Below are 57,671 nucleotides of genomic sequence, written 5' to 3' on the forward strand. Positions count from 1 at the left end.
AATCATGGCGATGAGTGTTATAAAATTGTTGCAAGTCAATCACGGATGGATTGGATAATTTTAGGTTTTTTTTTATTTTACTTTTGTTTTGTTTTTTCTTTTGGAATGGAACAGTAGCGTAAAGTAAAGGGGCTGGGGGACCTATCATTGTCTTGGATGGCTTTTGTGGCTTTTGAATAAAGAAATCGAGTGATTTCAATAAACTTGGGATAGTTTCTGCAATATAGGGTAGAGGGGTAATATCTTGCTTTTTAAGGGTTGAAGGGTATTTGCGGGCTTTGTTTTTAAGACGTTTACTGATTGTTTCTGCGATATCTAGGCGTAAAAACTGGTTGCTTATTTTAATCCATCCAAGATATTTAAAAAAATTTATATCAATTCTTGCGTTTACTGTTGAGATATACACCAGATGTGGCAATGGAATTGTATCTGCATCTATTTGATTATAAAATATATGATATAGAAAAGCTCTCAGTTTTGCCTTTTTTTCTTTGAATATATCTTTCAAATAAAAAGCATATTGCCCGTGAACGATATTATATTTTAACAATAATTTTTTTGTTGATTTAGGTAAATTGTCAGATTTCTCTTTCCATAAAATACCTGCATTTTCATAAATTCGATGGACTAATCCACGAACTATTGCTGGTAATATGTTATTATTTTGTAATTTTATTAATGTTGGGCATAAGGATTTAATTTGTTGAGAAAGGAATTCTTGTAGCCTTGTTAGAAGGATATTTTTCATTTCGTTATCTAGAAATTCGTTATCTAATAATAAAATCTGAGGATGTAATAAATCATGTCCTTTTTTTAATCTAGCAACGGGGGTTCGTTCCCATAAAATATTACCTGTTTTAAATTCTATTTCGAATTCATCATCTTTGCTCTGTATAAATTTTTGGAGTTGCTGAGGAATTAATTTACGAATATTTTTCCGTATGCTTCTAAGGGCAAGTTTGTAATCTTCTTGAGGAATTGATTCTTGAAGTTCAATCATAAATCCTTTGAAAGAGCCGATTGTTTGCCCTTCAATTAAAATATGTCCTGTCGCAGAAATTGAGGTCAGAAGATTATCTTTCTCTTGATTTTTTAAGTTTCGTAGTAAAGAAGTAGCTCTTTGATTAACGAAACGGCTCATTAATGCAGTATGTAAAGCATCAGAGAGGCTATCTTCGACTTCTCTGGCTTGTGCTTGCCAGTAAATAGTATTTTCCAACCATTGATTTTTAGCTGCAATATAAGAACATATTCTGATGCCAGACAGCCTCTGCATTAATGTATCAATATCACCATGGGTATGGTTCAGTTGTTCTATTTGTTGGTGGATCCAAGTTTCTGGAATATGACCTTGTTTTAGTAAGAACAAGAAGGTTTTTTTACAGATCCGAGCGTGGTTATCGTTGCCAAGTTTTTTAAAGTCAGGGATTTGACAATTTTCCCAAAGAAGTTTTGTATTTTGTTCGGTTGTGCAAGACGCCATGATTTCTGGATCTTGAATAAGATAGATCAATGTTTGAAGGTCACAAGCATGTTGGCTGGTGATTAATGTTTTTAGAGGAGGGGCTTTGCTTAAAGAAGCAAGTAATTTTGATGGATTTGAAAAGTCAGGTGTATGATTGCGCCAATAGAGTTGTTTCAAAGAATCAAAATGATGATTTTCAACAGCATTTACTATTTTTTCAGACATTCCTAAACAATTAGCTGTTGTTCCAAAAGTTCCATCTTGCATTCCTCGCCCCGCTCTTCCAGCAATTTGAGCAACTTCATAAGCATATAGATTACGTAATTGGCGTCCGTCATATTTAGAAAGGCTGGCAAAGGCAACATGATTTACATTCATATTTAATCCCATACCAATTGCATCTGTAGCGACTAAGTAATCAACCTCTTTGTTTTGATATAGTTCCATCTGAGCATTACGTGTGCGAGGCGATAATCGTCCCATGACAATCGCACAGCCTCCGTGTCGCCTTTTAATAAATTCAGCGATGGCATAGACTTCGTTAGCAGAAAAAGCAACAATTGCAGAACGGGGGGGTAATCGGGTAAATTTATCAAATCCAGTATAGGTCAAATTGGATAGTCTGGGGCGTGAATCAATTTCAATATGTGGAATAAGTTGTTTTAAAATAGGGGTAATTGTATCTGCCCCTAGAAACATGGTTTCGATATTTCCTCTGCAATGCAGTAATCGATCGGTGAAAATATGTCCTCTGTCTGGGTCAGCACAAAGTTGTATTTCATCAATTGCAACAAAATCTACTGGAATGTGGGTTGGCATCGCTTCTACGGTACAGGAAAACCATTTCGCTTTCGGAGGAATAATTTTTTCCTCTCCTGTAATCAAAGCGACATATTGTTCCCCTTTGATTGCAACCATCCGATCGTAGTTTTCTTTGGCTAATAAGCGCAGAGGAAAACCAATCGTTCCAGATAAATGTCCCATCATTCTTTCAAGTGCAAGATGTGTTTTTCCTGTGTTTGTGGGGCCGAGAATTGCTTTTATTATATCAGACATAAAAAACACTTTATTTTAATGGGGTTTTAACAATATTATTTGCGAATTAGAATTAAGGTGGCATACGGTTAAATACTTAAAATAGCTTTCACGCTCTAGAATATCATAAATAAATCTTTTTCGTTATTTTAGATATTTTTGACGACGAAGATAGTCAATTAAGTACAAAATAATTCATCTTGTCTTATGAGTAAATATTAAAGGATTGGTAAAGGTTTTTGTATGAAGCAAGATCAAAATGATAGCTTACAACGTAATTTAAGCAATCGGCATATTCAACTAATCGCAATTGGGGGATGTATTGGTACAGGGTTATTCTTGGGCTCTGGTAGTACGATTCAACTTGCGGGACCCTCTATTGTATTAATTTATATGTTGATTGGTATAGTTGTTTTCTTGGTCATGCGAGCGTTAGGAGAGATCTTACTTTCTAATTTAAATTATAAATCCTTTGTTGATTTTGTCAGTGATTTACTTGGGCCTTTTGCAGGATTTTTATTGGGATGGTCATACTGGCTTTGCTGGATAGCGGTTGGAATTGCAGATTTGGTTGCGATTTCAGGATATACACATATGTTCTATCCTAACTTGCCGTCGTGGATACCTGCTCTGGTGTGTATTGCTTTGTTTTACACTTTAAATAGTTTAACAGTTAAATTATTCGGTGAGATGGAATTTTGGTTTGCAATCATTAAAATAATTGCAATTTGTGTTTTAATTATAGTGGGTGGAATTTTTATAGCTATAGCCTTCAAAGTTCCTTCAGGAGAGGTCACTTCTATAAGTAATGTTTTAAATGGTGGCAATATCTTACCCAATGGATTTCGAGGATTCTTAGCTGGATTTCAAAGTGCGACTTTTGCCTTTATTGGGGTGGAATTAATAGGAACTGTCGCCGCAGAATCGAAAGATCCTTACAAAAACCTACCCAAAGCAATTAATAATATCCCACTACGTATTATTATGTTTTACGTTTTGTCAGTCATTGTAATTATGGCTGTTATACCTTGGCACCGTATTGACCCCAGTCAAAGTCCTTTTATTGTTTTATTTAAATTTGCTGGTTTATCCGCAGCAGCAGCGGTTGTCTATGTTGTGGTTATGACTTCTGCAGCCTCTTCAACAAATAGTGGTATTTTCTCAAGCAGTAGAATGTTATATGGATTGGCTTCGTTGAACAAAGCACCAAGATTTTTTATGAAGCTTTCCAAATCGTCTGTTCCCGTAAATGGATTGGTTTTTTCATGTGCTTGTTTGTTATCAGCGGTCATTTTGTTGGCGGTGGGGAATAAAAGCATCATTGATACTTTTATTTCAGTGACCTCAGTTGCAACTATTATCACGTTATTCACGTGGTTTTTAATTGTATTTTCTTATATTCGTTATCGACAAAAATACCCCGAGCGTCATCAAACATCACTATTTAAAATGCCTGGAGGTGTCTTTTCCTGTTGGGTTTGTATGATTTTTATCGTTTTAACAATATTCACGTTAACGTTACAATCTACGACAAGAGTCGGGTTATATTTAGGGTTAGCATGGTTTGTTTCGCTTGGGGTGAGTTATATTTTAATTCCACAAGAGGTCAAAAAACGTTGGAAAACATTGCTAGATATGACAATTAATAAAAAATAGGCGACAGTTCATAATAATCATATATTTAGAATATTTGTTTTATAAATAAACTTTATTTTAATTTAAAAATATATTACATGAAGTAATAAAATGTTAGAATAATATTGGCTGAATTATAATTTCGTCAATATTATTTTAACTACAATCTTGATATTCCGGTTGCGGATACTCATGTTGAATATAAAGAAATAATCTTGAAACAGTTTTGATAAAATGAATGGTTTAAATAAAATGAACAATGAAAAAACAACATCTGAACAACAAATTGTTATCTTAAAAGAAACAATTACAACATTGGTACGTCAGGACACTCCTGATCTATCTGCACGTCAATTAGCTGTATTTTTAATTTGCTATTTGGATGAAGCTGTCCAAACCGTAAGAGGTTTGGCTGCCAATCTAAATGTTTCAAAACCAGCAATTACCCGTGCGCTGGATCGTTTAGAAGAACTTGAATTTGTAACCAGAAAAACGGATCCTATGGATCGTCGTTCAGTTTTGATCCAACATACCGATGCAGGTAAAGAGTATTTGACAAACATTAAAAATATCATCAACAGCGCTGCAAAAAAATAATCTTTAAATAAGAGCTTTTTTGATCATTTGATGAGAATTTCTAGAATTTTCGAATAAAGTTTAGGCAATACTATAAAAACAATATTATCTTGGTTAGTATCAAGATAATATTGTTTTGTAAAATACTTGAATTATTTGTAGGTTTATTGTTAAATAAATTGGGTATAACAAATAAATTGCTTATCACTTATTTTGAGAGTTTTAATTATGAATAAATTTTCTTTATTACTAGCAGCCACTTTTATTAGTGCACCTTTGGCATTAAGCCATCAATCTTATGCAGCAGAAAATCAGTCTGTTGATCACCCTGCAGCAACCTCTGAAAAACCATCAGGCAGTGTTTATATGACTTTTCACTCTGCTGATGTGGGTGTTGGATACACTTGGGGCAGCGGTGTATTAAAATATCACGGCAAGAGTTATAAATTTAAAATCAAAGGTGGCGATATCGTTGCACTTGGTTTTTCAAAATCTCAAGCAAAAGGCCATGTGTATAATCTAAAACATGTTTATGATTTTGCAGGAAACTATGCGTCTGCTGGTGGTGAAGCAACTGCTGGTGTTGGCGTTGGTGCTGCGAATATGAAAAATACAAAAAACGTTGTAATTGCATTTGATACAAATACAATGGGCGGACGTGTTGCTGGTGCACCAGGTGGATTTACTATTTCTTTTGTAGATTCAAAACTACAAAAGAGTGCAAAAGCAAGTAAAAAAGCTGCGAAAGCAGAAACAACTACAGAAGATTTAAATCAGCAGCAACTTAATAAAGCTGGTAAATAACTTTATTACAATGTCAATTTGATTAAAAATGGTAGGGGTTTTTATCCTACCATTTTTTTATGTTATGTTGTCTTGTTTTATACAAAATAAATAAAGTCCATATAAGTTGTGGTATAATTAGTAAACTATAAGCACAAATTGTATTTAATGAAGTGGTTAGTGGGATAAATAAAGTCAGTATTCCCCCCCAAATACAAAATAACCATTCAATGATGGTTACGATGCTGGCTGGGATTTGGCAACGATGAGCCATTTGATATAAATGGCTTCGATGAGCTTTTAAAAGCGGTGCTTTTTCTTTGGTTCTTCGGATCAACGTAAAGGTTACGTCATAGAGTATACCAAATAATAAGAAAAATATTAATATCGTCTCAGAAGGTATTGTCGTAATACTGATGTGATCTAATTTATTAAAAGGGGCTATGGCAAAGGCGGCTAGCAGCAATCCGCAAGATTGGCTGCCAACATCTCCCATAAAAATCTCTGCTTTGGGATAGTTGAACGGTAAAAAACCCATTAACCCACAGAAAAGAGCTATGGCGATTAAGGCAAAATCAACTTGTTGGGTTTGATAATAAAAAAATAAGCAACTAATGGCTGCAACACCAGCAGCGAGACCGTTTAGTCCATCCATAAAATTAAATGCATTGGTTACATAAACTAATCCTAGAATGATAACAGGAACGAAGATGAAATAGATTTGTTGAAGTAACGAAAGTGATGGAATGAAAAGGGTGATAATTGTTGCGCAAAATATTTGTGCAGCAAGTTTAATGATGGCAGACCATTGTTTAACATCGTCAAGCCATGAAATAATCGATAGAAATGCAACGGCTCCTAGTAAAGCAGAGATAGAAATGAGATAAGGTTGGTGTAATAATGGAAATATTATTATACTGCCTATCAAAAATGCAGAGATAATACCAACGCCACCTCCTTTAGGGGTAGGAACAGTATGAGAACTGCGTTCTATCGGATTATCCATTACGCCGATACGTGCCATTGCCTTTACGATTACAGCAGATAAGAGTGTCGTACCAATAAGCCAAATTAAAAATAATGGATGAAACGAAAAAGAGGTCATTGTTTTTTTTTATAAAGAAATGATAAGAGTTGATATTGTGTTATAGGCTATAAAGATGGAATGAGGACATTGCAACAGTCTAATTTATCCCCAGCAACAAAGCAAACAAAGAGATATAATCGTATTGTGATTAATATTGTCATGGACGCAATATTAGCAGCAATTGCGGCTCCTTTGGCACGTTGGTTGTCTGATCCCCAAGGTGGCTTATTACATCCATTATGGTTTTTAGCCAGTGGTGTGTTAACATTATTGGTCAGCGGTCTGCCTTTTCACATCCCTCAGCAATATTGGCGCTTTTCTGGAATTGCTGATTTGTTAAATATTGCTGCGGCTTCGATTGCCAGTTCAGTTTTATTTACATGTCTATTGCTGGTAACGGGATTTTCAACACCGTCTGTTACATTTCCTATTATTTATGCACTGGTTTTGTTGGTATTGATGGGTGGTGGACGTGTTGGATATCGTCTATTTACATCGGAAAATATTAAATTAAATCGCCAGAAAAAACAAAAAATACTATTGCTGGGTAGCGATGAGGATATTGATCTGTTTATTCGTGCTACCAAAAGGGATGTTCAAAATTCATTATCTGTTGTTGGTCTGATTTCTTTTCGTCAAAGTCGCAAAGGACATCGGATTCACAATGCACCCATTTTAGGTAATTTTGATGAGTTACCAGACGTTTTATCTAATTTAAATCAACAAAATAAACTTCCTTCTATCTTAGTGATTACAGGGGGTGAGTTAAGAGGGCCTCAGCTACGCAAGCTATTATCCATTGCTGAAAATTGGAAAATCCAAGTTCAACGGACGCCAAGCCTAACCAACTTATCACCTGCCAGCAATGTTGAATTACAGCCAATTGCGTTGGAGGAATTATTAAACAGGCCTCAGGTTCCATTAGATCAAGGGGGTATGGAGCTAATGATTCGGGATCGTGTGATCGTTGTTACTGGGGCTGGTGGCAGTATTGGCTCGGAGTTAGTGCGGCAGATTTCACGTTTATCCCCAAAGTTACTTATTTTACTAGATCATAGTGAATATGCATTATGGAAGATTAATGTAGAGCTTGCAGAGTGGAAATTACCAGGGGAACGTAAACTTGTGCTGGCCAATATCCGTGATAAAGCAAGAATTCAAGCTGTATTTCAATATTACAAGCCAGAGCTGGTTTTTCATGCAGCAGCATTAAAACATGTTCCAATGATTGAAAATAATCCGATTGAAGGGTTTTTAACTAACATTATTGGAACTCGTATTATTGTAAATGCAGCTGCGGAAGCTGGCGTCAAAGCATTAATTATGATTTCCACCGATAAAGCTGTTAATCCATCCAGTTTGATGGGGACTTCTAAACGAATTGCGGAGATGTATTGTCAGGCACTGGATATGGCCATTCACCATGAACCAGAGCAAATACAAAATATGTTGAATATCCCCATTGGCCATATGATGCGATGCGTAACCGTTCGTTTTGGAAATGTTTTGGGATCAACAGGATCTGTTGTACCATTATTTAGGAGACAATTGCGTAGTGGTGGACCTTTGACGGTTACGGATCCAGAAATGAAGCGTTATTTTATGACAGTTCCTGAAGCTGTCGGATTGGTGTTACAAGCGAGTGTTAGAGCGACTGTGCAAAAGGATGGTGATATAGCAACGGATGAAATGTTGCGTAATGGTGGGATTTTCGTGTTGGACATGGGTGAGCCTGTTAAAATCCTTGATTTGGCACGCCAATTAATACGTCTAGCTGGATTAAAACCTGACGAAGACATTCAAATTGAATTCACTGGATTAAGGCCTGGCGAAAAGTTGTTTGAAGAGCTTTTTCACGGTCGTGAAGCCCCAATGCCCACGGATCATGCTGGGCTAATGATGGCAACTCCTAGAACGGTGGATTTGCAAGAAGTAAATGATCTGATTAATCAAATTGCCGAGGCATGTCAGCGTGAAGATATTGATAAAGCAATTTCAATTGTACAACGACTTGTGCCAGAATTTCAGCATAAATTGAACGTAAGTTAAAAGCGAATATAATTTAAGTCAGACAAGTTTAAAGAACAGAAGTTAATGGATCGAGAATTCTCTGGACATGAGACATGTTGAAATAGAAAGCTATATTTGATTTATTTTTGTGCCTTTTATGAAAATAAATAATGTCGTTTTTTACGATAGGGATAAATCAATATAATCAGTTAGTTCAGCTTATATCAAAATTAAAATATATTTTGCCTGTCTAATTAAATGTATACAGCTCTTTGTTAAACTTTAATTATTATGATAGCCTTTAAATGAAAGCTCTATTCCAATATTATCAAAGGAGAGAATAATGTTATTTAGTCATATAGTGGTTGGCAGTAATGATCTAGAAAAATCCAAAAATTTTTATGATGCTCTTTTTAAAATTGTAGGTGTTCAGCCCATTGAAGGACCTGAAGGCAGTTTGATCTATATCAGAGACAATCAGTTTTTTGGTGTGAGAAAACCAATTGATGGCCAGCCCGCAACTTATGGGAACGGCACGACAATTGGGTTCAATTTTGACTCCCCAGAGCAAGTGAACGAATGGCATCAAACAGGAATTAATCATGGTGGAAAATCTGTGGAAGATCCTCCTGGGGTCAGAGAAGCTGGAAATAAGAAAATGTACCTGGCTTATTTGCGTGATCCTGACGGTAATAAATTGTGTGGTTTTTATTTAATTAGCTAATATTAAACAGCCTTCGCTTTAGAAGGCTGTTCAGAATTTAATAAAGATCAATTTATTTTAGAAAAAAGAGCATAATGATGAATAATACGATCTCCTTTCTTGATTTAATAAAACAACAGCAACGTTTGGGAAGTGCGGTTAAAGATCGTGTTGATCGCGTATTATCTCATTGTCAGTTCATTTTAGGGCCAGAAGTTCAAGAGCTTGAAGAACGATTGGCATTATATGTTGGTGCTAAATTTTGTATTGGGGTTTCATCTGGAACTGATGCCATACAAATTGCTTTGATGGCAGAAAATATAGGTGCAGGGGATGCGGTTTTCCTTCCTGCTTTTACCTATACATCTACGGCCGAGGTTCCCTTGGTTTTAGGGGCTACGCCAGTATTTGTGGATATTGATCCAGAGACGTTTCAAATTGATCCAACCCATTTGAAACGCTGTATTCAAAAAATTCGTGATGAAGGAAAATTAACCCCCAAAGCAATCATTGGCGTTGATTTATTTGGCCAACCTGCGCCTTGGGATGTGCTACGTCAAATTGCCCAGCAAGAACAATTATTTTTGTTGGATGATTGTGCACAATCTTTTGGTGGGGGGTATCACGGTCATAAATTGGGTAATGAAGCGGACACAACAGTCACCTCTTTTTTTCCTTCTAAACCCCTTGGAGGGTATGGAGATGGTGGCGCAATATTCACCAATGATCCAGAGAAAGCAGAACTTTACCGTTCATTAAGAAGTCACGGCGAAGGCAAAACACGCTATCAAGTATTACGTACGGGCATGAATGGTCGTCTCGACACGATCCAAGCAGCTGTATTATTAGCGAAATTAGATTTTTTTGATGGTGAGATTGCAAGACGAGAAGAAATTGCGCGTTTATATGATGAACATTTAGCTTCGATTGTGCAGGTGCCTGTAAGAGTTCCTCAAAGTCAAAGTGCATGGGCGATTTATTCTATTTTGTTGCCTGATGAACATGCGCGTACGCAATTGCAGAATAAATTAAAAGAACGACATATCCCAACCGCGATTTATTATCCTTTGCCGTTGCATCAACAGCCAGCTTATTGTCATTCCCATGATGGCAGTGTATTACCTGTTTCAGAAAAAATATCAAAACAGATATTAGCATTACCCATTCATCCAGAGCTTACTGATGAAGAGGTTTTACAAATTATTCATGCGATCAAAGAATAAAGGCTTTCTTCAATGCGTAAACAAAATATTATATTAACTTCAGTCTTGGCTTTGTGCCTTGTGGTTGTTTTGGGTGTATGGCTTATGGTACGTAAAGAGCTGAAGCCAGTTACGTTTCCACCTGTTGTGAATGCAGAGCTGATTGTTGGGCCGTTGCACAAGAAACGTTTGTTAACTCCTGATGAATTAAAAGTCGTTAAAGATTGGATTCAAAAAAATGAAAAGGGATGGGGGCCATTACATCGTAATCCACCCTCTACTGGCGATGTTGAAATTCAATTTAATCAAAATATTGAATTAAAAGACTATGCAGACAAACCAAAAGATCAACAACCTCGACCTTTTACTTTGGTGTTATGGCTGGGGATCAGCCAAGCAGATTGGAATAATAAAGTTTTTTATGAAGTATCTAATCAAGATGGCAGCAAAGTTTTCTTGAAAACTTGCGAAGAGGAGGAGTTCGCGCCTCTTAGAAAATTAGTCGATCAATATGATTATCAAAGGACATTGTTCCCTTAATATAAATTAAAAAAAGGGCTGTTAAAGCCCTTTTTGATCTTATTGTTAGGTCTCCGCTTCTTCTAGCTTAGTATGTAGCTCTAACCATAATTCTTCGGCTTGAGCCTGTTTTTTCTGAAAATCTGATAGTTTAATTTGAATTTCTGTTACTTCTTCGGGTTTGGCAGTATTGTAAAATTGTGGGTCTGCAAGCTTTTCTTCTAATTTTTTGATTTCCACAGCGCATTTACTCATGATTTTTTCAGCCTCTTTGATTTTACTGCGTAGAGGCTGCAGTAATTTGCGTTTTTCAGCTCTGTCTTTACGGTCTTCTTTTTGAGAGCCTGATCCTGAATTATTCCCAGCTTTAGATTGCTTATTTGCTTCTTTGCGTTGGTTGTCTAGCCATTGACGATATTCTTTGATATCCCCATCAAACGGGGCAACTGTGCCGTTATTGACCAACCATAAGCTGTCGGCAACCAGTTCAATTAGTCTTGCATCATGGGAAATTAAAATAACTGCCCCATTAAAAGCAGAAAGCGCATGAACAAGAGATTCTTTGGCATCTAAATCTAAATGGTTGGTTGGTTCATCCAGTAATAAGATATTAGGGTTATGACGTGTAGCAAGAGCCAAGACTAACCTTGCTTTTTCACCACCAGATAAAGATTTGACCTTAGTATCAACACGATCAGCATCCAGACCAAACCGTGCCAGTTGCCCACGCAGCTCTGTTTGTGTAGCTTTTGGTAAAGCCGTTTGCATGTGTTCAAGGGGTGTATGTTCTGGAACAAGATCTTCCAGTTGATGTTGAGCAAAATAACCCACAGATAATTTAGGATTATTGTGAATATACCCATCAAAAGGTTTTAACCGCCCAGCGATTAGTTTAATAAAGGTTGATTTACCGTTCCCATTTGCCCCAAGTAACGCAATACGATCATCAGGGTCAATACGCATAGAAATGTCTGATAAAATCGTTCGATCACCATATCCAGCATTCACCTGATGTAAAGTAATTAACGGGGGTGGCAGTTCGATAGGTTGGGGGAATTCGAAATGTACGGAAGTTTCTTCGACAATAGCTTGTAAAGGAGGAAGTTTTTCAAGCGCTTTTAATCGTGCTTGTGCTTGGCGCGCTTTGGTTGCTTTGGCTCTGAAGCGATCGACAAAAGATTGCATATGAGCACGTTTGGCAGCAATTTTCTCGACTTCTCTGTTTTGCTGTAATGTTTTTTCACTTTTGATACGAATGAATTCTTCATATCCACCAACGGTTAATGACATCTTTCTTTGATGTAGGTTTGCGATGGCATTGACAGATTGGTCTAATAAGTTGCGATCATGGCTGACAATTAATGCGCTGCCTGCAAAATTTTCTAGCCAAGATTCTAGCCATAAAGTCGCTTCTAGATCCAAATGGTTGGTTGGCTCATCTAATAACAAAAGATCTGGATTTAAGAATAAAGTGCTAGCCAAGGCAACACGCATACGCCACCCACCAGAAAAATCAGAAACAGGACGTCGTTGATTCTCTTCATTAAATCCAAGCCCTGCTAAAATAATTGCTGCACGGGCGGGGGCACTGTCGGCATTAATTGCAATGAGACGCTCGTGGACTTCTGCTAATCTATACCCATCTTGGATTGTTTCTGCTTCATGTAGTAGACTCGCACGCTCTTGATCTGCTGCTAACACGGTATCTATCAAAGATAATGGGCCAGAAGGTGCTTCTTGTTTTACACGAGCCATTCTGATTCGGTTGGGAATTAAGATTTCACCATCATCAATGGGCATATCTCCTGCGATGGCTGCCAGTAATGTTGATTTTCCTGTACCGTTACGACCAACTAAGCCTACTTTTTGGCCGTTCTCAATGGTTAGAGAGGCGTTTTCTAAAAGAGGACGACCGAATATTCGAAGCGTTAAATTATTGATAACCAGAGTGCTCACAGCGTTGCCCGTGTAAAATAGTAAAAAAATGATCGACAAAATAATAAAATTTCTTTTATTTACCAATAACGCGTGTCATTTACAAAGAATGATTTGCTTTATAATGAAATAAGGAAAAATATATTATGGCTATTCAAAGAACTTTATCAATTTTAAAACCAGATGCAACCCGTCGTAACCTAACAGGTAAAATTAATGCGGTTATCGAAAGCACAGGTCTTAAAATTGTTGCTCAAAAACGCTTGCAATTAACTCAAGCTCAAGCAGAAGGGTTTTATGCCGTTCATAAAGAACGCCCATTTTTTGGTGAACTTGTATCTTTCATGATTAGCGGTCCAGTTGTTGTGCAAGTTTTAGAAGGCGAAGACGCAGTTCAAAAAAACCGTGACATCATGGGCGCAACTAACCCTAAAGACGCAGCACCACATACTGTACGTGCTCAATTTGCTGAATCAATTGAAGCTAACTCTGTTCACGGTTCTGATTCTGCTGAAAATGCAGCAAATGAAATTAAATTCTTCTTTGCTGAAATCGAAATTAACGCCTAATTTTTATTAGGTATCGATTATAAAAGGGTTAAAAGGAAATTTTTAGCCCTTTTTTGTTGCAAAATTGCAAATATATCCTCTCAAGTAAATGCCTTTTATGATGTAATAACCTTTCGTTTTATAAGAGGTTATATGAAAATATCAGTTACATTTAAAGGTGATCTTAAAATGCACTGGAAAAAGCTACTCTAAATCAATTAAATGCCAAGTGTAAATGTGTAGAAAAGTATTTTTTTGATAGGTATCATAAGAAGATCAATATTAGATTAAAAGGAACTAGCCTTAATAATTCATCGTTTGAAATAACGGGTGATATTGATAATGTTGAAGATGTTACAAAAATAGTGTTGGAACAAATAAAAAAATGTAGTTCGTAATTATATCTGTATTTAGATCAGATTGTTATCATAAAAAAGCCCAAGAAAACTTATTTCTTGGGCTATAACTTTATCCATTAATTAATGCATCTACATTAATATCAGGTTCTTCTTTTCGCAAAAAGTTTTTTAAAACTTGTGGGTATAGAAGATGTTCTTGCTTTAATAAACGCTTTGCAAGGCTATGTTCTGTATCACTGGGCAGGACAGGGACAACAGCTTGTCCCAGAATAGGACCTTGATCCATGTCTTCTGTCACAATATGCACAGTGCATCCATGCACTTTCATGCCAGCCTTGATCGCTTTGGCATGAGTGTTCAGACCGGGAAATAGAGGCAAGATACTGGGATGGATATTTAGGATTTTACCTTCCCAATTATTAATCAAAAAAGGTGTTAATATACGCATGTATCCAGCCAAGCAAATGGTTGAGATATTATGGGCTTGTAACGCTGCATCAATTTGACGTTCATGGGCCTGGCGATCTTTGCCAAACTGGTGATGGTCAATGACTTGGGTCGGGATACCAGCATCACGAGCTGTATCCAAACCAGCAGCATCATGGTTGTTACTGATAATAAGTTCTACAGAAGCAGGAAAAGAAGGTTTTGCGCAAGCAGCAATAAGTGCATCCATATTGCTGCCACGACCACTGATAAGAATGGCTATACGTTCTTTAAAGGACATATGGTTTTCCTATTGTAAATTAGTCTGCGTCTGAAATAAAAGTAAAGTCAGGAAGATCGCTAAATTCAACAGTTGGCTCGCTGTCTGGGTTGTCACTGGCAGCGATATGACCAATGACATAGGCTTCGGTATCCGTGCTATTTAGCAATTCATTGACGGCAGCAACATCGGAAACAATCAAAATCATTCCAATACCACAATTGAATACTTTCAACATTTCCTCGGTGGTGACATTACCTGCTTGTGCTAACCAAGAGAATACAGAAGGCATTGGCCAGCTTTCGCCATCAATAATTGCAACCGTTCCTTTTGGCATAACCCGTGGCAGGTTCCCGACGATTCCACCGCCCGTAATATGTGCAGCGCCATGCAACAGACCTGCATTATGAAGGGCAATAACAGGTTCTACATAAAGTTTGGTTGGGGCTAATAACGCTTCACCTAACAGTTGTTCGGTATCGAAAGGTGCCAGATCATCCCATGCTAAATTCTGAGATTTTATAATTGCACGAACCAAAGAGAACCCATTTGAATGAGGGCCATTTGATGTCAGACCGATGATTTTGGCACCAGGGGCGATATTTTGGGGAAGTAACGCATCTCTTTCTACGGCACCCACTGCAAAGCCAGCTAAGTCATAATGACCATGTTGATACATGCCTGGCATTTCCGCGGTTTCACCACCGATTAATGCACAACCACATGCTTCACAAGCATTACTGATACCCGTAATAACCCGCTTTGCTTGTTCAAGCTCGAGTTTACCCGTCGCAAAATAGTCCAAGAAAAATAGAGGTTTGGCACCTTGAACGATTAAATCGTTGACGCACATGCCAACAAGGTCAAAACCAAGATTATCACATAATCCTGTTTCAATGGCGAGCAGAAGCTTTGTACCTACACCATCGGTTCCAGAAACAAGGATAGGGTCTTTGAACCCAGCTGCTTTGACGTCGAATAAAGCACCGAACCCTCCTAAATTTCCCATAACACCAGCTTGTTTGGTTTTTGAAACTGCTGGTTTGATTGCTTCGATTAAAGCATCCCCAGCAGCAATATCAACGCCTGATTGTGCATAGGTTGCACCGTTTTCGGTAGAGGGATGTTTGTTTTCTGAAGAATCTGAAGTCATTATAAAGCAGCCTTTTATCTTTAATGCTTGATAGGTTGATGTTGAATTTGATTATGAATGAATTTTACTTCATATTAAACCTATATTTACGGCAGATATGATTTTTGGCAAAGTAAGAATGCAGAAAAAAAGTCAACCACGACATTTGATGGATGCTCCAAGGCAGTTGGCGTTGCCTTTTCCCTATAATCCTCGCTTTATTCATTCCGAATTTATCAGGGCAACATCGAATGCTGGGGCAAGAGCTTGGCTGGGCATTCAACATAATACCCGTTCGATACCAACCTGGCCTGACCAACGATTGGTATTGTGGGGCGATTCTGGTACAGGGAAAACCCATTTGTTGCAAATATGGGCGGATAAAGAAGAGGCATTATTCTTACCAGGTTCCATTTTATCCCAAAATTCGTCTGTATATTGGCTGGAAAAGATAAAAGAGCAGTGGGTTAAGGCACTTGTGATAGACGATGCTGACCTGATTACGAACCCTCAGGCATTATTGCATTTGTTAAACTTGACCAAAGAACTTGGTCTTGCTGTAGTGTTAAGCGGACGTTCACCGCCGTCACGATGGGATATTCAACTGCCTGATTTAGCCAGCAGATTACGAGCCATTACAACTGTTAAGATCGAACAGCCAGAAGATGCGTTGCTCCGTATTTTATTGTTGCGTTTGTTGGCAGAACGACAATTAGTTGTTCCTTCGACAATGATTGATTGGTTATTGGTTCGTCTGCCCAGAACCGCGAGTGCGATTCGTGAAGCTGTGTGTCGTTTGGATGAAGCAACACTTGCACATGGGGGTGGGGTAACAAGAAATTTGGCAATCCGCGTTTTAGAAGATTTACTTTCTTTCGATTTTATAGAATCATTAGAAGAGACTGAGGAGCCATTATTCTTTTCTGATTTTTAATTCAAAGTTGTAATTCGATGACCCCTAAACCAAAAAATACCATAAGTAAACCCGCAACAACGCGTACTCGTAGAGTGTCCGCATTACCAAGAAAAACAGAAACTGCTGTTGTGCCTATTAAAAAAAGCCCTGAACGATTCATCAATCGTGAATTATCTTGGTTAGATTTTAATCAAAGGGTGGTTGAAGAAGCACAAAATGTTAGAAATCCTTTGTTGGAAAGATTAAGATACTTATCCATTAGTGCCAGTAATCTTGATGAATTTTACTCTGTTCGTGTTGCAGGCTTAGCAGGGCAAGTTCGAGAAAAATTAATCACATCTTCACCTGATGGGTTAACGCCTTCTCAACAACTTGCAGCTATCAGAGAGCGTGTCAAAGGATTATTTGCAAATCAGCAACAGACCTATCTTATTTTGAAACAATTATTGGCAGAAACTGGGATTGTTGTTTGTCAGGCTCAAGATTTGACCCATGATGATCTGGTATGGTTAAAGAATTATTTTCTTGAACGTATTTTTCCAGTTTTAACACCTATTGCATTGGATCCAGCCCATCCCGTGCCTTTTATCCCTAATTTAAACATGGCTATTGCATTACGATTAGTTAGTCAACGTAATGACCGTAATCGAAAATATGTATTAATTTTATTACCATCACAATTATCAAGGTTTTTAGCATTACCGATTACCCCCAAAAATTCTAAAATACAACGTTTTGTTCTTTTAGAAGATATTATTGCATTATTTATTTCAACGATCTTCCCTGGTTATAAAATCAGCAATTACGGGCTGTTACGTGTTATTCGCGATACGGATGTTGAGTTTGAGGAAGAAGCCGAAGATTTAGTTCGCTCTTATGAAACTGCTCTAAAACGTAGGCGCAGAGGCGTTGTCATTCATTTGGATATCGATAATCAACTACCCACTAAATTAGCAGATTTGGTTGCCCATGCATTAGAAGTTCCACCAGAGGAAGTAACGATACATCATGGTATATTGGGAATGGTGGATGTTAAGCAATTAATTGTTGAAAATCGTCCTGATTTATTGTTCCCATATTATAAATCCTTAGTTCCAGCGCGTATCCGCGAGGCTGGAGGGGATTGTTTCACGGCTTTACGTTCCAAAGATTTGCTGGTTTATCATCCTTTTGAGAGTTTTGATGTTGTTGTGCAATTTTTACGTCAAGCTGCACAAGATCCTCAAGTGTTGGCCGTTAAACAAACCTTATATAGGACGTCTAGTAACAGCCCAATTGTAAGAGCCTTGATTGAAGCGGCAGAAAGTGGAAAATCCGTTACTGCAATTGTCGAGTTGCGTGCACGTTTTGATGAAGAGGCAAATATTCGTTTGTCCCGTGATCTAGAGGCTGCTGGTGTACAAGTGGTTTTTGGATTTGCTGATTGGAAGACACACGCTAAATTAAGCCTTGTGGTGCGCAGGGAAGGCAATGTTACCCGTACTTATGCGCATTTCGGTACAGGTAATTATCACCCGATTACTGCAAAAATATATACGGATTTATCTTACTTTACTTGTAATCCTAAACTTACCCGGGACGCAGTAAAATTATTTAATTATGTGACTGGATATGCGCGCCCATCGCAGATGGAGGCTATTGCATTCTCTCCATTAACTATTCGTAAAACACTAAATGAGCTGATCGATCAAGAAATTGAATTCGTAAAAGCTGGTAAGCCTGGATCTATATGGTTGAAAATTAACTCCCTGGTTGATCCAAGATTAATTGATCGGCTTTACGAGGCTTCTTGTGCGGGGGTCAAAATTGATATCGTCGTAAGAGGTATTTGTTGCTTAAGACCACAAGTGGCTGGGTTATCAGAAAATATAACAGTTAAATCAATTGTCGGTCGTTTCTTGGAGCATGCCAGAGTATTTGTTTTTGGCAATGGTCATGAATTACCATCACCCTATGCGAAAGTATATATGTCTTCGGCGGATTGGATGGAACGCAATATGGATCGTCGTATTGAAGAAATGATTCCAATTATTCCCGAAGAAATGCACGACAAGGTTCTTAATCAGCTTATGGTTGCTAATTTAAAAGATAATTTGCAATCATGGCAATTAAACCATGATAAAAAATGGTGCAGAATAGAGGCAGTGGACAAACCATTTTCTGCACATGAATATTTTATGGATAATCCATCTTTGACCGCTAAAAAACTTTAATGCTTATCTAAATAGAAACTTTAATAATATAAGGATTATATATATGAGTTCCCACTCCTTGATACGCTCAGCCATTGTTGATTTAGGTTCCAATTCAGTTCGCTTAGTCGTTTTCGAGGGGAGGGAACGTAACCCAGTAATAATTTTTAATGAAAAAGCAACATTACGATTAGGAAGCGGTTTAGACACAACCAAAAGGTTAAATCCCAAAGGGGTTGCTTTGGCAGAAGGGGTGTTTAAACGTTTTTATGCGGTTGCAACGACAATGGGTGCGGATCCTTTTGTTGTCTTGGCCACTGCTGCCGTTAGAGATGCAACGGATGGTCAAGAATTCATCAATAAATTACAGTCATGGATGCCTAATGTTCCTATTCATATTTTAACAGGTGAACAAGAGGCTGATTATGCTGCTGCTGGTGTATTATGTAGTATTTCAAATGCTGATGGTGTTGTTGCGGACATTGGCGGTGGGTCAATGGAATTGGTACAGCTTTGTGGGCAGCAACGGTTCAATGCGCAGACTTTGCCATTGGGTGTTATTCGTCTAATGGATCGTTCTGAGCGAAAAATTTCTAAAGCCAAATCAATTGTTACCAAAGATTTAAAATCAGTCGAATGGATTGAAGAGGTTAAAAAGAAAAATCTATATTTGGTGGGTGGTGCTTTTCGAGCAATGGCTCAATTATATATGGAATACACCTCTTATCCTTTATCTATCGTTCATTATTATACGTTACCATATGAAGAAGCCAAACGAATGGTTGAATGGACGATTGAAAAATCAAAGGGCGGAGTTAATAATATTCCTATCTTTATTCATAAACGTCTTAATGATCTTCCTTATGCGGCAACTGTATTAGGACAATTATTGGCCAGGATGCGCCCTGAAAAGATTATTTTTTGCGCCGAAGGCGTGCGTGAGGGGTGGTACATGCGCAATGTTGTGTCAGAAGCTGCATGCAATCAAGACCCTCAAGAAGCAGCAGCATTAGACATTAGTGAACGTTTAGGCAGAGTCAAAGAATTCCCTCTGGCATTAATGCAATGGACAAGCAATTTGTTTAAAAATGAAACGGTTGAGATGAAACGGTTGCGTTGGAATGCATGTTTAATTTCGGACTCAGGATGTCATGATCATCCAGCCTATCGTAAAGAACAATCTTATTTAAGAATTTTATGTATGGCAGGAATGGCTTTTGATCATCCAACGCGTGCTTTTTTAGCATTAACTACCGCAATGCGATATGAAGCGGGGATTGATGAAGCGTTTTTATCTTCTGCCAAGAAAATCTTAACACACAAACAATTTGAACAAGCTATTATTCTGGGAATGGCTTTTCGTGTTGCCTATACATTATCAGGCAATTTACCCAGTTTGTTATTAAGAACGCGTTTAAAAGTTGGCAAAAAGAAACTGACTCTATACTTTTCACAACATTTAGATGCCGTGATTAGCGATGCAGTCACCAGACGTTTAAGTCGTCTAGGGCAATTGATGGGACTGGAAACGCAGTTACTATCTGACGAAGAAGAAATCAAAAATAAACCTTCATAAGATATATCTGTCAATGTGATGATTTACGTAAAGAGTGGCTTGATGTAATCCATTTAATATAAAATTGTGGATAGAACCCTAAACACAAAGCGACTATCATTGCATTAATGGAGGTTAAATTAATCCAGATCAACCATCCTGGATTATTCCAACAATATAGACATAGCCCTAAGCTTAGAATATTAAGTGTCGTAAAAGAGGTTTTATAATAAATGCTTTCCATACCAGAGCTGGGGTTAAGTTTATAACGCGTTCTGATCGTGTTGATTGAACATATAAAGCAAAATATGCTGAGAAAATTGATAAAAATAACCAAGATAAACATTAATGTATCCCTTTGCTTTTAATGTAAAAGAATAATCGTAAAAAAATAATACCACATATGAAAATTACAGCATCGGTGATGAGATATAAGTAATTACTGTTATGTATGGCTGCGATAAAATAGGGTGCTGTTTGTATATAATTTAAAAAAGGTAAAAGAAGGCATAATCCTGAAAAAATAAATGTCAGGTTAAGCCAAGTGCATTTAATTTTCCCCAATATCGATCCCATAATACTAACCCCTAATACCAAGAAAAAGCTGATAAAGAAGCAGTTAATTTCCCAATTTATTCTTGTTGATAATTCTGCTGGTAATAAACGGTTTGACCATAGGAAAGTAATCATTGCGATTAATGTTCCCATAATAATGCCAATAGTAATGCCTTCTGTTATTCTATAAAATAATCGTTGAGGTATAGAATGCATCGATATTAGGCTGTTTCTTTTTCGATTGGAATAAAATAACAGCCCACAAACAATTAAGACAGAACTTCCTATGCCCATAATTGCAAAGATTACACGAAAAAAGTGACCGCCTGAACGAACAGTATGAATACCGAGTAATGTTTGATTAACCAAAGTAATAATAGTGGGCTTTTTGGAGAAAGAGCTGATTTGTTGTGTTTTTTTATCAAAAGCAACATAATTCTTAAGTCGAGCAATTTGTTTTTCATCGCCTTCGATAAATCTTACTTCTTTTTTGGTAAATAAGATCGCGCCAGGCATAGTATTAAAATAAATTTGTGCTTTATTCAATAAAGTTAAAAGATCTGGCCGTATTGATTGTTGTGAAAATTCTTTATGTTGCTTTGTCTGAACAGCATTGGGTAGAGGCTGAGTGTTGGGTAAATAGCGAGGTGCCAAAAACAAAACGCCACTAATGGCAACAACGAATAAAAAAGGTAAAAAGAAAAAACCACTGATTGTATGTAAATCAGATTTAAAACGCACTGTATGAGGTTTGGGGTAAACAAAGAAAGCGTTTTTTACTATTTTCGGTAAATAAATAACCACACCAGAGATAATAACAAATATAAAGGCAATCCCCACAATCAATAAAATGGCACCTCCAATAAAACGACCAATAAATAAATTATTATGGAAACTATCAATAAAATATCCTCCACCGGTTGCTCTGACAGGGATAATATTTCCGTTTTGAGGATGGATGACATTCCCCTGTAACATATTATCTTGGGCATGTAGAACTCTGATAAATGGATCTCGGGATGAGGGAAGTGCAATTAGATTCTTACGAATTTGTTTATGTTGCTTCCAACTGTCATAGGCTTGATCTAATGCTGTGCTGGAAACGGATGCTGTTGGAGCGTACATTCCTAACTCGGGTTGCATCCATTGTGTAATCTCTTTATCATAAATTGAAATTGTTCCAGATACAAATAATACAAACAAAAACCATCCTCCAATAAGTCCAAACCATTGATGGCAAATTCTGAAAAAAGAAAATAAGTTTTTGTTCATAGTTGTAATCTTGTTATTAATTAATAATGATTATTATTATCAATAAGACAAGAAAATATCTACTATTAAATTATAAATTAGCAGGGTATGATTAACAATCACATGTTTTATTTAGAGCGGGAAAAGATGACAGCAGAGGGTATATTGGCTATTTCACCTTTAATTGTATATATATTTTTGGTGATTGGGGTTATTGGCCTAATCATTTGGAAATTTTTGTTCAAAAAATAGCTTTAAGTAAGGTTGACTTTTTCCTTGATGTGCAAAATAACATTTTCGAACATTTCGGTAGTCAATACGCCAGTACTGGTATTATAGCGTGATACATGATAACTATTGATAATCGTAATGTTTTCATTAATCTGAAAAAATTGTCCGTGTCTAAATTTGATACTGGTCAAGGGACGTCCAAAACAAGCTAAAATATTTTTGTGTGCGACAACACCCAATGTCAAAATAAATTTTAAATTAGGCATATGTTGTATTTCTTGTAGTAGAAATGAGCGACAATTTTTCTCTTCTTGAGAGGTAGGTTTATTTTCAGGGGGAACGCATCGCACAGCATTAACAATACGACAATTTGACAAGGTTAATCCATCGTTAGGATCAGCATTATAAGTTCCCTTCGCAAAACCGTACTTAACTAAGGTATTATAAAGTAACATACCCGCATAATCACCTGTAAAGGGCCGACCTGTAAGATTTGCTCCTTTTACTCCCGGGGCGAGGCCAACAACTAAAAATTCTCCATTTTGATCGCCCCATGGCGGAACAGGGGCATTCCATCCTGTGGTGTATAATTGTTTGTTACTTTCCCTATATTCCATTAATCGAGGGCATAAAGAGCAATTATGTTCGGGCTGTATGGGTAAATTAATCATTATCTAGATTTGAATTTAATCTGTAAAAGGGATTGTTGGATTTGGAATATCATTTTGTTGATTACTGTCGCCAGTTCGTCGAGTGAATTCTGGGGCAATATCGACAATATCCAAGAACTGATCTGCTTGTCGACGCAACTCATCTCCAACCATAGGAGGGTTGGTTTTGACGGATGAAATAACGGTCACCCGCACGCCTTGTCTTTGAACGGATTCAACTAAACGACGAAGGTCAGCATCCCCACTAAATAAAACGGCATGATCGATATGGGGGGCAATTTCCATCATATCAACAGCAAGTTCAATATCCATGCTTCCCTTAATTCTTCTGCGACCATTTTGATCGGTAAATTCACGTGCGCTTTTTGTGACAAGGAAAAAGCCATTATAGGCCAACCAATCGGTTAGCGGTTTAAGGGGGGAATATTCTTCTGTATCCAGAACCGCAGAGTAATAATAAGCGCGGATCACATTGCAATGATTTCTAAAAAAAGTTAGTAAATTTCTATAATCAACATCAAATCCTAAGTTCCGAGAGGCAGAATATAAATTCGCTCCATCTATGAATAGACAAACTTTTTCATTTTCTCTAAAAAACATATAAATAATCCTAAAATAAAATGATCGACTATAAAAAATTCACTATAATTGATATTAATCAATCCGCAGATAGTGTAGTGGTAATATTCTTAATGTGTTTCAATTAAGTGACGAATTTGTATAAGAAAAAAATTATGATTATTATAGCAGTTGGAAGTAATCTATCAGGTGTTTGGTCTGATACCCCTTATGGTATGTGTCAAGAAGCTGTGCATCGTCTGTCCACAGAGTTAAAATGTTCTATAAAACAATCCTCTTGGTACCAAACTAGCCCAATTCCACCATCATCTCAACCCCTTTATGTCAACGGGGTCATTGCATTAACAAAAGAAATTGAACCAATCGAGTTGTTAAAGACATTAAATAAACTAGAGGCAGAGGCAGGAAGAGTGCGTCAACAAGTCAATGAAGCACGCCCTCTGGATTTAGATATTTTGGATGTAAACGCTCAGATTATTGAGGATTCGACAAGGTTAATTATTCCCCATCCACGGTTGCATCTAAGGGGATTTGTTCTATATCCCTTAAGAGATGTATGTCCGCATTGGAAGCACCCTATATCACATAAAAGTGTAGATGAGTTAATAGCTGGGCTTCCGAAAGATCAAGAAATCGTACCTTATTTAGACGAAAAATAAGAAGATATTTGATTTTTTAATTGAGATAGAATAAAATCTAAAGATTAATTTCAAATCTGGAGATATTAGATTTATGGCACGCGTTACTGTTGAAGATTGTATTGAAAAAATCCCTAATCGTTTTGACCTTGTTTTGCATGCAGCACAAAGAGCACGTAGCCTTTCAAGAGGAGAGGCTTTAACAGTAGAACGCGACAATGATAAAAATCCCGTCGTTGCTTTACGTGAAATCGCCGAAGAAAAACTCGACTTAGATGCCATTAAAAGTGATATTATTCGTTCACTTGCTAGAGCACCAGAACCAGAGCCTGTGGACGAAGAAGTTGTTGATTTAATTCCAACTGAAAAAAATATCTTTGGTTTGCAAGATGTGACTGCAGAAGAAGAAAAACGCAACATGTCACAAAATTCTTTTGAAAATATTAATGAAATTATGAGCGAACTAGATCGTAGACGTTCTTCTGGCTCTGAAAATTTTTAGTATCATCCTTGTTTTTTTATTGGTTTTTATGCTTAATTATATACTATAAGCATTATTATCAGTATCAAGGTTAGAAGTGGAAAATATATATCTTCCCACAGCATTAAGTGAAAGCGATCATATTGATTGCGAAGGTCTACTTAGACATATTCGTAAATATGATTCTGAATCAGATCTTTCACTTGTTGAAAAGGCGTTCCAAGTTGCGTTTAAAGCTCACGAAAAACAATTTCGTGATAATGGAGCGCCATATATAATTCATCCTTTGGCTGTTGCGAATATATTGGCACATCTAAGGGTTGATGTTACCTCTATTATTACAGGGTTACTTCACGATACAATCGAAGATACCGAGGTAACTCGAGAATTTCTTGAAAAAGAATTTGGCGTTGTTGTTGCGGACCTTGTTGATGGTGTAACAAAGTTAACGCGTCTTGAATTGCAATCAGATCGAACCAAACAAGCTGAAAATTTTCGCAAGCTGGTGTTGGCGATGTCCAAAGATATCCGCGTTTTAATTGTAAAACTTGCGGATCGTTTGCATAATATGCGTACGTTGCAATATGTGCAACGCTTAGACCGTAAGCAACGGATTGCGCGCGAGACAATGGACATATATGCGCCATTGGCAGAGCGTATCGGTATGGATAATGTAAAAACTGAACTTCAGAATATAGCCTTTGCTGTTTTAGAACCAGAAGGGGATGCTTCTATTCGAGCGCGTCTAAATTATCTGCGTGGTCAAGGGGCAGATATTGTTGAAGAGGTTTGTGTTGAATTAAAAGAGCTTTGTGAAAATTCAGGTTTAAGAAATGTCGATATTACTGGTCGCGAGAAATCTTGTTATTCTATTTGGGAAAAAATGAACAGAAGGCAAGTCGCTTTCGAACAATTATCCGATATTATGGCGTTCCGTATTGTCGTTGGGACCAAAGAAGAATGTTACGCTGCTTTGGGTGTGGTGCATAGCAGTTATCCCGTCGTGGCGGGACGATTTAAAGATTATATCTCAGCCCCTAAAGCTAATGGGTATCAAAGTATTCATACGGGGGTTACGCTACGTCAACCGAGAAACCAACGTATTGAGATCCAAATTCGTACGCGTGAAATGCATGATATTGCCGAAAATGGTGTTGCGTCTCATTGGGTATATAAACAACTACCTGTTGTTAGTAAAAATCAAGAAAAATTTAACTCTAATGTTGCTGAAATTGCACCCAAGTTTAAAAAGTTACGTTGGGTTCAAGATTTGTTGGATATTTTAGAGGATTCAGCAGCACCAGACGAGTTTCTTGAAAATACCAAGTTAGAGCTTTATCAAGATTCTGTTTTTTGCTTTACGCCAAGAGGGGAGTTAATACAGTTACCTCGTGGTGCCACACCAGTTGATTTTGCCTATGCAGTGCATAGCCAAGTTGGGGATCGTTGTGTTGGTGCTAAGGTTAATGGTCGATTGGTTCCATTAAAAGAGCAGCTTCATAATGGTGCTCAAGTTGAAATTATGACTGCCAGAGAGGGAAATCCTTCTCCTTCTTGGGAACGATTTGTCGTTACAGGCAAAGCCAGAGCGCGCATTCGTCATTTTGTAAGTGGTCAGCAAAAAGCAATTAAGATCGAAGCTGGCCGCGTTGCTTTGGCAAAAGCATTTCGTCAAGAAGGGGTTGATGGATCACAAAAAATTCTTGAAAATGTTTTGAAACCTTTGAAACAATCATCTGTGATGGATTTATATGTCGCGGTTGGTAGTAACGCTTTATTAGCCAAAGACGTCGTTTATACCGCTTATCCAGAATTACGGCCTACGAAAAGAGCGCCTCGTTTTGTGCCAGGCTTAAGCGAAAAGAAATCATCGTCTTCTTCTGTATCCAGCATGGGTGGACAACACCAGAATGTCATTCCTTTGAAAGGGATGGAAAAAGGCATTAATGTTCATTTTGCGGGATGTTGTCACCCATTGCCTGGGGACGCAGTGGTGGGGATTGTCTCGACAGGCAAGGGGATTACCGTGCATCGTAAATCCTGTGCGATGTTAAGTAATTATGCTTCTATGCCGGAACGTTTTATGAGTATGGATTGGGATTACGATATTCTGAGTCATGTTGATTCAAAGAAAAACTATGTGGGTCGAATTAAAGTTGTAGGCGAAAATAATTCCGAATTATTGGCAAGTATAACAAATCGTACGGCTCAGTATAATGGCAGTATTTTGAATTTGAAGATTTTGAATAGACATATCGATTTCATTGAAATCTTATTAGATCTTGAAGTGAAAGACGTTGAGCATTTGAATTCTTTGGTCTTGGGATTACAAGTTATCAAAGGTATTATTCACGTAGAGCGATCTGTGAGCTAAGGAATATAAAGAATGATTGTAGGTATAGGCTCTGATTTATGTGATATGCGGCGTATTGAAGCCGTTTTAGAACGCCATGGTGATCGTTTTAAGGGACGTATATTTACATCAAACGAAATTAAAAAGGCAGAAGGGCGGTATGGTCAAACCCGTATAGGAACATATGCTAAACGCTGGGCAGCCAAGGAGGCTTGTGCCAAAGCGTTGGGAACGGGATTTAACGATCAGGTTTTTTACCACGATATTGAAGTTATTAACTTACCTAGTGGTCAACCCTCTTTAAAATTGACGAACGGCGCATTGGAACGATTGCGAGCATTGGGTAAAGATGGATATAAACCCAATCTTTTATTAACGATGACCGATGAACATCCTTATGCATTTGCACAAGTAATGATTGAATTATTGCCTAACAAGGAATAGATAAGATACTAAGTAAGGCTTGATAGCGTTCATATTAATATAAATAATAGGTATCAAAGTAACGTGATTGATAAGAGAGTATGAATAATAATTTAAATAATGATGCAAATCAAAATCCTGATGGAACAAAGCAAAAGTCGACAGGGTTAAAGGGAATGATGGAGATGGTATCGACAGTGTTTTGGGCTGTCGTTATTATTGTTGTGGTTCGGTGCTTACTATTTGCTCCTTTTAATATTCCATCAGGGTCCATGATACCGACGTTACTGATTGGGGATTATATTTTTGTCAGTAAGTATAGTTATGGTTATTCAAAGCACTCCTTCTTCTTTTCACAGCCAGATTTTAAAGGACGTATTTGGTATACCCCTCCTCAAAGGGGTGATGTCGTTGTATTTAGAAGCACAAAACCACCGTTTGATTATTATGTAAAAAGATTGATTGGTTTGCCTGGTGATACAATTCAAGTTAAAAATGGTGTTTTATATATTGATGACAAACCCGTTAACCGTCGTTCAGATGGGCCATATACATATCAAGAATCGCCAAACAAACCAGAAATTACTGAAAATCTATATACCGAATATTTGCCGCGTAAAGATGGTTCGATCGTAGAGCATAAGATTTTACAAGCAATGATTAATCCTTGCGGTGAAGATTTGGTATGTAATGGGGATATCAATCCAAATTATACTATTCCTTATCATGTGCCTACAGATCATTTTTTTGCGATGGGCGATAATCGCGATCATAGTGCAGATAGTCGATTTAACGATCCTAATACCGAAAATTATCTGGGCTTTGTGCCGATTGAAAATCTTATTGGAAAAGTTCAATTTATTTTTTATTCTTATGATAGCAAATATCCTGTTTGGCAATTTTGGCATTGGCCCCAAGAAATTCGTTGGAACCGATTATTTAAGACTGTAAAATGACATTAGATATGCAAAAGGATCTTGCTTTTTCAGAGAAAACTTTGGAAAGCAAGTTAGGTTATTCATTCCAATCAAAGGCATTATTGCAAAAAGCACTTACTCACCGTTCTGCCATTTACGAGAATCGTTCTTCCCGTAAAAAGGTAAAACGCGTCAGTTCAAATGAACGATTAGAATTTATTGGTGATCGCGTGCTGGGGCTGGTGATGGCAGAATGGCTATTAAAACGATATCCCAATGAACAAGAAGGGGATTTGGGGCCAAGACATGCGCATTTGGTTTCTAAGACCGTTTTGGCTCAAATTGCAGCGATTTTGAATATTTCAGAGGCTATTCATGTGGCCTCGCACGAAGAAAAAGCCGGTGTGCATCATACAGATAGTGTGTTGGCTGATGCTGTTGAAGCGATTTTGGGTGCAATGTATTTAGATGGTGGGTTGAAACCCGTTCAAAATTTGGTTCATAAAGTATGGGCAGAAATTATTGAATCACAGTCTCTACCACCAAAAGATTCTAAGACAGCGTTGCAAGAATGGGTATTGGCCAGAGGATTGCCGCTGCCTGTTTATGAGTTGGTTTCTCAAGAAGGCCCATCTCATACACCAATTTTTGTTATTAAAGTTGTTGTGAAAAACCATGAAGGTAGGGGCGAAGGGGGTAATAAACGTGCAGCAGAAAGTGCCGCAGCCAAAGATTTGCTTCTTCAATTAGAATTAATTAAAAACAAGAAAAAGTAGGATAAAGAATATGCATTGTGGGTTTGTGGCTTTGATTGGGGCACCAAATGCGGGTAAATCAACCTTATTAAATAAAATGGCGGGTGCTAAATTATCGATTGTTAGTCCAAAAGCACAAACCACGCGTATGCGTATTTTGGGGATCGTGATGCGTCAACAAACTCAAATTTTATTGATGGATACGCCAGGTATCTTTAAACCGAAAAGAAAACTTGATGAAGCGATGGTGGCAGCCGCTTGGACAGGTGCTGTGGATGCAGATATTACGTTGTTGTTAATCGATGCCAATCTTGGGCTGACGGATGAAAATCGAGATATTATTAACCATTTGAAAGAGAATTCCCGTCGTATTTGGTTGGTATTTAACAAAATTGATAAAATAAATCCACAAAAATTGCTGCCATTGACCCAAGAAATTACTTCTATCTTATCTATTGAAAAAAGCTTTATGGTTAGTGCCAAAACCGGTAGTGGTGTAGATGATTTATTAGATGCATTGGCAGAATCTCTTCCAAAAAGTCCTTGGTTATATCCAGAGGATGATTTAACAAACCTACCTGATCGTTTATTGGCGGCTGAGTTAGTCAGGGAACAAATCTTTATGCAAACGCATGAAGAGGTTCCTTATTCAGTGACTGCTGAAACTGAGAGTTTCAAAGAAAGGCCAGATGGATCTGTTCGCATTGATGTGACAATTTATGTTTTACGTGCCAATCACAAAGCAATTATTATCGGTGAAAAGGGACAAAAAATACGGATGATTGGCGAGAGAGCACGTAAAGAATTAAATCATTTATTGGATCGACCATGTCATTTATTCCTGATTGTCAAAGAGCGTAAAGGCTGGGATGGTGAATCAGCGCGTTTAAAAGCAATTGGTCTTGAAGACTAATTTGTTTTTAAGGCAGGAAACATTGATAAAAATGATTTCATCCTTTTAAAAATAGTGATGCTGTTGTAGTATTTCTTACCGTCTATAACTATAAACCAGATGTGAAAAAATGATTAATTCTTTGAAAAATGATACCCCTAAACGTGTGTTACTAAAAATCTCTGGCGAAGCTCTGTTAGGGCGAGGGATGTACGGTGTTGATCCAGAAATTGCAAACGCAATTGCTGAAGATATTGCAAGCGTTGCAAATGCTGGAATAGAGGTATGCTTGGTTATTGGTGGGGGAAATATTTTTCGTGGTATGACTGCTGCTGCTAAAGGCATGGATAGAGTTCAAGGTGATTATGCAGGGATGTTGGCAACTGTCATCAATGCGGTTGTGATGAATAGTGTTTTGCAACAGCATAATATAGATAGTTATATCATGTCTGCAATTTCTATGCCGCAGATTGCTGAAACTTATATTCGTGATAAGGCAATGCGTCATATGGATAAAGGACATGTAGTGATCTTTGCTGCTGGCACGGGAAATCCTTATTTTACTACGGATACGGCTGCTGCATTACGTGCTATTGAAATGGATTGCGACCTTATGTTAAAAGGAACACAGGTCGATGGTGTTTATGATTCAGACCCTAAGAAGAATCCAGAAGCTAAACGATACGATATCTTGACCTACACAGAGGCTTTGGCGAAAGGATTAAATGTAATGGATGCAACGGCATTAAGTCTGGCTCGTGATAATAAATTGCCAATTATTGTTTTTGATGTGCACGAAAAAGGTAATTTTAGCCGTGTTATCAATAATGAGGGCACGTTCACAAAAGTCGTTGTTTCTGAAGCTAATTCTTAGTTCATTAAATATAATATTTGTTAAAAAGGATTTCTTTTGTGGTTGATGATATTGATAGTTTAAAAAAAGACATAGAACGTCGTATGAGCAGTGCGATTGACTCTTTTAAACATGATTTGGCTGGCTTACGTTCAGGTCGTGCAACTGCTGCTTTGCTAGAACCAATTCGTGTTGAAGCATATGGAAGTGTTACCCCTATTACTCAAGTAGCTTCTATTGCAGCACCAGAACCAAGAATGTTAACCGTTCAAGTTTGGGATAAAGGCTTAGTCAGTCTGGTTGATAAAGCCATTCGTGAAAGTGGATTGGGATTAAATCCAATGCCAGATGGACAACTTATTCGCGTGCCAATTCCTCAATTAACCGAAGAACGTCGTAATGAAATGGTAAAAGCCGCGGGTCGTTATGCGGAAGCTGCAAAAGTAGCAGTGCGTAATGTGCGTCGTGATGGAATGGACAAAACCAAAGCTGCTGAAAAAAATGGTGATATTAGTCAGGATGACGTAAAAGTTTGGTCTGATGAAATTCAGAAAATTACCGATCAATATGTCAATAAAATTGACGAAGTTCTTGTTGAAAAAGAACGCGATATTAAGCAAGTTTAGCCTGATAGACCGAAATGATATCTTGTGATGGCTTGTTTTCCTTTGGATAAAACTAACGAATGTTTAAAATTGTCTGAACCTAAATCTCTGCCTCGGCATGTTGCAATTATTATGGATGGTAATAGTCGATGGGCTGAAGCAAAATCTTTGCCGAGAGTTGCAGGACATAAAGAAGGAGCGCAAGCTGTTAAACGATGTATCAAAGCGGCAATTCGGAATAATATTCCGTGGTTGACGCTTTATGCTTTTTCTTCTGAAAATTGGCGTAGAACGCCCGAGGAAGTTGCTGATTTAACGGCTCTGTTAAGATATTATATCAAATTTGAGGCACGTAAATTACACAAAGAAGGCGTTTGCGTGCGTATTATTGGTGACAGTGCGCGTTTTGATAAGAAATTGCAACGTGAATTTAAAGCAATTGAACAGCTGACTGAAAATAACACGCGTTTGATTTTAACGCTTGCTTTGTCATATGGAGGGCGTGGGGAAATTATTCAGGCCGTTCAACGTATTGCTAGTGATGTGCAGGCGAATAAGATAAGTTTGGCGCAAGTAACTGAAGATGTTTTTGCTCAATATTTATTTGCACCTGATATTCCTGATCCGGATTTGATTGTCAGAACCAGTGGTGAATGTCGGCTATCTAATTTTCTGTTGTGGCAATCTGCTTATGCAGAGTTGGTGTTTGTTCAAACGCTATGGCCAGATTTCAACGAAGAACATTTTAATCATATCTTGAATATCTATGTTCGTCGCGATAGGCGCTTTGGTTCTAGACCAGGATTAACACTTAGTGATAAATAATTCAAAACCCTCTTGGCAAGATTTGCCTTTACGTATCATTTCCGCTCTTGTTATTATTCCAATTGCTTTATTTTGTATTATTTATGGGCAGTGGTTTTATATTGGTTTGCTGAGTATTACCAGCGTTGCCATGACTGTGGAATGGGCGAATTTATTTAAAAAGAAGCTTTCTAATTATCGTGTTGCGGTATTTCTAATATGGCCTTTGGTTGCTTATGCAGCGGTTATCAAAGGGATGTGGTGGCCAGCAATTTTAATTGTTGGATGGGCTCCTTTTATTTTTGGCCCTCAATTGTGGCTCGGGTCTGTTGTTATTGGTGGTGCGGGCATATCCTTGTTATGGTTACGTTTTATGACAGCATCTGAAATGCATGCTGTCATCTTTATTGTCATTGTTGTTATTGCGAGTGATAGCTTTGCATATATCACAGGCAAAACTTTTGGCGGTCCAAAATTAATTCCTTCTGTTTCTCCTGGAAAAACTTGGTCGGGTGCGATTGGTGGATTAATTGGCGCTGGCTGTGTTGGCAGTATCATTGTGGGTTATCTTTGTGGTGGGTTTTATCCAGCTTATATCGGTGGAGCTATTTTTGGAATGGTCACGGGCATTGTTGCACAAATTGGTGATTTGCTTGAAAGTAAATTAAAACGAGAATTGGGTGTGAAAGATTCTGGTAAAATCATTCCTGGCCATGGTGGCGTATTGGATCGTTTTGATGCATTATTGTTTGTTTCAATCTTTGTTGCTTTTATTTCTTGTATTTTGCCAGCTGACAAAAGTTTGGATAAATGGGGTGGCTCACTATTGTCAACAAAAATTGTGGGCGATCAACAGCCTATATTCCTTCCTTTGACAATCATTAGATAAAGTATTAATTCAATTATGTGCAAGGATATTTCAAGATGAAAACGGTTTCTATATTAGGATGTACTGGCAGCATTGGTTGTTCAACGGTTGATTTGTTATTGCAAGATACAGATTCATTTCAAACAATTGCGCTGGTTGGTGGAAAGAATGTAAAAAAGCTTGCAGAGCAAGCTATTGCTCTTAATGCACAATATGCCGTTATTGCTGATGAGCATTTTTTACCTGAATTAAAAGAATTATTATCAGGCCATTCAACAAAAGTCAGTGGTGGAAGACAAGCGGTTTTAGAAGCAGCATCAATTCCTGCAGATTGGACAATGGCAGCGATTACAGGTGCTATTGGGTTAGAGCCCACAATGGCAGCTGTCAAGAATGGTAAATATGTTGCCCTGGCAAATAAAGAAGCGTTGGTTTCTGCGGGTGATGTGATGTTGAAAGCAGTTCAAGAGGCAGGTGCTACGCTGTTGCCTGTTGATTCTGAACATAATGCAATCTTCCAATCAATGGCTGATAAACAAATCCAGTCAATTGAGAAAATTATCTTAACGGCATCAGGTGGTCCTTTTCGGAATACTTCTTTGGAGGATATGAAAAAGGTCACGTTAAAGCAGGCTTTGAAACATCCAACTTGGACAATGGGGGCTAAGATCACTATTGATTCCGCAAGTATGTTTAATAAGGGTTTGGAAATTATTGAAGCAGCCCGCTTATTTGATATGCCAGAGCATAAAATTGATGTGTTAATTCATCCGCAGTCTATTATTCATAGTATGGTGCAATACGAAGATGGCAGTATGATTGCACAATTGGGGGCTCCTGATATGCGTATTCCTATTGCGCATACCTTGGCTTGGCCTTATAGAATGCGTTCAAATGTAGAACGTCTTAATTTGACCCAAGTTGCAAAATTAGAATTTGAAGCACCTGATGAAGTGCGTTTCCCTGCTTTACGCTTATCTCGTGAGGCGTTAAGAGAGGGTAAGTGTGCGCCGACCATTCTTTCTGCTGCTAATGAAGTAGCTGTTGATTCATTTTTAAAAGAACAAATTGGATTCTTAGATATTCCTGAGTCGGTTGAAGCCGTCATGCAAAAATTGGGTGCCCCAGTTGCCAATAGTATTCAAGAAGTAATTCATTGGGATCAAGAAGCTAGAAAACATGCACAAGCATGGATTAAAAATCGTAACAGTATGTAAATGAAGAATTAATTTAAGGTAAATCCATGTCAATGTTGGCTATATATGATTTCTTGCGAATGATTATTTCATTCGTATTTGTTTTAGGCGTACTCGTTTTTATCCATGAGCTTGGGCATTATTTGGCTGCACGGTGGCGCGGAGTACATGTTGATGTGTTCTCTATTGGGTTTGGCAAGCCTTTATATCGTTGGCATGATAAGGTTGGCACTGAATGGCGTATTTGTCCAATCCCATTGGGGGGATATGTCAGACCTCATGGATTTGCTGATCCAGAAGATGTTAGTGAAGAAGAAAGAGCGACTTATATAGAAGGTAAGACTTTCCACGGGAAAGATGTGGGAAGTCGAGCTATTGTTATTGCAGCAGGACCGATTTTTAATTTTTTATTGGCGATTATTTTATATTTCGGTTTATTTGTCACGGTCGGTAAGCATAGTTTGGGTGAGCCTGTTGCTCAAGCAATTATTGCGGATAGTGCAGCAGCGAAAGCAGGAATACAACCCAAAGACGTTATTTTAAAAATTGGGGATATTAATCATCCTGGTGTTGAAAATCTTGTCATGTATGCTCAAGAACATCCTGATTTATCAACGACGATCGCTGTTAAAAGAGATGGTAAAGAGGTTACTTTACCCATTACTATTGGTAGCAAAGAGAATGATGGGAAAAAGGTTGGTCAGTTAGGCGTTCAATTAGCCATTAATATCATTGCTGGTAAACCAATGTCTGTTGGTGGGGCAGCTGTCGCTGCAGTTCAAGAAACATGGGATGTCAGTAAAAAAACACTTGTTGGTCTGGGTCAAATGATAACAGGACAGAGATCAGCAAAAGATTTAGGCGGTCCCATTAAAATTGCACAATTATCAGGTCAAGTGTCCAAAGGGGGATTTGCTGATCTGGTTAATTTCATGGCGCTTTTATCCATTAGCTTAGGATTGATTAATTTATTTCCGATTCCTGTACTTGATGGTGGAAGATTGGTTTTTTATGTATTCGAAGCCATCTTCAGAAGACCTGTGCCAAAACCGATACAAGAGCGCGCTTTTCAAGTGGGTTTTGCATTAATATTACTACTTTTTGCATTTTCAATGTATAACGATGTGACTCAACTTTCGTGGTTTCGTTGGCTTACAGGTCACAGTAATTAAATTCTATGATGTTTATTGCAAGTAACGACTTGTCAAAAGGTATAAAAAACGGTTACTCACGAAATAAGAATAAAATAAGATGATTTATATTTAGTTATAAAAAATCTTGTGATATGCAATTTGGTGGATTTCCATTAGTGAAAAAGGGTGGCTGATTTGTCAGGTAAACGTTCGGCTCTGTTTGCTTCTGTATGTATGTTTCCGTTTGTATGCAGTGCTTTGCACGCGCAAACGACAGGTAATGTGTCTCATTCTTCGCATGCTAAGAAAGCTGTAAAAAGCGCTCATCATGCTAAGAAAGGGAATGTTGGTAAACACGTAACTAAACAAGGTGGTATCATTCAATCCATTCAAGTGATTGGAAATGATCGTGTTGAAACACCTACAGTGCTGTCTTATATGTTGGCACAGCCTGGAGATCCTTTTAACAAGGATTTGTTAGATCGTTCTTTAAAAACCCTTTATGCAACTGGGTTGTTTAAGGATATTACCTTCCATCGTTCTGGCAATGATTTGCAAATCAAAGTTGTAGAGAATCCAATTGTAAACGTGGTGGCTTTTGAAGGTAATAAAAAATTAAAAGATGCAGACCTTACGAAATATACTTCTTTAAAACCGCGAGCTGTATATTCTCCTGCGTTAATTTCAGAAGACCGTAAACGCATTTTGGCAATGTATGCTGCCAAAGGGCGTTACTCAGTAACAGTCACGCCTCAGATAATTCACCTGTCAAAAAATCGTATCGATGTTATTTATAAAATCAACGAAGGCCCAAAAACAGCTATTGAAAAGCTGACCTTTGTTGGAAATCATGCGTTTAGCGAAGCTCGTTTAGCACAAGTGACATCTTCTAAAGAAACTGCTTGGTATCGCTTTTTATCGTCTTCTGATGAATATAACCCAGAACGCGTAAAATATGATGCCGAGTTGATTCGTCGTTTTTATATCCGCAATGGGTTTGTTGATTTTAAAATGATTAATGCAACAGGCGAATTGTCACCTGACCACAAATCATTTTATATCACATATACCATGAGCGAAGGTCCACAATATCGTTTGAATAAAGTGGATGTACGTTCTAATTTAGAAGGGGTGAAACCTGAAAAAGTTAGAGAAATGATCGCCATGCGTAAAGGTCAATTTTATGATGGTAAGGAAATTGAAGACGTAGCTAAAAATATCGAGGAAACATTGCAGTCTCAAGGTCATCCTTTTGCAGTGGTTCGTCCGGAAATTGCACGTAATCCAGAAAAGAAAAGAGTTGATCTTTTATTTGATGTAATGGAAGGCCCTCGAGTTTACGTCGAACGTATTGACATTAATGGCAATACGGTCACCAAAGACAATGTGATTCGTCGTGAATTGCCTGCTGCTGAGAATGATCCGTATACCAATACAACTGAAAAATACATGAAAATGGCAGTTGATGATTTGGGATATTTCAAAGAAGTAAAAGTTCAGCAAGTTAAAGGATCTGCAGCTGATAAACGTGTGGTTGCGATCAATGTTCAAGAGAAACCAACGGGTGAATTCTCACTAGGTGGTGGTTACTCTACTGATTCAGGTGTTTTAGGGAATATTGGATTAAGACAAAGGAACTTCCTAGGTACTGGTGTTGATGCTGGAATTTCTGGAACGGCTGCATATTATGCAAAGCAAGTTAATTTATCTGTAACCGACCCTTACTTTTTGAATAAAAATATGGTTGCAGGGATTGATCTATTTTATATTCAAAACAGTTATCAAACCTATCAAAATTATGGTGAAGATCGTTTTGGGGCTTCATTTCGTTTAGGCTATTCTTTTAATAATGTGTTGTCTCAACAATGGACCTATTCGATTATTGATCGTCGTGTCCACGATATTTGGGATGATTCATCGTATTATATTTTGGATCAAAAAGGACATTCATTATTATCTCAATTAAGCACAACCATTGCGTATGACACCAGAGACGCCCGTTTCAATCCTCATACTGGAACATTGGTTAAAGTTGGCGGTGATCTTGCGGGGCTTGGTGGTGATGCGAAGTATGTTCGTGGTAAATTAGATGCATCCCATTATTTCCCGTTGGATGATTTAACAGGTAATCGTGATTGGACATTAAGTTTGACTGCGGGTACTGGTTATATTGCTGATTGGGGCAATAAAGACGATACAATGATTATTGATAACTTCTATTTGGGTGGTAATAACCTAAGAGGTTTCTATGATGGTGGTGTTGGTCCACGAAGTCACGGGATACCTAAAAGAGGGGATAACAGGGCACATACTCAAGAAGATTTCTTGGGTGGACGTTTTATGTATACGGCTTCTGCGCAAGTTAATTTCCCGATGCCTGCAGCAAGGGATCTTGGCTTAAGCGGTCGTTATTTTGTTGATATGGGTGCATTGGGTGGCTTAAGAGTTAAGAATAGATATACGAACTCTGCACATGATGGTGACAAATATACCGGTGTTTATGGGGACAGTTTATCACCCCGCGTGAGTACAGGTGCTGGCGTTTCTTGGAAAAGTCCATTTGGGCTGTTGAATGTTGATTTTGGTTATCCCGTTGTTAAGCAAAAGCATGATCGCACTCAATTAGTACGGTTTGGGTTTGGACAACAATTTTAAGGATGAATAATGGTTAATAAGTTTGGATTATATATTGCTGTTGCTGGGGCTTTTCTAGTTCCATCCCTTACCATAGCAGCACATGCAGAAGATGCGAATAATGGTTGGTTTATTCCTAAAAATAGTCAACCTAAGCCTGTTTCAACGGCGCCAAAAGCAGCTGTAAAACATACTGCAGCACCAAGAGTTATGGCACCTGCACCTACGCCAGCTGATGAAGGTGGCGAAGATGGCGACATGCAAAATCAGCCTCAAGCTGTTTTACCATTGCCTCCTGTTCCTAAACCTGCGCCTTTACCAAAATCTAACACGCCACCAACAGCGGTTATTGGGGTTATTAGTGTTCCAGATGTTATGCGTCAATCGGTTGCTGCTCGTGAAGCAGAGAAAGTTTTGGTTGAACGTCGAGATCAGTTGCAAAAAGATGTTCAAAAAGAACAAAAAGCTTGGAGAGCAGAACAGCAACAAATCCAAGCTAAAGCAAAAACGATGACGGATGCGCAACTTCAAGAGCGTGGACGTAAATTGCAAGCCCGCGTCATGAATGCACAAAAAGATTTTCGTAACCGCAGCCGTATCATTCAAGAATCAGCACAAGTTGCATTTGGTCAAGTTGAGCGTGAATTAATTATATTAATTCAAAATGTTGCTGAGAGTCACAATATGAATCTAGTATTACATCGTGAACAGGTTGCGTTGAGTGTGAACGAGCTAGATATCAGTAACGAAGTTGCAAAAGAGTTGAATAAAAATCTATCTTCTGTATTTATTCCTGCAGCTGATGTTGATCCAGAAGAATTAGCTAAAAGTGGTTCTATGCCGACAACAGCCAATCCTGATGCGGCTCCAAAAGCTGCAGCAAATAGTGTTGTAAAAAAAGCTCCTGAACAACAGGACAATAGTAAGAAATAAAGGTGTATCGCGTGAGTATAGAGCAAGAAAATCATCATCCTGGGGACAGCCGTTTTTTTTCAAAAACAGGTCCTTATACTATTGACGATCTAGTTAAGGAAACAGGTGCTCAACTCACACCACCTCGTAAAAATGTTAACCAAGTTAAATTTTCTGGAATTGCACCCTTACAGGTTGCAACTTCAGCAGAAATTAGTTTTTTAGATAACAAGCGTTATTTGCCATTATTGGCTGAGACAAAGGCTGGGCTCGTTATTGTAGCCCCTGCTTTTGCTGATAAAGTTCCAGAAACAAGTGCTGCTTTGGTAACGTCCAACCCGTATTTGATATGGGCAAAGATTGCGACTTTGTTCTATCCCAAAAATAAAGCTAAGCCAGGAATACATCCTACTGCTTATATTCATTCTGATGCTGTCATTGACCCTAGTGTAGAGGTTCAACCCTTTGCGGTCATTATGAATGGTGTGCATATTGGTAAAGAATGTATTATTGGTGCTCACTCTGTGATTGAACAGGGTGTTCAAATCGGTGAATATTGTCGCATTGGGAATCATGTCTCTTTGAGTCACTCTGTGCTCGGTAATCGTGTGACTTTGTATCCCGGTGCCAGAATTGGTCAGGATGGATTTGGTTTTGCAGTTGGAGATAAAGGGTTTGTTAGCATTCCCCAAATTGGCAAAGTTGTGATTCAGAATGACGTCGAAATTGGGGCTAACTCAACCATTGATAGAGGTTCTGTTCGAGACACCATCATTGGTGAGGGATCCAGACTAGATAATTTGGTTCAAATTGGACATAATGTGCAAATGGGGCGTTGCTGTATTGTTGTGTCTCAGGCAGGTATATCTGGTTCGACCCAGCTCGGCGATTTTGTTACCATTGCAGCTCAGGCAGGATTGATTGGTCATATTCATATTGGTGATCATGCAAGAGTAGGGGCGCAATGTGGCGTTATGTCTGATGTTGAAGCAAAATCAGATGTGATTGGGAGCCCCGCGATGCCGTTCAAGGAATTTTTCAAAAATGTTGCTTTTTTAAGGCGCATGGCAAAATCATCAAAAGGTAAAGAAGATAATTAAAAGTTAATTGATGATTTTGATAAAATCGGTATAACTAAGATAGCTATTAAAAGATTGATATAATTTATAAGTGGTTGAATAAAGTGAACATAGACGCAAATAAAACAGGTGTTTCACCAGAAGCACAAGATCCTGCTATTGACCTTCCTGTTATTGATATTGAAGGCATTATGAGTGCTATTCCACATCGATATCCATTTCTATTAATTGATCGTATGGTCAATGTCAAAAAAGGATTATCTGCCACAGGAATTAAAAACGTATCAGTGAATGAGAATTTTTTTCAGGGGCATTTTCCTGGCCGTCCAGTAATGCCTGGTGTTTTAATCATCGAGGCAATGGCTCAGACTGCTGCAGTATTAGTCGTTAAAACATTAGGGGCAGAGTTTGAAGGCAAAATTGTTTATTTCATGACAATTGATAATGCTAAATTCAGACGTCCCGTTGGACCTGGCGATCAATTACATATTGGTGTTGAAAAAGAACGCCAACGTGCGAATGTATGGAAATTCCGTGGTATTGCTAAAGTAGATGGTGTTTCTGTTGCAGAAGCAACATTTAGTGCAATGATTATGGGTTAGTAAAGAAACAGCATTATTTTATTCTGTGAAATTGTAATAAAGTATTTATGACGTTTATATATAATATAAAAAGATGGAGGAAATCCTGGTAGATACAGTAAACGCTACTATGAATGATAGTGAGATCCATCCATCTGCGGTTATTGCTGCTGGGGCAAAAATAGGTCGAGGAGTTTATATCGGTCCTTGGTGTTCTGTAGGTTCTGATGTTGTGATTGAAGATGGTGTCAGGCTAATTGCAAATGTTATTGTAGATGGTCATACGGTTCTTGGAAAAGAATCTATATATTATCCATTTAGCACAATTGGTCTCGCCCCTCAGGATTTGAAATATAAAGGAGAACCGACACGTTGTATAATTGGTAATAGAACCGTCGTTCGAGAACAAGTCACCATCCATCGTGGCACAGAATCGGGTGAAGGGGTGACTATCGTTGGATCTGATTGTTTGCTGATGGTGAATGCTCATATTGCACATGATTGTCATCTTGGTGATCGTGTTATTATTGTGAATAACGTCGTTTTAGGTGGGCATGTTCAAATCGATGATGATGCTCGCGTAATGGGTTCTGCAGCAATTCATCAATTTGTTAGAATTGGTAAGGCGGCATTAATTGGTGGTGTCACTGGAGTTGAATCTGACGTTATCCCTTATGGTAGTGTTCTTGGAAATCGTGCACGTTTAGTTGGGATGCACTGGATATGGCTGAAACGTAATGGTGTGCTTAACGAAGAGCTTCATATTTTAAGAAACGTATATCGTCATTTATTTCCTAGGGACGAAGATCAGCATGGTGTTTTCGAAGAACGTTTACAAATCGTAAAAGAAAAATTCGGTCATATTGAGAAAGTTCAACAAATTATTGATTTTATTGAACAACCTAGTCGCCGTGGATTGGTCAAAGTGGGGCGTTCGATTTCTTCTTCGGAAAAAGAAGGATAAATAAGCATTTAGATGCAAAATCAATTTACTGAAAAGAAAGCAGCCGTTGGAATCTTAGCTGGTGGTGGACCCTTGCCAGGTAAGGTTGCAGAGGCTGTTTTTGCGATGGGACATCCTGTTTTTATTGTTGGATTTCAAGATTTTGCTGAACCAGAAATTATTGAACAATGGCCACATGAATATGTTCGTTTAGCAGCAGCTGGACGGATTTTGTCGGCACTACGTGAACATCATTGTGAAGATATTGTGCTAATTGGCCCTGTTAAGCGACCATCTTGGCGTGATTTACGCCCAGATGCAGAGGGAGCCAAAATCCTTGCTCGAATAGGTAAAGCTTTATTTGCAGGAGATGATGGTTTATTGGCAGCATTGGTTCGTGTATTCGACGAAGAGGGATTCAAAGTTCGTGGTGCGCATGAATTTCTAGACCCTGTGACAGAAGGTGTGTATGGAAAAATTCAACCTGATACTCAAGCCTTACAAGATATTGCTAAGGGGATCGAAGTTAATCAAGCGTTAGGACGATTAGATATTGGCCAAGGATGCATTGTTCAAAATGGGTTGGTCATTGCTGTAGAAGCAATGGAAGGCACAGATTCTATGGTTAAAAGAGCTAAGGATTGTCAGCAGCCAGGTCTAGGTGCTATTTTAGTTAAACAAGTAAAACCTGATCAAGAAAGACGGGCGGATATGCCGACAATTGGACCACGCACGGTAATCGGAGCTTGTGAATCTGGATTAAGAGGGATCGCTTTTGAAGCTGGTGGCACGCTGATCGTGCAGCAGGAGGAAGTAATCCGTCTGGCTGATGAAAATGGGATATTTCTGTTAAGTTATCATCCAGAGAATTTTAAACAAAAATATTTAAAATGAAAGAGAAACAAAATGGCTACTTATCTTCATACAATGATTCGAGTTCATAATTTAGAGAAAAGCTTAGCTTTTTATCAGTCTCTTGGTATGAGAGAAATTCGTCGTAAAGAGGTGACCGAAGGCAAGTATACACTTATTTATGTTGGTTTTGATGATAACGCAGCGGGCGAAGCTGAAATCGAATTGACTTATAATTGGGGGCATGATGTGCCTTATGATATGGGCACAGGATTTGGTCACTTAGCGCTTGGTGTTGATGATATCAATAGTGTGGTAGAAGCCGTTCGTAAATCTGGCGGGAAAGTAACCAGAGAGCCAGGACCTGTCAAATTTGGTACGACCATCATTGCTTTTGTTGAAGATCCAGATGGTTACAAAATTGAGCTAATCCAAAACGATTCTTATTAATTGGACTTTATGGATAATCATGAATAGGCAAAATTTATTTGCACATGCCAAAGAACATTTTGGAACTATTCCTGATTATCCATGGATCAAATTTCCTGACTATGCTGTATTAAGACATTGTAAAAATAGAAAATGGTATGGCTTATTGATGAATGTTTCAGGCATCAAGCTTGGTTTAAAGTCTGAAGATCGGATTGACATTTTAAATGTTAAAGTCGATCCCGAATATTCTTATTTTTTACAGCAAAAACCTGATATTTTTCCCGCCTATCATATGAATCGAGAACATTGGGTCAGTGTCTTGCTAAATGGTAACGTTTCAGATGATGAAATTTACTTGTTATTGGAACAAAGTTTTGACTTGACAAGTTAAGTTTATTTTTTCGTTTCTTTCAGATAATCAGCAACTTTTTCAATTGACTGTGCAATAGATTCTGCAGATTGCAAGGTTTTTTCATCAGCTAATTTATTTAACAAGATACGATCTGCCATTAATAGTGCAGGAGATAGTAATCCCTTCACATCGTGTCTAAGAACAGAAAGTTGCTGCTGTTGAGTTACTTCGATTTTGGTTATTTTTTTTTGATAAAAATTCATCGCAAACAATAGGATTAAGGTGCAATATAATCCCATAAAAATAAAGATAAACCATGTTGGTAGGGTCGCATCATATAAAGAGAAGGCTAGGACACATAAAATGATCCCTGATGTGATGCTGGCAACATAAGGAAAAATAGTTTTCTTCTGTAATGGTGGGGGTTGAGTCGTCGCCATCTTTGAAAATTCCTATGGAAAACAAATTATTTTCTTGTAAATAGCATAAAAAAGCATTTCTGCCTATGGACTTAGATTGACGATTTTATATATTCAGATTATAACCACCTCTTTAGGACTATAATTATTTGTTTAGAACTGAGAATATTGTTAAAGAGTTAATTTATTCTCAGTGGCTTTAAAGGAGAGAATTCGTGAAGCGTACATATCAACCTTCTAAAATTGTTCGCAAACATCGTCATGGTTTCCGTGCACGTATGGCCACTGTTGGCGGTCGCAAAGTGATTGCTAATCGCAGATCAAAAGGACGTAAACGTCTATCTGCATAATAGGGTTTGGCGTTAAAGCGAGTAAAGTTGTTGACTGATACAGGTAACAAGCTCCAGCCGGTCTTGCGTTTGAAAAAGCGGGTACAATTTTTGAATGTAGCTGCAAACGGTCAGAAAGTCCCTACATCGAGTGTTATTTTGCAATTATTACATCGTAATGATAGCGAAGCAGGTAGAGTAGGGTTTACCGTTACTAAAAAAGTTGGCAATGCTGTCATTCGTAATCGTGTTAAAAGAAGATTACGGGGGGTGATGCAAGAACTAGCTCAAAAAAATGCTTTTCAAGGGATTGATATGGTGATGATTGGGCGAAAAAACACCTATCAAAAACCGTATGAAGCAATTGTTAAGGATTTTTCTTGGGCTTTACGCAAAGCTGGGGTCGCATTAAATAAGTAAATGAAACGAATATTCATTGGTTTGATTTATATTTATCAGCTCACGTTACGCCCATTACTTGGGCATCATTGCCGTTTTAACCCATCTTGTAGTCATTATACCCAAAAAGCTATTCAAACCCATGGTGTATTCAAAGGAATCATGTTGGGTGGATGGCGTATTTTGCGGTGTAATCCTTGGAATTTGGGTGGAGAAGATCCTGTTCCTCCTAAAAAATAGAGCGATATTTTTTTAAATTCAATGAATGATTGGCTGGCTTTGAATGGATAACAAGCGCTTTTTTCTGGCGACTTTGCTTTCTGTTGTTCTTCTTTTTGCATTCGAGTATTTTACCCCTAAAAAAGAAGAAACACACAATACAACACAACAAGTTAAACAAGAGCAAACGAAGCTTACAACACAAAAAGGTGAATCGTCATCAACTCAAGTTGTTGCAGAAGCTGGACCAGATATCAGAATCCCTATTAACGCAAATCAGGTTAAAGGCTCTTTGAACCTCAAAGGGGCTTTATTAGATGATTTGGTTTTAAAAAATTATCGTGAAACAATTCAAAAAGATTCGCCTTTGGTACGCGTTCTTTCAGCTCCAAAAACCAAAGATGCAAATTATGTGCAGACGGGTTGGGTGAATGCTGAACATGATACCACTAAATTGCCAGATATTAATTCAGTTTGGAAAACAGATCAAAAAGAGTTAACCCCTGAGCACCCTATCACCATGACATGGGATAATGGGCAAGGGGTAAAGTTTGAGAAAACAATATCGATTGATAAAAATTACATGTTCAAATTTGAACAAAAAGTAATTAACTCATCGGATAAACCTGTCTCTGTATTTTTTTACGGTCGTGTCAGCCGTGGATATACTCCAAAAGAGTTAAGCGGGTATTTGGTGCATGATGGTCCTATTGGTATTGTTGATAAACGTCTTGAACAATATTCTTATGAAACCATCCGTAAAGATTCAAAAGCCCCTTCTGATATTTCATGGAGCAAAAATACAACCGGTGGATGGGCTGGGATTACAGATAAATATTGGCTGACAGCAATTGTTCCACAACAAGATAAAAATGTTAGTGTTGTATACGGTTTCACACCAGATGCCGATCAAACTGCAAATATTAATACTGATGGTGTTGAAAAGGGAACTTATCAAGTTGGGTTCACATCACGTCAACCAATGGTTGCAGCCCCTGGTGAAACGGTTTCAACTTTTGGACATGTGTTCTCTGGCGCCAAAGTTGTCGAACTTTTAAATCAATATGAAAAAGAATATCATATTCCTGATTTCTGGAAAGCGGTTGATTTTGGTTGGTTTGCGTTTTTGACGTATCCTATTTTCATTGTCCTAGATTGGTTGAATAATTTTTGGGGCAATTTTGGGTTGGCATTGTTGACCTTTACCTTGATTGTTAAGGCTGTATTTTATCCTTTGGCTTCAAAGCAATTTCATTCAATGGGCAAAATGAAGGCATTACAGCCTAAAATGAAAGAAATTCGCGAAAAGTATAAAGACGACCAACAATTGATGAATCAACAAATGATGGGTCTTTATAAAGAACAAGGGGTTAATCCTGCCAGTGGATGTTTACCAATCTTGCTTCAAATTCCAATTTTCTGGTGTTTGTATAAAGATTTGTATGTCACGATTGAAATGCGCCACGCACCGTTTTTTGGCTGGATTCGCGATTTATCCGCGCCTGATCCAACCAATATATTCAATTTATTTGGGTTGTTGCCTTTTGATCCTGCTGCGATCTCTCCGTTCTTACATGTTGGTATTTGGCCGTTAATTTTTGGATTAACGATGTTCTTGCAACAAAAGTTAAATCCTGCAGTATTAGATCCTATTCAAAAACGAATGTTCCAATTCATGCCAATTATTTTCACTGTGGTCTTGGCTACACAACCAGCAGGTTTGGTAATTTATTATAGTTGGAACAACACATTAACAGCATTACAGCAATTGGTTATTCAAAAACGTATGGATGCCAAAGCGAAAAAAGCGAAAACCAAAGCAGCTAAAGGATAGACCGTGGGTGAATTATTACCACCATCTGTTGACGATGCAGAGTATCAAAGACTAGTTGAAGCAGGGCGAGTATTGTTCGCTCAAGAGACGAAATTCTTCTTTGGTGCTCAGCGTTTAAATCAATTAGAGCCAGCAACCTTACCTGAGGTTGCGTTTGCTGGGCGTTCCAATGTTGGAAAGTCCAGTCTGATTAATGCCCTTACTGGTCGGAAAATGTTGGCAAGGGCATCTTCCGAACCAGGTCGCACGAAACAACTTAATTTCTTCAATATCGGCGAAAAGTTAGTTTTTGTTGATATGCCAGGCTATGGGTATGCCAAAGCATCTAAGGATGTTAAAAGTGACTGGCAAAAAATGATGTTTGCGTTTTTACGTGGCAGACCAACTTTGTTACGTGTCATGCTATTATTGGATGCACGTATAGAGTTGAAACAAAGCGATCATAATATTATGAATTTGTTGGATCGTGCTGCGGTAACGTTTCAAATTGTGTTGACAAAGGCGGATCAATTATCTGCTGCACAATTAGATAAAAAACAAAAAGAAATTTCAGAAGTCATGAAAACGCATACTGCTGCTTATCCTTTTATTCGAGTAACCAGTAGTCAGAAAAATATTGGTATTGAAGCGTTAAGAGCAGATCTAGTAAGGTTAATACAAGATTAATTTAATCTTACGCGATAATTAGGATTTTAAGATTATGACCAAACAAAAATCATTGGATTCTGTAAAAAAGGCTGCCAAAGAGGCCCATGAACAAGCCAGTGTGCTTGCCCGTGCATTGCCTTATTTGCGACGCTATACAGGTGATACGATTGTTGTAAAATATGGTGGTCATGCGATGGTCGATAACGGACTATCAAACGCATTTGGGAATGATGTTGCTTTATTAAAGCAAGTTGGAATTAATCCAATTGTCGTGCATGGTGGTGGACCACAAATCAATGCGATGCTAGAGCGCATGGATGTGGAAACGACTTTTGTTGATGGATTGCGTGTTACGAATGCAGCAATTATCGATGTGATTGAAATGGTTCTGGCTGGAACTGTGAATAAACAAGTCGCAACATTAATTAATCAAGCAGGTGCTTTGGCTGTCGGTATTTCTGGTAAAGATGGTGGACTAATCGAAGCTCAGAAATTGATGAAACATGTTTGGGATGATTCGATCAAAAGAGAGCGTACAATTGATTTAGGATTGGTTGGACAACCGGTGCGTATTGATCCACGAGTTTTATATGCATTGTCAGGTTCAGGCCTTATCCCCGTTGTTGCGCCGATTGGTATGGATAAACAAGGACAAACCTATAATATCAATGCGGATATTGCAGCAGGTGCGATTGCAGGTGCCGTCCGTGCTTCCCGATTATTTATGTTGACTGATGTTCCTGGCGTTTTGGATAAGGACGGAAATTTAATTTCTGAACTGACCGAAGAAGAAGCCAAAGAAGCAATTGCCAATGGTGTGATTACAGGTGGGATGATTCCAAAAATTGAAACATGTCTTGAAGCGGTCAAAGCAGGTGCGCAAGCAGCGGTGATTATGGATGGTCGGGTTCCTCATGCATGTTTGTTAGAGCTGTTTACCGAAGGGGGATCTGGTACGATTATTCGTCCTAATCATTCTTAGCAATTATTTGAATATTTTATTTTAACATTATAGGGAAAGAAAAGAATGGCAGACTATTCATTGTTACAAGCTGAAATTGAAAAATTATGGGAAGATCGCACCAATATTTCCCCTGCAACATCTGGCTCAGCACGGGACGCTATTGAAAAAGCATTATCCATGTTAGATTCTGGTGAGTTACGGGTGGCAACTCCTGGAAACTCAGGTTGGACAATCAATGAATGGTTGAAAAAGGCTGTTTTATTGTCTTTCCGCTTATATGATAATGTTGGCATGAAAAATGATGCCGGCGTGCCAGCTTATGACAAGGTTCCATTGAAATTTGCAAATTGGAGCGATGCTGAATTCAAACAAGCAGGCTTTCGTGCTGTTCCTGGTTCTATTGTTCGTCGTTCTGCTTTTGTTGCTTCAAACGTTATTTTAATGCCAAGTTTTGTTAATGTTGGTGCTTATGTTGATAGTGGCACAATGGTTGATACTTGGGTAACCATTGGCAGCTGTGCTCAAATTGGTAAAAATTGTCATATCAGTGGTGGCGTTGGGATTGGTGGCGTATTGGAACCTTTACAAGCAGCCCCTGTTATTATTGAAGATGATTGCTTTATCGGTGCACGTTGTGAAGTTGCCGAAGGCGTTGTCGTTGAAAAAGGCAGTGTGTTGTCTATGGGTGTTTTCTTGGGAGCGTCAACCAAGATTATTGATCGCACGACTGGCGAAGTATTTATGGGGCGCGTTCCTGCATATTCAGTGGTCGTTCCTGGCACATTGCCTCCGAAACAAGCAACCAGCGAAACAGGAAACCCATTGCCAGGATTGGCTTGTGCGGTCATTATTAAACGTGTTGATGAGCGTACTCGTTCAAAAACATCCATTAATGATTTGCTAAGAAGTTAATTTCTTCAAAAGAATATTTAGGGGTAATTATATTATGAGCGATCCAGTTTCGTTATTACAAGAACTGATCCGTTGTCCATCGGTTACCCCAGAAGATGCAGGTGCCCAAGACGTTTTAAAGGCACGATTAAAGAAACTAGGATTTGAAATCTTCGATCTTCCTTATGGGGAAGGTCAAGATCGAATTCTTAATTTCTTTGCACGTTATGGTAACGGCCATCCTCATTTTTGCTTTGCAGGACATACAGATGTTGTTCCTGAGGGTAAAAGTCATTGGAACAATGATCCTTTTTCTGCTGAAATCATTGACGATGTTATCTATGGTCGTGGTGCATGTGATATGAAAGGTGGCATTGCTGCTTTTGTATCTGCTGTGGAAGATTTCTTATCTCAGCAAAGTAATTTTGCTGGTTCTATAAGTTTTCTTATTACAGGGGATGAAGAAGGGCCAGGGATAAACGGTACAGTCAAAGTGCTGGAATGGATGCAAGCACATAACCATATTCCTGATTTTTGTTTAGTGGGTGAACCAACTTCTGCACAAGTTCTTGGTGATGTGATTAAAATCGGCCGTCGTGGCAGCCTGAATGCTGTGATTGAGGTTGAAGGAACTCAAGGACATGTTGCTTATCCTCATTTAGCCGACAATCCTATTCATCAATTAGTGACCATTTTGACCTCATTGACGCAACCTGTTTTGGATAATGGGAACGAGTGGTTTCAGCCTTCTTCAGTGCAAGTCACCTCTATTGATGTTGGAAATACTGTTACCAATTTAATTCCAGCCACAGCCACAGCACGTATTAATATACGTTTTAATAATTTACATATTGGCACTGCATTAAAAGGTTGGATAGCGACCCAGTGTTATCGCGTTGCCAAACATTGTAAAATTGACGTTGCTATTTCTGGAGAGGCTTTTTTAACCGAACCTGCGAATGAAGTCAGAGCGCTTTGTGAGGCTATTCATACAGTGAATGAAGTCAAACCACGTTTGGATACTGGTGGGGGTACTTCCGATGCAAGGTTTATTTCACAATATTGTGCGGTTGCAGAATTTGGTCTTGTCGGGCAGACCATGCATAAAGTAAATGAATCAGTATCTGTCCATGATTTACATCAGTTAAGTAAGATTTACTTGAACGTCATAGAAAATCTATTTGAGCAATCATCTCATTCATAAAAGATCAAGAGGGCAAAAGTGAAAAGCACTATTCGTGGAATGTTTTTGATAGGCAGAGGAAAACGTGAGGGTATTCAAGAGTTTTCGAATAGCTCTGATTCTGTTTTAAGTGCTTTGGCTCCTTGGATTGCATTGGCTCTGGCGGTAAATCTGTTACCGATATTGATGATGCGATTCAAAGATATGCATGCGGTTTCCATCAGCATTTCTATGTTCTTGGTTAAAATTTGCTGTTTGCTTATTACTGTTGGGATTATTCATTTTTTCGCAAGTTTATGGAATAACGAAGCAAATTGGAAGCAAACGGTTGTAGCAATTTTATGGTGCTTTTGGGTTCCGATTTTGGACTTTTTCTTATTTTTCATTATTGCTGGGTTATTCTTTGCCGGGTTGCCTAATATTTTCATGGCTTTGTTTGGCTTTGCCAGCGTTTTGTATATGGCTTACAGTATTTGGTTAAGCTGGTTTGTTGTCAAAGTTGGCTTACAAACGACGACATCTAGATCGGTTGTGATTGTCGTCAGTTTAATATTAGCAAGCATGGTCATTTATAGTATCTTTATTGCATGTAATTATTCGTATATGGCACAAGCAGCTTATGAATTACAACAACAAATTAAGCAGGCTAAACCTGCCTAATAAACGGATCAGTTGGATAGATAACTTCAGTCAAAAATAATCCAGTCGCAGGGGCTGTAATGCCAGCAGCTCTGCGGTCTTTGGCTTGTAGGATGGTATAGGCTTGTTCTTCTGGCCAATAACCTTCGCCAATCATTTTAAGTGTTCCAACCATATTTCGTACTTGATGATGCAGAAAAGAACGTGCTTCAGGTTCGAAATAAATCAGATCATCTTTTTGATAAATTTCGAAACGATCAAGTTTGCGAATTGGCGAGTTCGCTTGGCAAGCAGTTGCTCGGTAAGACGTAAAATCATGTAGTCCTAGCAATTGTTGAGCCGCTCTGTACATTTTACCAACATCTAATGTTTTACGGACATGCCATACATAGTTTGTATTTAACGCAGGTCTGCTGAGACGATTAAGAATGATATAACGATATTTACGTTGTGTTGCGGTAAAGCGTGCATTCCATTTCAAATCGACTTGGGCAGCTTGCAAAATGGCGATAGCGTGCGGCTTCATATAATGATTCAGCCCATCACATATTTTTTTTGCATTGAATGGCAGATGTGCTGGAAAGTCTAAATGGGCAACTTGTCCCAAAGCATGAACACCAGAATCCGTGCGACCAGCAGTAATGCTGCTGACTCTGTATTGATTATTACACAGTTTTTCTGCGGCTTCTTCAAGGACTTGTTGAACGGACAAGCCACTCTTCTGACGTTGCCAACCAACGAGTTCTGTGCCGTCATATTCGACTTTGACGGCCCATCTTTGGATATCCACTGTCATTATTTACCTAAAACTGTGCCAGAGTTAATGGTATAGCCTCTCAGGAAGTCTTGCACCGACATGGCTTTTTTGCCAGCAAGTTGAATTTCTAACAGCTCTATAGTGTGTTGATCGCCACAAGTTACTATAAGACGATTTGAGGTTTGATTAACGGTTCCTGCCGCGACTGAGCCTTTATCTTGGCTGAGTGTTGCTTTGGTAATTTTAAGCAAATTGCCATCTAAATTGGTATAAGTGCCTGGCCAAGGCGTTAAGGCGCGTATTTGTTGGTCAATTTCTTTGGCGCTTAAAGACCAGTCAATTTTTCCATCTTCTTTGGTTAATTGACGCGCATAGATTACGCCATCTTCTGATTGTGGTGTTGGTGTTAATGAGGGATTATCAATAAGATTCTTTATTGTTTGCACAATCAGTTTTCCACCTAACGCAGAAAGATCATCATGTAATGATTGTGCAGTGGTTTGAAGTGTAATAGGAAGAACACCTTCAAGATATACATCCCCAGTATCTAGCCCAATATCCATTTTCATGATGCTGACCCCTGATTGCTGATCCCCAGCCCAGATTGCACTTTGGATAGGGGAAGCACCACGCCAACGAGGCAAGAGACTGGCATGGATATTTAAGCAACCAAGTCTGGGTGCATTCAACATTTCAGCAGGCAGGATCAGACCATAAGCAGCCACCACAGCCACATCAAGATTTAACGCGTTAAATCGTTCGAATTCTTCAGGTTGTTTTTTTAATTTCAAAGGCGCATAGACTGGGATGTTCAAAGCTTCTGCCGCTTGTTGCACGGCACAGGGTTGAATTTTTCGACCTCTACCCGCTGGTCGAGCAGGTTGACAATAAACAGCAACAATTTCGTGGCCTGCGTGATGTAAGGCATGCAGGGCAGGAACCGCAAAATCAGGCGTTCCCATAAAGGCTATACGCATTTTATATTCCTAAAGACAGATAGTCGAAATTAACGATGTTTTCTTTGTTCTTTTACCACTTTACGCATAATCATATTGCGCTTCAAAGAAGAGATGTGGTCGATAAATAACACACCGTCCAAATGATCTGTTTCATGTTGAATACATCTGGCCAGTAACTCTTCAGCCTCGATTTCTTGCTGTTTTCCATCCAAATCCATATAGCGAAGCTTGATTTTTTCTGGGCGAATGACTTCTGAATATTGTTCTGGAACTGACAGACAGCCTTCTTTTGCTTCAGAGCATTCTTCTGACTCTTCGATAATTTCAGGATTCAGAATAACATATTGTTCTTTTTCATCTTCTTGTTTGGCAAGATCCATAATAAAGAAGCGTAAGCCAATGCCGACTTGGGGTGCAGCAAGCCCAATTCCATTTGCATCATACATGGTATCAAACATGATCGGTATAATTTTTCTGACCTCTTCAAGGTCTTTTTGTTCTACCAATCTTGCTTTTTTACGTAAAAAAGGGTCGGTCGCTACTAAAATAGGTAGAATTTCAGGTGTATTTGGTTCGGTATTCATGTTTGATTTTATGCCGTTATAATTGATGTTTGTTAAGATTTTATATAGAATATAGCGCTGATATTACAACATTTTGTCATGATGATAAATCATAATTTTACAGGATATACTTGCATATTTCAGTATTTTCCTCATATTATAGATAATAGTAAGTGCCATTGTGGGCTTATTTAGTTATGTCTCGCTCATAAAAAAGGAGGGGGCTTTTCATGTCAGGAAGGCTTTTTACATCGCCTATGTTCCTGGGCTTTGACCATTTGGAACAAATTTTGGAACGTGCGGCTAAATCCACATCAGATGGATATCCGCCGTATAATATTGAACAACTTGATTCTTCAAGCCTGCGTATCACGTTGGCGGTTGCTGGTTTTATGATGGAAGATTTGCAAATCACCCAAGAAGATAACCAACTCGTCATACGAGGAAGGCAATGTGAAGATGTGACACAAGAACGCGTATTTTTATATCGAGGGATCGCAGCGCGACAATTTCAACGCGCCTTTGTGCTAGCAGAGGGGATAGAAGTGGAAAGTGCTTGGCTTGATAATGGATTATTGCATATTGATATTCGTCGTCCGCAACCAGAAATGAAAGTTCGACGGATTGAAATCATACAAAATTCAGCTGCTCGTAAAAAGACAGCGCCTAAAGTTCCTGCGTATAAAGGAAATTTCACCGACGGGAATCGTTCAGAGCGTTCTGGTTTGGAAAGAAATATCCAGACAATTGAAAAAGATAGATAAAATTATTTTGTTCAATTAGAATATAGATTGAGAATAGTTTCAATATCATTGATGAAAAGGATCATGAACATGAGTGATCAAACGGCAAATGATAAAACCAAGTTGATTGCAACCAAAGAAGATGACAATAGCGTAGATATTCGTGATCTGACCGAGGGGCAGCTTAAAGCACTAGGGGTCAGCCAAATGGCCTATGTAAAAATAGTCATCATTAATGGTGAAGAGGTTTTTGCAATCCATGCAGCTGATGGCACACCAATGGCAGTCGCAGACAATGCCAAGACAGCATTTGCAGCTATTGTACAACATGAAATGATGCCAAGTTTTGTTAATTAAATTAATATAACTAAATCGTATAAAAAAAAGGAGGATTTTATGTCCCCCTTTTTCTTTAACTATTGATTTGTTCCTGAGTCAAGCCAGACAACCTGTCCATCGATATGTCGATAAACAACATTGATGCGGCTATTTTCAGAGTTTTTAAACATCAATACTGGACGTTCGGATAAATCGAGATGCATGATTGCTTCATAAACAGTAAGCGTATCAATTTCAGTTGCTTTTTCTGTAATAATACGTTCTTTGATGGCTTGTTCAAGTTGCTCTTGCTGTGTGTTTTCCTGCTCTTCTACCTCTTGATCTGGGCGAATAATATATTGACGCCCTTCAACAAATTGATTGTAAGCAGCTTTTTTTCCACGACGACTTAACAAACGACTTTTATATCGGCGCAACCGTTTGGTAATATGTTGAATAGCACTTTCAAAGGCGGCTTGAACTTCTGTTGCTGTGCCTTCACTACGAATAGATAAATCGCGGGACGCATGGACATGGATTTGACAGGTATAGGAGGTGGGCAATTTATTAAACGTCACAGAAACGTCGGTAATATTCTCAAAATATTTTTGAGTGGTTTTTTCTATCGTATCTTCAATTTTTTCACGGAACCATTCGGGGATTTCTATTTTTTTTCCAAAAATTGATATCTTCATTCATACTCTCCATTTTTTTATTTACTTATACGGATGTATCTTATGGAACAGATAAAAACATCTTATAGACTTAGGTTAACGACCTATTTCTTTTTGTGCAACATTGAATTGAAATTAGTTTGAATATATTTTAAAACCAACGATTAATATTGGATTTTATATTGAAAAAATGATAGTATCCGTTTTACTTCTTAGAGGCTACTGCGGTACATAAACGGACTTTTTGATATGTTTTAAAAAGACGGTAATCGTAAATGTCATGATTACCAGTAATGCCCAAGAACTCCATTTCCCCGTATGCACCATTGACCATGACGTGATTTGGTTGGGATATTTCCATATTCCAAAGAAAGTAATGATATTCTCTGCCAACCAGATGAAAAAGCCAATTAAAATAAAGGCCAATAACAGAGGCATTTTCCGTTCCCGATCATAGGGGGTAAAAATCACGGTAGTTCTTGCGTATAACCCGACGACTGTTGCCGCAATATACCAACGATAGTCCCCTAAGAAATGATGCGTGAAAAAGTTGATATAGATTAGCAAAGAAATAATAACAGCGAATATGTATGGAGGATGATGATAGATTTTTACGTCAAGTAACCGCCACGCTTGGATAATATAACTGCCAATCGCTGCATACATAAATCCAGAGAAATAAAGGGACATTGAGAAATTTTGTATATGCAAAATCAGGATAACTCCACGAATGAATATTCGCAGATGTTTTAAAGACTTCTAAGGCAAAACCGACAATATGAAACAACATCACTGCTTTGAGCTCATCCCAAGTTTCCAGTTTTGTAAAAACCATCCATAATTGAATGGTGATCGCAATAATCAGCAACGCATCATAGCGTGAAATGATCCAAATACCACTTTTGGGGACAATAAAGATTGAAAGAAAAAACAGTCCTACAAATAAGCAAGAACGCGCTTCCTTAATCCCAAAGAAAAGGAACTCTATACAAAATCGTTTCCATCCCTGTAAGTCGGGGATGGAGGGTGGTGTCGTGAGGAATTGATCGAGCTTTTCTTGAAAATGCATAATGATCGAGAAACTTACTTTGTTAATATGTCACGATGAGAAAGAGATATAGCAGATCTTTTTCTAAGGTAAAGTAAGGACAAAAGATAAGTATGTTCAAAGCAATGTTAAATATCTGATATCCGTATTATTTCGACACTCCATGGCAGACATTATAACCTTATAGAGAGCTACTGAGCTTTAGAATGTAGCGCTTAAGATTTTTGGGGCTAGGGCAATAAGGATATAAATAGTTAATTGATTATTGTTATATCTTGTTGTCCAACTATACCGATACATTTATAATGATTTTTGTATATCCATGTTTCGATGAATTAGTTGCTAATAAAACAATTATCAAGTAACGACAATACCAGAATCAAGATTTGCAAATGCGAAATATTCATTCTTTATATCTTAGTAATCCAATTGATACGTTATAATAAAAATTTGTTTTACTAAGGCATGATCTGATTATTTTTCAATATCTAATGTTTAGGTTTAACATGCCTGTTATTCATAAGTCATGGTTGGATAATGTGTTTAAGTATCAATTTGCTTACGGATCAAAAAAGGGGGTAGACTTAAGGATAAAAAGTTATTACCAAACCTTACAGTTGGTTAAGTTGAAGAAAATTTTTACATAGATCAGCATGATCTATTGGATGATTTTTTATATCCTGTCCAAAAATCAGCTGAATATGCTCAAATGATTTATTTGAATCCTATATGTCTTTTCGGTATTTTCCAATAGAAGACGACACTAAGTGAAAGATGCAGAATAAAAACAAAACAACATAGTAAGAAGTTAATGAAGTGATTAATGATTTATAAAATGACTAACTTTATCAAAAATAGATAAAGTTAGTCATTGTTATTACATCGAGAATTTTTCACCCAAATAAACACGGCGAACACCTTCATGAGCAACAACTTCGGAAGGAATCCCTTCCATTAGCAGTTGTCCACTATTCATAATATAGGCACGGTCAATAATCTCTAACGTTTCTCTGACGTTATGGTCTGTAATCAGCACACCAATACCACGATCTTTCAGATGTGAAACCAAGTCACGAATTTCACCTACCGCAATTGGATCAATCCCAGCCAACGGCTCATCCAGCAAAATATAGTTCGGATCACTGGCCAATGCTCTGGCAATTTCCAAACGACGACGCTCGCCACCAGACAGAGATAAAGAAGGGGAACGACGTAAATGACTAATACCAAATTCAGCTAGTAATCCGTCAAGGGTTTCTTGCCTTTTTATATAGTCAGGTTCAACGACTTCTAAAACAGCCATAATATTTTGTTCGACATTCAACCCACGGAAAATGCTGGCTTCTTGAGGAAGATATCCTATACCCAGACGAGCCCGACGATACATTGGTAACTTAGTAATATCCGCACCATCAAGTTTGATAGAACCTGTATCAGGCTGAACAAGACCAACAATCATATAAAAGCTGGTTGTTTTACCCGCACCATTTGGTCCAAGTAAACCAACAGCTTCGCCACGATGAACGCGCAAGGACACATCTTGAACGACAGAACGCTTTTTATAGGTTTTACCAATTTTAGTGGCAACTAATCCTTCATTATTTTCTGACGGATGAACAGGATTGATTGGTTGGCTAGCAACATTATTCATAATGGGTAAGTACCTTGTATAAAAGCAGTAACGTAAATCTTAATTATTTGGGCTGATTATTGGATTCATTAGGAACCACTAATCC

General features: G+C 38.2%; 62 protein-coding genes (3 of these 62 cut by a window edge). 44 read left to right on the forward strand and 18 right to left on the reverse strand.

Translation table 11 applies throughout. The annotated features are described in order from the left end of the window. Positions 1 to 6, reverse strand: the 5' portion of a protein-coding gene (locus PQG52_RS07400) for a S4 domain-containing protein (protein ID WP_271828787.1). The gene continues 288 nt to the left of window position 1, outside the view; 6 of the gene's 294 nt are visible here — the first part of the coding sequence; its start codon is at positions 4 to 6; its stop codon lies off the left edge, out of view. Then, positions 1 to 2,521, reverse strand: partial view of a helicase-related protein gene (locus PQG52_RS07405; RefSeq protein WP_271828788.1) — the 5' portion only. Its footprint begins 2 nt before the window's first position; the window shows 2,521 of its 2,523 coding nt (coding positions 1–2,521); its start codon is at positions 2,519 to 2,521; only part of the stop codon is in view: it crosses the left edge, with 1 base visible at position 1. Before PQG52_RS07405 ends, PQG52_RS07400 begins: the two co-directional genes overlap by 8 nt. Positions 2,522 to 2,743: 222 nt before the next feature. Here PQG52_RS07405 and PQG52_RS07410 point away from each other — a divergent pair, with 222 nt between their 5' ends. The 3 genes from PQG52_RS07410 to PQG52_RS07420 all read left to right on the forward strand — a co-directional run bounded on the left by PQG52_RS07410 (position 2,744) and on the right by PQG52_RS07420 (position 5,515). Beyond that, complete coding sequence (locus PQG52_RS07410; protein WP_271828789.1) at positions 2,744 to 4,156, forward strand: amino acid permease; 1,413 nt, start codon at positions 2,744 to 2,746, stop codon at positions 4,154 to 4,156. 213 nt (positions 4,157 to 4,369) lie between these two features. After that, on the forward strand, positions 4,370 to 4,732 hold the full coding sequence (locus PQG52_RS07415; RefSeq protein ID WP_271788527.1) for a MarR family winged helix-turn-helix transcriptional regulator: 363 nt from the start codon (positions 4,370 to 4,372) through the stop codon (positions 4,730 to 4,732). A 207-nt stretch (positions 4,733 to 4,939) separates the two neighbouring features. Next, on the forward strand, positions 4,940 to 5,515 hold the full coding sequence (locus PQG52_RS07420) for a hypothetical protein (protein ID WP_271828790.1): 576 nt from the start codon (positions 4,940 to 4,942) through the stop codon (positions 5,513 to 5,515). Positions 5,516 to 5,561: 46 nt separating this feature from the next. On the opposite strand, the gene PQG52_RS07425 is transcribed toward PQG52_RS07420, so the two are convergent. Beyond that, on the reverse strand, positions 5,562 to 6,599 hold the full coding sequence (locus PQG52_RS07425) for a glycosyltransferase family 4 protein (protein WP_271828792.1): 1,038 nt from the start codon (positions 6,597 to 6,599) through the stop codon (positions 5,562 to 5,564). 60 nt (positions 6,600 to 6,659) lie between these two features. Here PQG52_RS07425 and PQG52_RS07430 point away from each other — a divergent pair, with 60 nt between their 5' ends. From PQG52_RS07430 to PQG52_RS07445, 4 genes are all read left to right on the forward strand, one after another. Beyond that, positions 6,660 to 8,630, forward strand: coding sequence for a polysaccharide biosynthesis protein (locus PQG52_RS07430; protein WP_271828794.1), 1,971 nt, complete (start codon positions 6,660 to 6,662; stop codon positions 8,628 to 8,630). Between the two features lie 304 nt (positions 8,631 to 8,934). After that, on the forward strand, positions 8,935 to 9,315 hold the full coding sequence (locus PQG52_RS07435) for a VOC family protein (protein ID WP_271828796.1): 381 nt from the start codon (positions 8,935 to 8,937) through the stop codon (positions 9,313 to 9,315). A gap of 74 nt (positions 9,316 to 9,389) precedes the next feature. After that, positions 9,390 to 10,517 carry a DegT/DnrJ/EryC1/StrS family aminotransferase gene (locus PQG52_RS07440; protein WP_271828797.1) on the forward strand — a complete coding sequence of 376 codons (1,128 nt, stop codon included), beginning with the start codon at positions 9,390 to 9,392 and terminating at the stop codon, positions 10,515 to 10,517. A gap of 12 nt (positions 10,518 to 10,529) precedes the next feature. Next, positions 10,530 to 11,036, forward strand: coding sequence for a hypothetical protein (locus tag PQG52_RS07445; protein ID WP_271828798.1), 507 nt, complete (start codon positions 10,530 to 10,532; stop codon positions 11,034 to 11,036). 45 nt (positions 11,037 to 11,081) lie between these two features. On the opposite strand, the gene PQG52_RS07450 is transcribed toward PQG52_RS07445, so the two are convergent. Further along, positions 11,082 to 12,971, reverse strand: a complete 1,890-nt coding sequence (locus tag PQG52_RS07450) for an ABC-F family ATP-binding cassette domain-containing protein (protein ID WP_271828799.1) — start codon at positions 12,969 to 12,971, stop codon at positions 11,082 to 11,084. Positions 12,972 to 13,096: 125 nt separating this feature from the next. Here PQG52_RS07450 and ndk point away from each other — a divergent pair, with 125 nt between their 5' ends. Further along, complete coding sequence (gene ndk, locus PQG52_RS07455; protein ID WP_271828800.1) at positions 13,097 to 13,519, forward strand: nucleoside-diphosphate kinase; 423 nt, start codon at positions 13,097 to 13,099, stop codon at positions 13,517 to 13,519. Between the two features lie 447 nt (positions 13,520 to 13,966). Here ndk and purN read toward each other — a convergent pair whose 3' ends face one another. Further along, complete coding sequence (gene purN, locus PQG52_RS07460; protein WP_271828801.1) at positions 13,967 to 14,584, reverse strand: phosphoribosylglycinamide formyltransferase; 618 nt, start codon at positions 14,582 to 14,584, stop codon at positions 13,967 to 13,969. Positions 14,585 to 14,603: 19 nt separating this feature from the next. Next, positions 14,604 to 15,716: a phosphoribosylformylglycinamidine cyclo-ligase gene (gene purM / locus PQG52_RS07465; RefSeq protein WP_271828802.1), complete on the reverse strand. Its 1,113-nt coding sequence runs from the start codon at positions 15,714 to 15,716 to the stop codon at positions 14,604 to 14,606. Between the two features lie 118 nt (positions 15,717 to 15,834). On the opposite strand from purM, the gene PQG52_RS07470 reads away from it, so the two are divergent. Genes PQG52_RS07470 through PQG52_RS07480 form a run of 3 tightly spaced genes read left to right on the forward strand, consistent with a single transcriptional unit; the run spans position 15,835 to position 20,379 of the window. Next, positions 15,835 to 16,629, forward strand: a complete 795-nt coding sequence (locus PQG52_RS07470) for a P-loop NTPase family protein (RefSeq protein ID WP_271788539.1) — start codon at positions 15,835 to 15,837, stop codon at positions 16,627 to 16,629. Positions 16,630 to 16,646: 17 nt separating this feature from the next. Beyond that, positions 16,647 to 18,824 carry an RNA degradosome polyphosphate kinase gene (locus PQG52_RS07475; RefSeq protein WP_271828803.1) on the forward strand — a complete coding sequence of 726 codons (2,178 nt, stop codon included), beginning with the start codon at positions 16,647 to 16,649 and terminating at the stop codon, positions 18,822 to 18,824. A 43-nt stretch (positions 18,825 to 18,867) separates the two neighbouring features. Further along, positions 18,868 to 20,379, forward strand: coding sequence for a Ppx/GppA family phosphatase (locus PQG52_RS07480; RefSeq protein WP_271801220.1), 1,512 nt, complete (start codon positions 18,868 to 18,870; stop codon positions 20,377 to 20,379). 324 nt (positions 20,380 to 20,703) lie between these two features. On the opposite strand, the gene PQG52_RS07485 is transcribed toward PQG52_RS07480, so the two are convergent. The 3 genes from PQG52_RS07485 to PQG52_RS07495 form a co-directional block, all read right to left on the reverse strand. Next, positions 20,704 to 22,185 (reverse strand): PepSY-associated TM helix domain-containing protein, encoded by a 1,482-nt coding sequence (locus PQG52_RS07485; RefSeq protein WP_271828804.1) that lies wholly within the window; start codon positions 22,183 to 22,185, stop codon positions 20,704 to 20,706. Between the two features lie 233 nt (positions 22,186 to 22,418). Next, positions 22,419 to 23,066, reverse strand: a complete 648-nt coding sequence (locus PQG52_RS07490; RefSeq protein WP_271828805.1) for a uracil-DNA glycosylase — start codon at positions 23,064 to 23,066, stop codon at positions 22,419 to 22,421. A gap of 15 nt (positions 23,067 to 23,081) precedes the next feature. After that, on the reverse strand, positions 23,082 to 23,666 hold the full coding sequence (locus PQG52_RS07495; protein WP_271788545.1) for a LabA-like NYN domain-containing protein: 585 nt from the start codon (positions 23,664 to 23,666) through the stop codon (positions 23,082 to 23,084). Between the two features lie 134 nt (positions 23,667 to 23,800). On the opposite strand from PQG52_RS07495, the gene folK reads away from it, so the two are divergent. The 21 genes from folK (at position 23,801) to PQG52_RS07600 (ending at position 43,387) form a co-directional block, all read left to right on the forward strand. Continuing rightward, on the forward strand, positions 23,801 to 24,304 hold the full coding sequence (gene folK, locus PQG52_RS07500; RefSeq protein WP_271828806.1) for a 2-amino-4-hydroxy-6-hydroxymethyldihydropteridine diphosphokinase: 504 nt from the start codon (positions 23,801 to 23,803) through the stop codon (positions 24,302 to 24,304). A 73-nt stretch (positions 24,305 to 24,377) separates the two neighbouring features. Beyond that, positions 24,378 to 24,785 (forward strand): DNA-directed RNA polymerase subunit omega, encoded by a 408-nt coding sequence (rpoZ, locus tag PQG52_RS07505; protein ID WP_271788547.1) that lies wholly within the window; start codon positions 24,378 to 24,380, stop codon positions 24,783 to 24,785. A 76-nt stretch (positions 24,786 to 24,861) separates the two neighbouring features. Beyond that, positions 24,862 to 27,138 carry a RelA/SpoT family protein gene (locus tag PQG52_RS07510; RefSeq protein ID WP_271828807.1) on the forward strand — a complete coding sequence of 759 codons (2,277 nt, stop codon included), beginning with the start codon at positions 24,862 to 24,864 and terminating at the stop codon, positions 27,136 to 27,138. Between the two features lie 12 nt (positions 27,139 to 27,150). Beyond that, positions 27,151 to 27,561, forward strand: coding sequence for a holo-ACP synthase (acpS, locus tag PQG52_RS07515; RefSeq protein ID WP_271788549.1), 411 nt, complete (start codon positions 27,151 to 27,153; stop codon positions 27,559 to 27,561). An 80-nt stretch (positions 27,562 to 27,641) separates the two neighbouring features. Then, a complete protein-coding gene (gene lepB, locus PQG52_RS07520; protein ID WP_271828808.1) occupies positions 27,642 to 28,496 on the forward strand; it encodes a signal peptidase I in 855 nt (284 codons plus the stop codon). Beyond that, the gene (gene rnc / locus PQG52_RS07525) at positions 28,493 to 29,233 is read left to right on the forward strand and encodes a ribonuclease III (RefSeq protein ID WP_271788551.1); all 741 of its coding nucleotides are present in this window, start codon (positions 28,493 to 28,495) and stop codon (positions 29,231 to 29,233) included. The genes lepB and rnc overlap by 4 nt, the downstream gene beginning before the upstream one ends. Positions 29,234 to 29,243: 10 nt before the next feature. After that, complete coding sequence (gene era / locus PQG52_RS07530) at positions 29,244 to 30,125, forward strand: GTPase Era (protein WP_271801225.1); 882 nt, start codon at positions 29,244 to 29,246, stop codon at positions 30,123 to 30,125. 109 nt (positions 30,126 to 30,234) lie between these two features. Next, the gene (gene pyrH / locus PQG52_RS07535; protein WP_271828809.1) at positions 30,235 to 30,978 is read left to right on the forward strand and encodes a UMP kinase; all 744 of its coding nucleotides are present in this window, start codon (positions 30,235 to 30,237) and stop codon (positions 30,976 to 30,978) included. A gap of 83 nt (positions 30,979 to 31,061) precedes the next feature. Further along, positions 31,062 to 31,583 (forward strand): ribosome recycling factor, encoded by a 522-nt coding sequence (gene frr, locus PQG52_RS07540; protein ID WP_271789513.1) that lies wholly within the window; start codon positions 31,062 to 31,064, stop codon positions 31,581 to 31,583. Positions 31,584 to 31,610: 27 nt separating this feature from the next. After that, entirely contained in the window at positions 31,611 to 32,387 is a 777-nt protein-coding gene (gene uppS, locus PQG52_RS07545; RefSeq protein WP_271828812.1) for a polyprenyl diphosphate synthase, read from the forward strand. Continuing rightward, on the forward strand, positions 32,377 to 33,255 hold the full coding sequence (locus tag PQG52_RS07550; RefSeq protein ID WP_271828813.1) for a phosphatidate cytidylyltransferase: 879 nt from the start codon (positions 32,377 to 32,379) through the stop codon (positions 33,253 to 33,255). Before uppS ends, PQG52_RS07550 begins: the two co-directional genes overlap by 11 nt. Before the next feature lie 35 nt (positions 33,256 to 33,290). Next, positions 33,291 to 34,451 carry a 1-deoxy-D-xylulose-5-phosphate reductoisomerase gene (gene dxr / locus PQG52_RS07555; protein ID WP_271828815.1) on the forward strand — a complete coding sequence of 387 codons (1,161 nt, stop codon included), beginning with the start codon at positions 33,291 to 33,293 and terminating at the stop codon, positions 34,449 to 34,451. A gap of 26 nt (positions 34,452 to 34,477) precedes the next feature. Further along, on the forward strand, positions 34,478 to 35,602 hold the full coding sequence (gene rseP, locus PQG52_RS07560; RefSeq protein WP_271828816.1) for an RIP metalloprotease RseP: 1,125 nt from the start codon (positions 34,478 to 34,480) through the stop codon (positions 35,600 to 35,602). Positions 35,603 to 35,797: 195 nt separating this feature from the next. Continuing rightward, a complete protein-coding gene (bamA, locus tag PQG52_RS07565; RefSeq protein ID WP_271789514.1) occupies positions 35,798 to 38,218 on the forward strand; it encodes an outer membrane protein assembly factor BamA in 2,421 nt (806 codons plus the stop codon). A gap of 9 nt (positions 38,219 to 38,227) precedes the next feature. After that, on the forward strand, positions 38,228 to 39,130 hold the full coding sequence (locus PQG52_RS07570; protein WP_271828817.1) for an OmpH family outer membrane protein: 903 nt from the start codon (positions 38,228 to 38,230) through the stop codon (positions 39,128 to 39,130). A gap of 11 nt (positions 39,131 to 39,141) precedes the next feature. After that, positions 39,142 to 40,209, forward strand: a complete 1,068-nt coding sequence (gene lpxD / locus PQG52_RS07575) for a UDP-3-O-(3-hydroxymyristoyl)glucosamine N-acyltransferase (RefSeq protein ID WP_271828818.1) — start codon at positions 39,142 to 39,144, stop codon at positions 40,207 to 40,209. A 137-nt stretch (positions 40,210 to 40,346) separates the two neighbouring features. Continuing rightward, a complete protein-coding gene (fabZ, locus tag PQG52_RS07580; protein WP_271828895.1) occupies positions 40,347 to 40,790 on the forward strand; it encodes a 3-hydroxyacyl-ACP dehydratase FabZ in 444 nt (147 codons plus the stop codon). A 109-nt stretch (positions 40,791 to 40,899) separates the two neighbouring features. Next, positions 40,900 to 41,733, forward strand: coding sequence for an acyl-ACP--UDP-N-acetylglucosamine O-acyltransferase (lpxA, locus tag PQG52_RS07585; RefSeq protein WP_271828819.1), 834 nt, complete (start codon positions 40,900 to 40,902; stop codon positions 41,731 to 41,733). 12 nt (positions 41,734 to 41,745) lie between these two features. Then, positions 41,746 to 42,606 (forward strand): LpxI family protein, encoded by an 861-nt coding sequence (locus PQG52_RS07590; RefSeq protein ID WP_271828820.1) that lies wholly within the window; start codon positions 41,746 to 41,748, stop codon positions 42,604 to 42,606. Positions 42,607 to 42,618: 12 nt separating this feature from the next. Further along, positions 42,619 to 43,014, forward strand: coding sequence for a lactoylglutathione lyase (gloA, locus tag PQG52_RS07595; RefSeq protein WP_271788562.1), 396 nt, complete (start codon positions 42,619 to 42,621; stop codon positions 43,012 to 43,014). A 19-nt stretch (positions 43,015 to 43,033) separates the two neighbouring features. After that, positions 43,034 to 43,387: an MmcQ/YjbR family DNA-binding protein gene (locus tag PQG52_RS07600; RefSeq protein ID WP_271828821.1), complete on the forward strand. Its 354-nt coding sequence runs from the start codon at positions 43,034 to 43,036 to the stop codon at positions 43,385 to 43,387. Between the two features lie 2 nt (positions 43,388 to 43,389). Here the strand turns inward: PQG52_RS07600 and PQG52_RS07605 are convergent, their stop codons facing one another. Beyond that, complete coding sequence (locus PQG52_RS07605) at positions 43,390 to 43,788, reverse strand: hypothetical protein (protein ID WP_271788564.1); 399 nt, start codon at positions 43,786 to 43,788, stop codon at positions 43,390 to 43,392. Positions 43,789 to 43,982: 194 nt separating this feature from the next. On the opposite strand from PQG52_RS07605, the gene rpmH reads away from it, so the two are divergent. From rpmH to PQG52_RS07650, 9 genes are all read left to right on the forward strand, one after another. After that, positions 43,983 to 44,117 (forward strand): 50S ribosomal protein L34, encoded by a 135-nt coding sequence (rpmH, locus tag PQG52_RS07610; protein ID WP_008854041.1) that lies wholly within the window; start codon positions 43,983 to 43,985, stop codon positions 44,115 to 44,117. 63 nt (positions 44,118 to 44,180) lie between these two features. After that, positions 44,181 to 44,516, forward strand: coding sequence for a ribonuclease P protein component (gene rnpA / locus PQG52_RS07615; protein WP_271789516.1), 336 nt, complete (start codon positions 44,181 to 44,183; stop codon positions 44,514 to 44,516). Beyond that, the gene (gene yidD, locus PQG52_RS07620; RefSeq protein ID WP_271788565.1) at positions 44,517 to 44,735 is read left to right on the forward strand and encodes a membrane protein insertion efficiency factor YidD; all 219 of its coding nucleotides are present in this window, start codon (positions 44,517 to 44,519) and stop codon (positions 44,733 to 44,735) included. Positions 44,736 to 44,778: 43 nt separating this feature from the next. Beyond that, complete coding sequence (yidC, locus tag PQG52_RS07625; protein WP_271828822.1) at positions 44,779 to 46,548, forward strand: membrane protein insertase YidC; 1,770 nt, start codon at positions 44,779 to 44,781, stop codon at positions 46,546 to 46,548. Between the two features lie 3 nt (positions 46,549 to 46,551). Next, positions 46,552 to 47,214 carry a ribosome biogenesis GTP-binding protein YihA/YsxC gene (gene yihA / locus PQG52_RS07630; protein WP_271828823.1) on the forward strand — a complete coding sequence of 221 codons (663 nt, stop codon included), beginning with the start codon at positions 46,552 to 46,554 and terminating at the stop codon, positions 47,212 to 47,214. 34 nt (positions 47,215 to 47,248) lie between these two features. Then, positions 47,249 to 48,178: an acetylglutamate kinase gene (gene argB / locus PQG52_RS07635; protein ID WP_271828824.1), complete on the forward strand. Its 930-nt coding sequence runs from the start codon at positions 47,249 to 47,251 to the stop codon at positions 48,176 to 48,178. 45 nt (positions 48,179 to 48,223) lie between these two features. Beyond that, the gene (dapD, locus tag PQG52_RS07640; RefSeq protein WP_271828825.1) at positions 48,224 to 49,072 is read left to right on the forward strand and encodes a 2,3,4,5-tetrahydropyridine-2,6-dicarboxylate N-succinyltransferase; all 849 of its coding nucleotides are present in this window, start codon (positions 48,224 to 48,226) and stop codon (positions 49,070 to 49,072) included. Positions 49,073 to 49,106: 34 nt separating this feature from the next. After that, complete coding sequence (dapE, locus tag PQG52_RS07645; RefSeq protein ID WP_271828827.1) at positions 49,107 to 50,255, forward strand: succinyl-diaminopimelate desuccinylase; 1,149 nt, start codon at positions 49,107 to 49,109, stop codon at positions 50,253 to 50,255. Positions 50,256 to 50,273: 18 nt separating this feature from the next. Next, the gene (locus tag PQG52_RS07650) at positions 50,274 to 50,894 is read left to right on the forward strand and encodes a hypothetical protein (RefSeq protein WP_271828829.1); all 621 of its coding nucleotides are present in this window, start codon (positions 50,274 to 50,276) and stop codon (positions 50,892 to 50,894) included. Here PQG52_RS07650 and truA read toward each other — a convergent pair. Genes truA through def form a run of 3 tightly spaced genes read right to left on the reverse strand, consistent with a single transcriptional unit; the run spans position 50,881 to position 53,173 of the window. Then, positions 50,881 to 51,669 carry a tRNA pseudouridine(38-40) synthase TruA gene (gene truA, locus PQG52_RS07655; protein ID WP_271828831.1) on the reverse strand — a complete coding sequence of 263 codons (789 nt, stop codon included), beginning with the start codon at positions 51,667 to 51,669 and terminating at the stop codon, positions 50,881 to 50,883. The genes PQG52_RS07650 and truA overlap by 14 nt on opposite strands. After that, positions 51,669 to 52,607, reverse strand: a complete 939-nt coding sequence (fmt, locus tag PQG52_RS07660; protein ID WP_271828832.1) for a methionyl-tRNA formyltransferase — start codon at positions 52,605 to 52,607, stop codon at positions 51,669 to 51,671. The genes truA and fmt overlap by 1 nt, the downstream gene beginning before the upstream one ends. Before the next feature lie 29 nt (positions 52,608 to 52,636). After that, positions 52,637 to 53,173: a peptide deformylase gene (gene def / locus PQG52_RS07665; RefSeq protein WP_271788575.1), complete on the reverse strand. Its 537-nt coding sequence runs from the start codon at positions 53,171 to 53,173 to the stop codon at positions 52,637 to 52,639. Between the two features lie 209 nt (positions 53,174 to 53,382). Between def and PQG52_RS07670 the strand changes: the two genes are divergently transcribed. Both PQG52_RS07670 and PQG52_RS07675 read left to right on the forward strand, forming a co-directional pair. After that, positions 53,383 to 53,916: an Hsp20 family protein gene (locus tag PQG52_RS07670; protein ID WP_271828835.1), complete on the forward strand. Its 534-nt coding sequence runs from the start codon at positions 53,383 to 53,385 to the stop codon at positions 53,914 to 53,916. Between the two features lie 69 nt (positions 53,917 to 53,985). Beyond that, on the forward strand, positions 53,986 to 54,252 hold the full coding sequence (locus PQG52_RS07675) for a DUF1150 family protein (protein ID WP_271828837.1): 267 nt from the start codon (positions 53,986 to 53,988) through the stop codon (positions 54,250 to 54,252). A 59-nt stretch (positions 54,253 to 54,311) separates the two neighbouring features. Here the strand turns inward: PQG52_RS07675 and hpf are convergent, their stop codons facing one another. The 3 genes from hpf to PQG52_RS07690 all read right to left on the reverse strand — a co-directional run bounded on the left by hpf (position 54,312) and on the right by PQG52_RS07690 (position 55,956). Then, positions 54,312 to 54,908, reverse strand: coding sequence for a ribosome hibernation-promoting factor, HPF/YfiA family (hpf, locus tag PQG52_RS07680; RefSeq protein WP_271828839.1), 597 nt, complete (start codon positions 54,906 to 54,908; stop codon positions 54,312 to 54,314). A 198-nt stretch (positions 54,909 to 55,106) separates the two neighbouring features. Then, a complete protein-coding gene (locus PQG52_RS07685) occupies positions 55,107 to 55,577 on the reverse strand; it encodes a DUF817 family protein (RefSeq protein ID WP_271828841.1) in 471 nt (156 codons plus the stop codon). Continuing rightward, positions 55,504 to 55,956 carry a DUF817 family protein gene (locus PQG52_RS07690; RefSeq protein ID WP_271828844.1) on the reverse strand — a complete coding sequence of 151 codons (453 nt, stop codon included), beginning with the start codon at positions 55,954 to 55,956 and terminating at the stop codon, positions 55,504 to 55,506. The genes PQG52_RS07685 and PQG52_RS07690 overlap by 74 nt, the downstream gene beginning before the upstream one ends. A 485-nt stretch (positions 55,957 to 56,441) precedes the next feature. Between PQG52_RS07690 and PQG52_RS11475 the strand changes: the two genes are divergently transcribed. Further along, on the forward strand, positions 56,442 to 56,582 hold the full coding sequence (locus tag PQG52_RS11475; protein WP_408869543.1) for a hypothetical protein: 141 nt from the start codon (positions 56,442 to 56,444) through the stop codon (positions 56,580 to 56,582). 230 nt (positions 56,583 to 56,812) lie between these two features. Here the strand turns inward: PQG52_RS11475 and lptB are convergent, their stop codons facing one another. Together lptB and PQG52_RS07700 are read right to left on the reverse strand one after the other, a co-directional pair. Further along, entirely contained in the window at positions 56,813 to 57,586 is a 774-nt protein-coding gene (lptB, locus tag PQG52_RS07695) for an LPS export ABC transporter ATP-binding protein (RefSeq protein WP_271828845.1), read from the reverse strand. Positions 57,587 to 57,629: 43 nt separating this feature from the next. Next, a protein-coding gene (locus tag PQG52_RS07700; RefSeq protein WP_271828896.1) for an LptA/OstA family protein crosses the window boundary here: on the reverse strand, positions 57,630 to 57,671 show its end. The gene runs 879 nt beyond the window's last position; the window shows 42 of its 921 coding nt (coding positions 880–921); its start codon lies off the right edge, out of view; the stop codon is at positions 57,630 to 57,632.

It is taken from the genome of Commensalibacter communis (genome assembly GCF_947179105.1).
GTDB lineage: Bacteria > Pseudomonadota > Alphaproteobacteria > Acetobacterales > Acetobacteraceae > Commensalibacter > Commensalibacter communis.

Coding starts and splice junctions, on each gene's coding strand:
- uppS (WP_271828812.1), top strand. CDS start 31,611: ATGGCTTGTTTTCCTTTGGATAAAACTAACGAATGTTTAAAATTGTCT.
- PQG52_RS07475 (WP_271828803.1), top strand. CDS start 16,647: ATGACCCCTAAACCAAAAAATACCATAAGTAAACCCGCAACAACGCGT.
- frr (WP_271789513.1), top strand. CDS start 31,062: ATGAGCAGTGCGATTGACTCTTTTAAACATGATTTGGCTGGCTTACGT.
- PQG52_RS07430 (WP_271828794.1), top strand. CDS start 6,660: ATGAGGACATTGCAACAGTCTAATTTATCCCCAGCAACAAAGCAAACA.
- ndk (WP_271828800.1), top strand. CDS start 13,097: ATGGCTATTCAAAGAACTTTATCAATTTTAAAACCAGATGCAACCCGT.
- lepB (WP_271828808.1), top strand. CDS start 27,642: ATGAATAATAATTTAAATAATGATGCAAATCAAAATCCTGATGGAACA.
- rseP (WP_271828816.1), top strand. CDS start 34,478: ATGTCAATGTTGGCTATATATGATTTCTTGCGAATGATTATTTCATTC.
- lpxA (WP_271828819.1), top strand. CDS start 40,900: ATGAATGATAGTGAGATCCATCCATCTGCGGTTATTGCTGCTGGGGCA.
- PQG52_RS07690 (WP_271828844.1), bottom strand. CDS start 55,956: ATGCATTTTCAAGAAAAGCTCGATCAATTCCTCACGACACCACCCTCC.
- PQG52_RS07590 (WP_271828820.1), top strand. CDS start 41,746: ATGCAAAATCAATTTACTGAAAAGAAAGCAGCCGTTGGAATCTTAGCT.
- folK (WP_271828806.1), top strand. CDS start 23,801: ATGATTATTATAGCAGTTGGAAGTAATCTATCAGGTGTTTGGTCTGAT.
- PQG52_RS07470 (WP_271788539.1), top strand. CDS start 15,835: ATGCAGAAAAAAAGTCAACCACGACATTTGATGGATGCTCCAAGGCAG.
- PQG52_RS07420 (WP_271828790.1), top strand. CDS start 4,940: ATGAATAAATTTTCTTTATTACTAGCAGCCACTTTTATTAGTGCACCT.
- dapD (WP_271828825.1), top strand. CDS start 48,224: ATGGCAGACTATTCATTGTTACAAGCTGAAATTGAAAAATTATGGGAA.
- era (WP_271801225.1), top strand. CDS start 29,244: ATGCATTGTGGGTTTGTGGCTTTGATTGGGGCACCAAATGCGGGTAAA.
- gloA (WP_271788562.1), top strand. CDS start 42,619: ATGGCTACTTATCTTCATACAATGATTCGAGTTCATAATTTAGAGAAA.
- PQG52_RS07605 (WP_271788564.1), bottom strand. CDS start 43,788: ATGGCGACGACTCAACCCCCACCATTACAGAAGAAAACTATTTTTCCT.
- acpS (WP_271788549.1), top strand. CDS start 27,151: ATGATTGTAGGTATAGGCTCTGATTTATGTGATATGCGGCGTATTGAA.
- rpoZ (WP_271788547.1), top strand. CDS start 24,378: ATGGCACGCGTTACTGTTGAAGATTGTATTGAAAAAATCCCTAATCGT.
- PQG52_RS07670 (WP_271828835.1), top strand. CDS start 53,383: ATGTCAGGAAGGCTTTTTACATCGCCTATGTTCCTGGGCTTTGACCAT.
- bamA (WP_271789514.1), top strand. CDS start 35,798: ATGTTTCCGTTTGTATGCAGTGCTTTGCACGCGCAAACGACAGGTAAT.
- PQG52_RS07570 (WP_271828817.1), top strand. CDS start 38,228: ATGGTTAATAAGTTTGGATTATATATTGCTGTTGCTGGGGCTTTTCTA.
- fmt (WP_271828832.1), bottom strand. CDS start 52,607: ATGCGTATAGCCTTTATGGGAACGCCTGATTTTGCGGTTCCTGCCCTG.
- PQG52_RS07415 (WP_271788527.1), top strand. CDS start 4,370: ATGAATGGTTTAAATAAAATGAACAATGAAAAAACAACATCTGAACAA.
- PQG52_RS07685 (WP_271828841.1), bottom strand. CDS start 55,577: ATGTCCCTTTATTTCTCTGGATTTATGTATGCAGCGATTGGCAGTTAT.
- PQG52_RS07490 (WP_271828805.1), bottom strand. CDS start 23,066: ATGATTAATTTACCCATACAGCCCGAACATAATTGCTCTTTATGCCCT.
- argB (WP_271828824.1), top strand. CDS start 47,249: ATGACCAAACAAAAATCATTGGATTCTGTAAAAAAGGCTGCCAAAGAG.
- PQG52_RS07435 (WP_271828796.1), top strand. CDS start 8,935: ATGTTATTTAGTCATATAGTGGTTGGCAGTAATGATCTAGAAAAATCC.
- purM (WP_271828802.1), bottom strand. CDS start 15,716: ATGACTTCAGATTCTTCAGAAAACAAACATCCCTCTACCGAAAACGGT.
- PQG52_RS11475 (WP_408869543.1), top strand. CDS start 56,442: ATGCCTGTTATTCATAAGTCATGGTTGGATAATGTGTTTAAGTATCAA.
- def (WP_271788575.1), bottom strand. CDS start 53,173: ATGAATACCGAACCAAATACACCTGAAATTCTACCTATTTTAGTAGCG.
- truA (WP_271828831.1), bottom strand. CDS start 51,669: ATGACAGTGGATATCCAAAGATGGGCCGTCAAAGTCGAATATGACGGC.
- rnc (WP_271788551.1), top strand. CDS start 28,493: ATGACATTAGATATGCAAAAGGATCTTGCTTTTTCAGAGAAAACTTTG.
- lptB (WP_271828845.1), bottom strand. CDS start 57,586: ATGAATAATGTTGCTAGCCAACCAATCAATCCTGTTCATCCGTCAGAA.
- PQG52_RS07675 (WP_271828837.1), top strand. CDS start 53,986: ATGAGTGATCAAACGGCAAATGATAAAACCAAGTTGATTGCAACCAAA.
- yidD (WP_271788565.1), top strand. CDS start 44,517: ATGAAACGAATATTCATTGGTTTGATTTATATTTATCAGCTCACGTTA.
- PQG52_RS07495 (WP_271788545.1), bottom strand. CDS start 23,666: ATGTTTTTTAGAGAAAATGAAAAAGTTTGTCTATTCATAGATGGAGCG.
- PQG52_RS07440 (WP_271828797.1), top strand. CDS start 9,390: ATGATGAATAATACGATCTCCTTTCTTGATTTAATAAAACAACAGCAA.
- PQG52_RS07485 (WP_271828804.1), bottom strand. CDS start 22,185: ATGAACAAAAACTTATTTTCTTTTTTCAGAATTTGCCATCAATGGTTT.
- PQG52_RS07425 (WP_271828792.1), bottom strand. CDS start 6,599: ATGACCTCTTTTTCGTTTCATCCATTATTTTTAATTTGGCTTATTGGT.
- yidC (WP_271828822.1), top strand. CDS start 44,779: ATGGATAACAAGCGCTTTTTTCTGGCGACTTTGCTTTCTGTTGTTCTT.
- dapE (WP_271828827.1), top strand. CDS start 49,107: ATGAGCGATCCAGTTTCGTTATTACAAGAACTGATCCGTTGTCCATCG.
- PQG52_RS07445 (WP_271828798.1), top strand. CDS start 10,530: ATGCGTAAACAAAATATTATATTAACTTCAGTCTTGGCTTTGTGCCTT.
- hpf (WP_271828839.1), bottom strand. CDS start 54,908: ATGAAGATATCAATTTTTGGAAAAAAAATAGAAATCCCCGAATGGTTC.
- PQG52_RS07600 (WP_271828821.1), top strand. CDS start 43,034: ATGAATAGGCAAAATTTATTTGCACATGCCAAAGAACATTTTGGAACT.
- purN (WP_271828801.1), bottom strand. CDS start 14,584: ATGTCCTTTAAAGAACGTATAGCCATTCTTATCAGTGGTCGTGGCAGC.
- PQG52_RS07410 (WP_271828789.1), top strand. CDS start 2,744: ATGAAGCAAGATCAAAATGATAGCTTACAACGTAATTTAAGCAATCGG.
- PQG52_RS07480 (WP_271801220.1), top strand. CDS start 18,868: ATGAGTTCCCACTCCTTGATACGCTCAGCCATTGTTGATTTAGGTTCC.
- dxr (WP_271828815.1), top strand. CDS start 33,291: ATGAAAACGGTTTCTATATTAGGATGTACTGGCAGCATTGGTTGTTCA.
- pyrH (WP_271828809.1), top strand. CDS start 30,235: ATGATTAATTCTTTGAAAAATGATACCCCTAAACGTGTGTTACTAAAA.